Below are 57,671 nucleotides of genomic sequence, written 5' to 3' on the forward strand. Positions count from 1 at the left end.
CCATTGCATTTGGCAAGCTTTAAGTTGTTGCAACGAATGAATTGACTGAATCTTCTGGATGAGCGGGCGAGCCATTAGACCGCAATAGGTCGTGAGTGTTTGAATCATGACTTGCTGGATTTCAACAAAAGGTAATTTTTCTAGCTCGATAATTTCAGGTTCTATTACTGGCTCAGTTACAACGGGTGTTGGTACAGCCGTAATGCTTTCTTGTACTGCAACAGGTGTTGATACAGTTTTGTGATCATTATTTTTTAGTATCGGTTCTAGGTCTGCTTGTTTAACCAGAGAGGGACCTTGTTCAGCTAACAGGCCCATATCAATGAGTTGCTGAACCAGTTCAGTGGGTGCGATACGTTCTTTATAGTCTTGATCAAGGTCTTTAAAATCTTCATGATCAATTAAAAGCAATAGACGACGTTGACGTGCTGTTAATGCAATATTACGTTCTTGTAACGCAGTTTGCCCAAGCTCGGTTTTAAAAAAATGTGACATCTCTTAATCTCCCCCAAATCAAGATCTAGACGGAGATTAAGATAAGGTTAAAAAATGACAATTATGTTAACAAATTATTAAATATCATCGCCTTGTTTAAAGTAAGTGGCAAATAACCTAAAAATTGAGAACACAATCCCTTATTTAACGAGTTTAGCCTCTAAAGCTTTGCGTAAATACGGGTCAAGATCATCCTGACGCATCAGCCATTGAATGTAATCGGCAGGGAGGTCTTGGATGGCTGTACCTTTATGTTTGCCAAAAGTAATACTTTTAGGAATACGCGCTTCTTCTGAAGCAAGATAAAGTTGTTCGATATTTTGAATGTTGAGTTGATGAATGATATGCATCAAGATGTTGGCGGTTAGGATAATGTCAGCGTCTGCACGATGCGCGCCTTTCAACATTTCTCGTGCTTTATCGCTCCCTTTTGAAATCAAATAAATCAGGGCGGAAATATTATGTGCTTCAGCATCTTCCCAGACACGACGAGCCAAAGCTAAGGTGCAAATCGGTTTTAATTTTGAGGTGTCGACACCACAACGTGCAATTGCAGCCACGTCGTAGTCAACGTTATGCCCAATGATATAAGTTGTTTCAGCAGGAAGTTGAAATTCATTATAAAAAGGTTGCTTGATCAGATTAGACTCTAAAATATGATGCACAGCCATTGCTGCATAGGAAATTGGTTGACCAACCTGATAAAGCTGGTCAAAAATTTGTTTTTTATCGAGACTGAGTTTTCCATTGTTGATTTCAATTGGAGCATAGGCGATTTCAATTGGCAAACCATTCAGTGTATGTGTTTCAGTATCTAAGATGATTGCTTGCATTTAAAGGCCGCCTAGCTTGAATTGAGTGCTGGGATATCTTACAAGAAATTTACGGCAAGCAGTATTGAATGAGAGTGAGGGGCTTTAAATTTTTAACAAAGTGGATAAATAAGCAACAAAATAAAAAAATACTTGAACAATTTGATATTAAGCGCATTCTTATGTAACTAATTGCCTTAGTAAAAGAATTACTAAGCTTTAGAATGAAAACGATAATAATCAGGGAAACATGACATGAATATGAAATTATTAACGGTTGCACTTCTTAGCTCAAGTTTGTTGCTTACAGCTTGTAATGACGATGATGACAATATTTCGTTTGTACCTAAGCCAGATATTCCAGAAAATAATATTAAAAACCCTGTGGTTGGTATTCCTGTTGCCTATACCAAGACCGACTTTAGTGCCGTGGCTGCTGAAAGTTCAGTCATGACTTATAAGATGTTGGGGCAGGATGGAAAAGAGACCATGGCAACCAGTTTATTGTTTGTACCTGGCGGGCCAACACCTGCAGGCGGCTGGAAAATTGTTGCTTGGGCACATGGCACCACAGGTGTTGCAGATCAATGTGCGCCAAGTCGCAATGCAACTAATCCAGCCATTCAAAGTATGATTAGCCAATTTTTGGCAGCAGGTTATGTGGTGGTTGCACCCGATTATGAAGGTTTAGGAGAACCGAGTGGGCGTGAACTTCATCCATTCCTAAATGTAAAAAGTGAAGCCTATTCGATTACCGATGCAGTGGTTGCTGCACGATATTATTTAGCTGGGCAAGGTAAACTGCTTTCACGTCAATGGATGACAGTTGGGCATTCTCAAGGCGGACAAGCAGCTTTGGGCGCAGCGCAATATCAAAGTCGGGCTAAGCTAGATTACAAAGGGACGGTCGCGGTTGCGCCTGCCTCTAATCTAGATTTAATCTTAACACTCGGCGAGCTATCTGTTACAGGGAAACCAACAGCAGTACAGATTCCCGTTTATGCAAATCTAGATACCTTTACTGCACTGATTACCGCAGGACTACGAAATTCAAATCCAGACCTAACATATAGTCAAATTTTTAAAAATCCAACGGCAGAAATTGCTCAGAAATATGCTGAAACGGCGTGTTCGGGTGATCTTGCGAATGCCTTTGGTGCGAGCATGACACAATATGATGTGACGAATGGTAGTTTAAATGGTTATGGCCGTACCCAAGATAACTTCTTAAACCTTCCTGTTGTTAAAAACTTTACCACTAACGATGGACAGCCTTTAACTGTTAAAGTGAGTACACCAATTATTATTTATCAGGGAACCAATGACACAACAGTTCCTCGATTGGCAACCAATACATTGGTGAGTTCTGCGCAACAAAAAGGGACGTCAATTCAATATATTACTGATGATGGTAACGCTGTAAAATGGGATCATAATACAGCTTACGGGGCAAACATCGGTAATATTGTGAATGATGTGAAAGCAGCAATGCCGGCGAATAATTAAGAGACGAGAGCAGCAGCCCAATTTTCCTGTTTGAGAAGATTGGGCTTTTTTCAATTTTAGCCCCTAAGATGTAAAAGTGTATAAAAAATAGCTTGTTGATTTTTATCTATTAAAACCATGAGTAAGAATGAATAAAATTCACGAATAATTAAATAAATATCAATCTGTGAAACCATAAACTTCGTGCTACAATATGCACCAATCTTTAGCACGGCTTAAAAGCCCTAATTCATAGGACCCTCCGCTAATGTTTGCCAATATCTCTATTGCTGAATTTGATCCAGAATTAGCTCAAGCAATTGCTTCTGAAGGCGTACGCCAAGAAGCACATATCGAGTTAATCGCATCTGAAAACTATTGCTCACCAGCTGTAATGGAAGCACAAGGATCAAAACTTACTAACAAATATGCAGAAGGCTATCCTGGCAAACGCTACTATGGCGGTTGTGAATATGTGGACGTGATTGAACAACTTGCAATTGATCGTGCAAAAGAGTTATTCGGTGCAGACTATGCAAACGTTCAACCACATGCGGGTTCACAAGCAAACTCTGCGGTTTACCTAGCGCTTCTTAACCCAGGTGATACCGTTCTTGGTATGAGCTTGGCTCACGGTGGTCACTTGACTCACGGTGCTAAAGTAAGCTTTTCTGGTAAAACATATAACGCTGTTCAGTATGGTTTAAATACTGAAACTGGCGAAATTGATTATGAAGAAGTAGAGCGTTTAGCGTTGGAACACAAGCCACGTATGATCGTTGCTGGTTTCTCTGCTTATAGCCAAATCGTTGATTGGCAGCGTTTCCGTGACATTGCAGACAAAGTAGGTGCATACCTTTTTGTTGATATGGCGCATGTTGCTGGTTTAGTTGCTGCGGGTGTTTATCCTAATCCAGTGCAAATTGCAGACGTAACAACTACCACAACACATAAAACACTTCGTGGTCCACGTTCTGGTTTAATCCTTGCGAAAGCAAATGAAGAAATCGAAAAGAAACTTCAATCAGCTGTATTCCCAGGCAACCAAGGTGGTCCTTTGATGCATGCGATTGCTGCTAAAGCAATCTGTTTCAAAGAAGCAATGTCTGATGAGTTTAAAACTTACCAGCAACAAGTTGTGAAAAATGCGCAAGCAATGGCTGAAGTGTTAATTGCACGTGGTTATGATGTTGTTTCTGGTGGTACAGAAAACCATTTATTCTTATTGTCTTTGATTAAACAAGACGTAACGGGTAAAGAAGTTGATGCTTGGTTAGGCTCAGCGCACATCACTGTAAACAAAAATGCGGTTCCAAATGACCCACGTTCTCCGTTCGTAACTTCTGGTATCCGTATTGGTACGCCAGCAGTGACAACTCGTGGTTTTGGTGAAGCTGAAGTACGTGAACTTGCAGGTTGGATCGCTGATGTGATCGACAGCAAAGGTGACGAGAAAGTGATTGCTGACGTAAAAGCTAAAGTTGAAGCTGTTTGTGCAAAATTCCCTGTGTATGCAAACTAATTTGTATAGCTAAAAAAGCGCCGTAAGGCGCTTTTTTTATGGGTAAACAAAATCTAAAAATATCAATTATTCCAATTTCACAGCCTCAAATTGGTGCTTTGTTTTTAAAAATGCACTCTGAACAAGCTAAAAATGACCTTTTTGGTATTACGAATATGCAAAATCGTATTACTAATCTGGCATGTCTTTTGCTTCATAACAACATAGATAAAGTTGTCTAGGGTTCCGATGTCTCTGTATGGAGGCATGACTGGTCCGAGAGAGAACGGTTCGATAGAACTACACGGAGGGATAAAAGCCCGGGAGGACAGGCATATTGCCATAACGAGGTTAAGCATCCGCAAGAGGTTTGTTATGAATCAATCGTTCTATCACGACAATAAAATACTGTGGCAAGAAACATTACCCGGTGGACATCATTGGTCTGGTCGCATTCAACGCGGGGCCGTTTTACAGCTCGAAGCGTTGGGACAACAGGCCAATGTGTCTTTGTTCTGTGTCAATGCTGATAACAAGCTTGAACGTTTTAATATGCCCGATAGTCTAAAAGCACAGCATACAGCTTTTCTCTCGACAGGGCATGTTTTGTATTCTGATCTTGGCCGTGTAATGGCCTCCATTGTTCAAGATCAACATGGCTGGAATGATGTGTTTTGTGGCCCGAGTACCGCCCAGCACATTGCACAACAGTTTGGCCAGAAAAACTTTCAGGATGCACGTAATGGCATGCATCAAAATGGTTTGGATAGTTTGTTGGTGGAATTGACCAAGTTTGGTCTAGGCCAAGCGGATCTGAGCGCGACGGTGAATTTATTTTCAAAAGTCCAGCCCGATGATCATGGTCGATTAAGTTATGTCACAGACGACAATCAACAGCAAAAGATTGAACTGCGCTTTGAAATGGATTGTCTGGTTTTTCTTTCTGCGGCACCACATCCACTCGATTTATCTACACAGTATCAACCCGCCGATATCCAACTTCGTCTATTCAAAGCCAATGCCTTAACTGAACAAGATGTTTGTCGGGATTCTTGCGCTCAAAATCAACGTGGTTTTGCCAATAACACACGCTATTACGCATTGTCGAATTAAGGTGGGGAGCGAGAAAATGACAGCATCAGCAAAAATTGAACAGATTGTTTTAGACCAGATTTGCCTTGCAGGTGAAGCATGGATGGGTGAGGTGAAACAAGGTCAGTATTTCCGCATTATTGATCTGGAAGGAAACCAAGCCGTTGATACCTTATTTATCAGTGCCAACAACGCCGAAGAACGTTATAGCGCAACCGATACCTTGGCGCAAAATCAGCAACTTTATCTGGAAAAAGGTACAACTTTATTTAGTAATTTTGCCCGTCCAATTGCTCGTATTGTCGATGACAATTGTGGCAGACATGACACCTTAGGTGGCGCATGTTCATGTGAAAGCAATACGGTGCGTTATGCACATGATAAATATCCGATGCACAGTTGCCGTAATAATTTTATGTACGCCTTGGCACAGCATCCGATCGCCAAAAAGCATCAGCTCAATGTCCGTCATATCGGCCCCAATATTAACTTTTTTATGAATGTGCCAGTAACCGAAGACGGTCATTTAAAGTTTGAAGATGGCGTTTCGGCAGCGGGTAAATATGTCGAAATCAAAGCCGAAATGGATTTGATCGTTCTGATTTCAAATTGTCCGCAATTGAATAATCCTTGTAATGCCTATAACCCGACCAAAATCCAACTTGTTATACGTGACGCGTGAGGTGGCATAATGTTTAAAAAAGTACTGATTGCCAATCGTGGGGCGATTGCCTGTCGTGTCATTCGTAGCTTAAAGAAATTTGGGATTCAATCGGTTGCCGTCTATTCCGAAGCGGATCGGGACTCCTTGCATGTCAGTTTAGCCGATGAAGCGATTTTTATCGGTGATTCAGCTGCACAGCAAAGCTATTTAAATATTGAAAAAATTCTGGCTGCAGCACAGCACACTGGGGCTGAAGCGATTCATCCAGGTTATGGTTTTTTATCAGAAAATGCCGAATTTTGTGATCTGTGCGAGCAACAGGGTATTGCCTTTATTGGTCCGACCTCACAGCAAATGCGTGATTTTGGTCTAAAACATACCGCACGAGCATTGGCGATTCAGAACCATGTGCCCTTGCTACCGGGTAGCCAGTTGCTTATCGACTTGGATGATGCATTGCTTCAGGCCGATCAGATTGGCTATCCCGTGATGCTGAAAAGCACTGCAGGCGGTGGCGGTATTGGCATGCGTCGGGTCTGGAATGAACAGGAATTAAAAGAAGCCTATCAAACCGTTTCCTATCTGGCGCAAGCGAACTTTAAAGATGCGGGACTGTATCTGGAAAAGTTTGTCGAAAATGCGCGCCACATTGAGGTGCAGATTTTTGGAGATGGCCAAGGCCATGTCATTGCACTTGGTGAGCGTGATTGTTCGGTACAACGCCGTAATCAAAAAGTGATTGAGGAAACACCTGCACCACATTTGAATGATGAGCAACGCACGTATATTCAACAGGTTGCCATTCAATTGATGCAGTCGGTGCGGTATCGTTCCGCGGGTACGGTTGAATTTGTGATGGATACCGACACACAACAGTTTTACTTTCTGGAAGTGAATACACGCTTGCAAGTGGAACATGGGGTAACGGAACAGGTGTATGACGTTGATCTGGTGGAATGGATGGTGAGCTTGGCCAGTGGGGATTGGCAAGCACCGCAACAGATTGCACCGCCCAAAGGTCATTCGATTCAAGTGCGTTTATATGCCGAAGATCCGATCAAAAACTTTCAACCCAGCGCGGGTTTATTGACCAGTGTCAAATTTGACCCTCAATCACGGGTGGAAACTTGGGTCGAAACAGGCTCAAATGTTTCCTCATTCTATGACCCGATGATTGCAAAAATTATTGTGACGGCAACGGATCGAGAGCAGGCCATCGTTGCTATGCAAAATAGCCTAAGTAATACAGAGATTGCAGGGATTGAAACCAATCTCGAGTATTTACAGGAAATTATTGCGGGTGAGGTATTTGGGCAAGGCACACAAACCACCCGTTTCTTGAATCAGTTTGAATGGAAAACCCAAAAAATAGAGGTGTTACAGGCAGGGATTCAAACTGCAGTGCAAGATGTAACAGGTCGCTTGGGCTATTGGGATGTCGGTGTTCCGCCTTCAGGTGCGATGGATGCATTGAGTTTAAATGTTGCCAATCAATTGTTGGGCAATGCGTTCAATAGTTCGGGGCTAGAATGTACTTTACTTGGACCGACTTTAAAGTTTCATTGTGATAGTCAGATTGCCATCACTGGCGGTGAGATGGAGGCCAGTTTGGATGGTCAGCCAGTCGCGATGTGGTCAAGCATCAATGTGCGTAAAGGTCAGGTGTTAAAATGCGGTCGTATCAGTACGGGTTGCCGTAGTTATATTGGGATTAAACATGGATTTAATCTGCCTGCGTATTTGGGCAGTTTAGCGACCTTTACCTTGGGGCAGTTTGGTGGTCATGCAGGGCGTAATTTACTGATTGGCGATATGTTGCCAATCACGGAGGCGAAAGCTGAGCAAACGGCTGCATTAACACCAGAACAAATCCCAAGTTTTAAAACCGAATGGGAAATCGCGGTCATGTATGGTCCGCATGGTGCACCTGATTTTTTTACGCCGAATGATGTTGCCATGTTTTTTGATCAAGACTGGGAGATTCACTTTAACTCGAGTCGTACCGGTATTCGCTTGATTGGCCCGAAACCTGAATGGGCACGGATTGATGGCGGTGAGGCAGGTCTACATCCGTCGAATATCCATGACAATGCCTATGCGATTGGTGCAATTGATTTCACGGGAGATATGCCGATTATTTTAGGGCCAGATGGTCCGAGTTTAGGCGGTTTCGTTTGTCCTGCGGTGGTGATCAACTCAGAGTTATGGAAATTAGGTCAACTCAAAGCAGGCGATAAAGTGAAATTTGTTCCTGTCAGTTATGCGCAGGCGCAACAGTTAGAACAGCGTTATCAATCGGCGTTACAGGATGAAACGGCATTACAAGTTAATTTTGAACCTATATTCAAAGCAGAGCCTGTCACTTTAAAAAATGCGGTGTTGGCGACTTTGGATCAGGGTGCCGATAAACCCAAAGTGAGCTATCGTCCCGCAGGTAACCAGTATTTGTTGGTGGAATATGGTGAACTGGTCTTAGATCTCAATTTACGTTTCCGTATTCATGCCTTAATGCAATGGGTGCAGCAACAAAATATTCAGGGCATCATTGATTTGACCCCAGGCATTCGTTCATTACAGATTCATTATGATTCAATGGTTTTGGAGCAACTGGATTTACTGCGCTTGTTACAAGTGGCTGAAAGTGAATTACCCGATATTGAACATATGCAGGTACCGTCTAGAACTGTGTATTTGCCGTTAGCTTGGGAAGATTCGCAAACCCAACTTGCCACCGAAAAATATACGCAATTGGTTCGTCCAGATGCACCATGGTGTCCAGACAATATTGAGTTCATTCGCCGTATTAACGGTCTTGCATCGAAGCAAGCAGTAAAAGACGTGGTCTATGATACCGCTTATTTGGTGATGGGTTTGGGTGATGTCTATCTGGGTGCACCTGTTGCCACACCGCTAGACCCGAGACATCGTTTAGTCACCACCAAATATAATCCTGCTCGAACATGGACGCCTGAAAATGCGGTCGGAATTGGCGGGGCTTATATGTGTGTTTATGGCATGGAAGGGCCGGGTGGCTATCAGTTTGTAGGACGTACTACACAGGTTTGGAGTCGTTATCGTCAAAATCCGAATTTTGAAGCGCACAAGCCGTGGTTGCTCAGATTCTTTGACCAGATCCGTTTTTATGAAGTGTCTGAATCTGAGCTGTTAGAAATGCGTGAAGACTTTAAAGCAGGACGTTTGCAACTGCGGATCGAAGAAGGGGTACTGAATCTCAAAGACTACAATGCTTTTCTAAAAGACAATGAAAGCAGTATTCAAGCTTTTAAACAGGTTCAACAAAGTAATTTTGAAGAGGAACGCCATCGCTGGCATGAAGCAGGCTTGGCTGAATATGTTTCCGAAAGTATGGATGCAGTACTGGATGATTCAGAAATAATTGTTCCGAGCGGTGGCATGATCGTGGAGTCACATATGCCGGGTTCGGTCTGGAAAATTGAATGTACCGTAGGCGATATTATCGAAGAAGGTGAAACCTTGGCGGTAATTGAAGCAATGAAAATTGAAATTCCAATCCTTGCGCCTGCAAAAATGAAAGTTGACAGTATCTTGATTGATAAAGCACAAACGGTAAAAACAGGACAGGCATTATTCACGCTTGCGCCTGCTGTATAGCAATCAAATTCATGATGCAGAAAAGGCCCTATGATGAAACATCGGGCTTTTTTTATGTGCATTTATTCAGCAATTCACACGGTTTTTTCTACTTTATTTGGCTAAAAAACTGGCATAGATACTGCATTAAATATTACGAATTATAAATTTGGTATTACTAAGGCTGAGGTGGTTATGAAAACACAATCAATCCTAATTCAGTATTTCAAAGTTGCAGTGCGCTGTTTTGCCAATTTACTGAGCGTCCGAGCAGGTCTGTATGTAAAGCAAACCCAGCTACCCAAACAGTAGTCTGATCATTATGAATGCACGTCCAAAACTGACTCGAATCAGTATTACCGTCCCTGAAAAGACGGTTGAAGCCTTAGATCAAACCATTGTCGAAGAGCATTATGAAAGTCGCTCTCAGGCGATTGTCGACATGATTAACAAGCATTTAATTGCTGAACAGGCACAGCAAAATGCAGTCATGGTGGGTACACTGACCTTGCTCTATGACGCCAGTTGCATGCCGTTGCGTATGCAACTCTTAGACTTACAACAAAAATTTTTAGAACAGGTGATCAGTTCATTACATATTCAACTGGATCAACAAAAAATATTGGAAGTCATGCTGTTACAAGGTGGCAGTAATGACCTTAAACAGATTAGCCAACAATTTACTGCCTTAAAAGGGGTGATTAAAGGGCATCTGGAACTCATGGATGCCGTGATGCCCCCCTTACAGCAAAACGATTAGGATGCAGCGGCATTGTCGCTCAACACGTGATTGAGACGTGCTCTGGGCAAAATTTCAAAAAAGATATGGGGTGATTATGAAGCAAGCAATAGCAACGTTATCTGTTTCAGTGCTGTTCGGGCTGGTGCTTAGCGCGTGTGATAATTCGGCAAAAGTGCCAACGGCGGAGAAAGCGACCGAGGCCAAAGATGTAGCAACAACCACGCCTATTACGATTGGGTATAGTGATTGGCCGGGTTGGGTGGCTTGGCAAGTGGCGATTGAAAAAGGTTGGCTCAAAGATGCAGGCTTAAATGTTGAATTTAAATGGTTTGATTATTCAGCCTCAATCTCTGCTTTTGCTGCCAATCAACTCGATGCGGTGTTTATTACCAATGGCGATAATTTGGTGAATGCCTCTGGCGGGAGCAAGGGCATGATCATTATGGTGACGGATTATTCTGCGGGTAATGATGTCATTATTGCCAAGAATGGTATTAACAGTATTCAGGATTTAAAAGGTAAGTCCATTGCAACGGAAAAGGGCTTGGTGGATCACCTGTTATTATCAACCGCGTTGACCGATGCCAAGATTCCATTCTCAGATATTAAGCTGGTCAATTCAGTAACCAATGAACTTCCTCAAGTGTTTGGCAGTCAGGATATTGCTGCGATTGCAGTATGGCAACCCGTTGCCAATCAAGCGTTAAAAGCAGTGGCGGGTTCCAAGATTATTTATAGTTCCAAAGATAAGCCAGGTTTGATCTACGATACGCTTGCGGTGAATCCAACTCATTTATCGGCGCATCAAGAGGACTGGAAAAAGCTGATCCAAGTGTGGGATAAAACGGTGAAATACATCCAAGACCCTACAACCCACGCAGATGCCGTAAAGATCATGGCCAATCGTGTTGGTGTTGATCCTCAGCAATATGAGCAATTCATTGAGGGGACACATTTACTGGATATCGCAGCGAATAAGAAAGTGTTCCAGAAGAGAACAGGCTTTGACTCGATTTATGGTTCAACCTATCACGTCAATCAATTCAATGTCAGTAATGGGATTTATAAAACTGAAGTGGATGTAGATGGTTTGATTTATCCAGCTTTGGTGGATGAGTTGAAATAGCTAATTTATAAAAAAAATCGTTCTCATAGAACGATTTTTTTTATTTCTGGATTTTAAAATCTGAAGGACAATCTTTTTAAAGAATTGATTGTCCTTGTCTAGATCAATCAGATAGAAACAGGATTAGTAAGATCGCGTGGCATTTTTTAATAAATGCTTTTGCTCAGCAGCCAGCCATTGTTGTGTATCCGTGGTGGTTGCGGTTGTGGTATTAAATACAAAATCAGGTTGATACATATCCAGATGAAAATAAAGTCGATACAGTTCACCTTCAATCTGTTTCAGTTGGGTCAGGGTATTGGAATCTTCTATTTCAAAATCATCGAGTGAAATTGATTGCTGTAAACGATTACTGATTGTACTAAAACCAATAGAAGAACCATTTAAAGCAACCGAGACTTCATAGCTTTCGATCACTTTAGGAACATTTTCAGGGTGATCAATTGACCCATTTTTCAGTTGCTTTTGTTGTTTTGGAAGGCGTGATTGAGCATAAGCCATGTGCTGATCGCTGATCACCAAGCCACCGTCCATAAGTACTATCTTTTGCGTTACCACATGCTGCATCTGAAAGAGGCGTAACCCTAAAAATAAACCCTGTTGAGCCTGTTGCCGCCAATCCTCAACATAGGCATGGGAAGGTGAAAACTCTAAAATACTGTTGCCTATCGGGTAGAGTTTCGCTGGCTCAGGCCATTGAATATGATTCTGATAGTTTTGATGAATCTGCCAAGAGAGTAATTCACGATCTGGATCCCATAAGGTATCACCAATCCATCCCTGTCGTTCGTGTAGCGCTGTTTGATTTGCATCGACCAGTCGGAGGTCAATACTGAAAGATTTGGACTGAAACCAGTACACAATGGTTTTTTCGTCCGTCATGCCATTAAAGAAGCTGATACTTTTGCGTCTAAAGCATCCTAGTAAATAGCGGGGTAAGGGCAAGTGATCATCCATTGCTGTTGGCTCAAGTTGCGTGAGTAAGTTGATTAGATTCATTCACCTGCTCCTTGTTCATTTAAACCAAAGGAGTACAGCGGGCGGGCATTTTCAAGTACCAACTCACCCGACTGAATGCGTTGCTTGAGGTACATAAAGGTTTGAGCGGTCTGATTGAATAGATGTTCACCGCCTTTCATTGGCGGGTATAACGGCGCTTCATTGGAGATGAGCGGTTGAATCAGATAGTCATAATCACAGGAGAAGAACAGCGGAAAAGAATAGCGTTCCTGTTGCACTCGTCGAACACGATGCTTGGTTGCCAGATAACGGCCATTGGATAAGATTTCCATCATGTCACCAATATTCATTACCATGGTGTTTTCAATTAAGGGAATATCGATCCATTCACCTTGTTTATTCAGTACCTGTAAACCTTCAGCCGTTGGAAATAAAAGGGTAAAACATTCATAGTCGGTATGTGCACCAATGCCTGATTGATCTTCTGCCTCGGGATTATAAGGGTAGTGAATCAGCCTTAATTGGCTTGGTGCATGCTTTGAATACGGTTCAAAAAAGTCTTCATTCAGCTCAAGTGCCAAAGCAAAAGCTTTAAATAGCTGATTTCCGATGGTTTTGATATGTTGATAATAATTTAGGACGCTTTGCTTAAAGATTGCATCCTCTGGCCATAGCGTTGGACCGAGTAAAGGACGACGATGCAGCTCACCGAGATAGTCATAATTAATGTCATAAGATTCTTTTAAATCATAGACATTGGCTTTGAATTGTTCTTCACCGATTGGCACATAACCACTATGATTTTCGGAAAGACCAATATAATGCTGCATTTTAGTGGCTTGGTCTTGGCTAAAATAGTGCTGTGCAACTTGTTTTAATTGATCGAACAGTTCGGGCTGAAATTGTTCCCCTTGAATGTATAAGAAGCCAATGTCCTTACAGGCTTGATCAAGTTGCTTGACCACCTGTTTGCGATCTTCTAAACGCTCACTGTTGAGGAGTGAAATATCAATTAAGGGCAATACATAATCATGGTTCATGAGATTCACCATTGGCTGGTCGTCCAGCAATAAATGAAGCGGATTGGGTCGTCCCAAACGCTATTTTATTTCTGTGTACTCATTTGGGTCATACGTGGAATTTTAGGTAAATCTTGTAGTGCAGGGTCGAGTTGTTCCTCTTGGTGATGTACCAACAGATCAACCCGATGCCGTAGTTTTTTAAATTCAGGCGAATGCATCAGCTCAATTGTTCGTGGGCGTGGTAAATTCACCTCGATAATCTCTTTGATCTCGCCTGGATTGGCTTTTAAGGCCACAATACGATCTGCCAATAAAATGGCTTCATCCATGTCATGCGTGACAAATAAAATAGTGATATCAATGTTTTGCCACAAGTCCATCAAGTGCTTTTGCATTTTTTGTCGGGTGTAGGGATCGAGCGCGCCAAAGGGTTCATCCATGAGTAAAATTTTGGGTTCATTGACCAAAGCACGGGCAATGGCGACACGCTGTTTCATCCCACCAGAAAGTTCATGTGGGAACTGATTTTCATATTTTTCTAAGCCAATAATATTAATCCACTCACGTGCCATTTCTTCGGCACGGGTTTGACTGATGCCTTTCATCAAAGGGCCAAACATCACATTTTCTTTAACAGTTTTCCATGGAAATAAGGTATAGCCTTGAAACACCATGCCACGTTCTGAACTTGGGCCTTTAATTTTTTGCCCTTCTACCAGAACCTCACCACTGTGGTAGTCATCTAGACCTGCAACCACACGACTTAATGTTGATTTTCCACAGCCAGAAGGACCAATCACACAGACAAACTCACGTTTATGAATACGTAAATCAATTTGGTTGAGCACCGTGCGCTCAGATGTGCCATGTTGAAAAATTTGCGTCAGTTGCTTGGTTTCCAACATCACTGGACGCGTATAAATATGCTCAAAATAGGCTTTGGTATCGAAATTATCCGTCATATTTATACTCCTTTTTTCCATTTAAACAGGGAGCTACCCAGTTTCATTAAAATCAAATCACACAACAGTCCAATCACCCCGATAATCAGGATGGCAGCATAGACATTATCAAAGTTCTGATAACGTGCTTGTTGGGTAATGAACCAAGTAATTCCTGAGGTGGCACCAATCAGTTCCGACACAATCAAATAGGTCCACGCCCAACCGAGCAAAACTCGTTGATCACGATAAATATCAGGTAGTGCCGCAGGAATCACCACATGAAACAGGCTTTTGAGCTTATTAGTACCTAGGGTATAGCCTGCTTCAACCAAACCGCGATCAACCATTCGAGTGGTATTGGCAATGATCAGAATTTGCTGAAATAAGGTACCAATCACGATAATGGCAATTTTCGGGGCATCATTAATGCCTAAAATCGCCACTGCTAATGCCCCAAAGGCAGGTGCTGGCAGGTAGCGAAAGAACTCGACAAAGGGTTCAGTCAGCTTGGAAATGGTATTGGAAAAGCCACACAGGATGCCCAATGGCACACCGATCAATGAAGAGATAAAAAACGCTGTAAATACAATCTTGATACTGTGCCATAGACTTTGATGCAACCACGGCGCATCTGCCTGTTGAGGAGGTGTGGTAAAAGAGGTAAATAAGGCCTTCGCCACTTGATGCGGTGCAGGCAAATAAATGGGATTGACCAGAATACCTGTAGGCGGTGTTTTGCCTTGATTGACGGCATCTTGTGCCTCTGCATAATAAGCCTGCTTATCTATTCGGGTGCCTGCCTGTAGATAAGTGGCTGAGCCTGCATTGATAATTTGAACTTGTGGATGCCACATAAAAGGTAGGTAACTGACACAGCTCCAGATCAGAATGGGAATTAGAAAGGACCCCAAACCCAAATAAAGCTTTTTCCTTTTTGACAATACTGAATGATGCATAGGTGCACACCCGTAGTAATACTAATTGAATAAAACGTAATACTAATTAGCAAGTTTGATGCCAGTACTGAGCTTAAAAGGGCAAATCATGATGAGTTGTTTTGCGTTGAGGATAGGATAGGCACTTTTCCATGCTTTTAACGGGTTTGTGCCTATCTGTAATCAAGTCTTTAATGCTTGAATCGATTCAGGTTATGGAATTTAATCAGCAGTTGATCAGGAGATTCAACCCACGCTGGGTCAGGCTGAATACAATCGATGGGACAGACAGCAAGACAGGTGGGTGCTGTGTAGAAACCGATGCATTCAGTGCAACGTTGTGGATCAATTTCATAGACTTTTGCACCTTCATTAATCGCTTGATTGGGGCATTCAGGTAAGCACATATCGCAATTGATACATGCATTGGTAATGATGAGTGCCATCTTAATCTGCCGAATAGGCCAAAGCCGCAGATCGTAACTCGGTTGTGGCATGGGGCAGATTACGAATCAACAGTGCATATTCAATATCGATGTCTGGGGAAAATGGAATTTCCACGATATGGCCTGAACCCTTGGCATTTTCAATGGCATTGCCTTTAAGATCACGCATCTGTTCCAAGTGAAAGTGGAGATTGCCTTTGGGTGTCATTAACTCAAGTGAATCACCAACCACAAAGCGGTTCTTTACCTCAATCCGAATATGGTCACCATTGCGTCCAATCACTTCACCGCAAAATTGTTGATAGTCAAAATGCGATGAACCATCGGTATAATTTTGATAATCGCTATGCACATGGCGGCGCAAGAAGCCTTCGGTATAACCACGATTGGCCAAACCTTCCAGTTGAGTCATTAGACTTGGGTCAAACACTCTGCCTGCGAGTGCATCATCAATGGCTTTGCGATAAATCTGTGCCGTACGGGCACAATAAAAATAAGATTTGGTTCGACCTTCAATCTTGAGCGAGGCCACACCGATCTGAGTTAGACGATCTACATGTTGCACCGCGCGTAAGTCTTTGGAGTTCATAAAATAAGTGCCATGCTCATCTTCTTCAGCGGCAAACATCTCTTCATCATTACGCTGCACCAAAACAGTTTGCGCCGTATCTGTCGTTTTTGATGGCTGTGAGCAACACTGCTGATGAGTAGCGATTTGCTGAACTGGAATCACGTCACCATTGGCGTCTTCTTGTGCTGCCTGGATTTTATAATCCCAACGACAGGCATTGGTACAGGCGCCTTGATTGGCATCGCGTTTATTCATATAGCCTGATAACAGACAACGGCCTGAATAGGCCATGCATAAGGCACCATGTACAAATACTTCCAGTTCAATTTCTGGGACATGGTTCTGGATTTCTGCAATTTCTTCCAGTGAGAGTTCTCGTGACAAGATCACCCGACTTAAACCATAGTCTTGCCAGAATTTTACCGTGGCCCAGTTAATGGCATTGGCTTGCACCGAGAGATGAATCTGCATCTCAGGAAAATGTTTACGTACCAGCATAATCAAACCGGGATCAGACATAATCAGCGCATCGGGCTGCATGGCAATAATCGGTTCAATGTCGCGGATAAAGTTTTTCAGTTTGCTGTTATGCGGCTGGATATTCACCACCACATAAAACTTTTTGCCTAAGGCATGGGCTTCATCAATCCCGATTTTTAAATTGTCATGGTCAAATTCATTGTTCCGGACGCGTAAGCTATAACGTGGTTGGCCTGCATAGACGGCATCAGCCCCATAAGCAAAGGCATAACGCATATTTTTAAGGGAACCGGCAGGAGAGAGTAATTCAGTATTCATGATGCAGCATAAAAGGCATATAAAAAATATGGGATTATTCTATTAAAGTTCAGAACATGGATTCAACCTAGTGTTTTGCTCAGGATTTTATTGGTGTTTAGGAAAGGCTGAAGCAATAAAAAGCACCCGAAGGTGCTTTTTAAATTAGTGATAACGATGCTTTCTTTTTTTCTTGTATTTTTTAGATTGCTGATTGTCATAATAACGGTCTTGACCGACTTTACGACCAAGTGCAGAACCGCCCGCAGCACCTGCAGCAGCACCGATATAACCACCCGTGCTACCACCGATGTTTTTACCAACAGTATAGCCACCGACGCCGCCTAGACCACCGCCAATAGCAGCTTCGGTACGAGTACGTTTGCTACTTGCAGCAGCAGCACCACCAGCACCACCGACAGCAGAACCAATCATTGCACCACTGTTTCCGCCAATTTCTTTACCAATTGCAGTACCTACAACACTACCAAGCGCAGATGTTGCTGCAACACGGGTTGCATTATCAGCATGAGCAGCAGTAATCAATGATGAGCTTGCAAATAGAGCAGCACATAACCAAGCATTTAATTTCATTTTTGACTCCGTGTCCGCAATTCATCGGACCTCTTTTTCATGGCTGCAAATGTAACAAAATTTGAGTATGAAAGTGTGGAGAAGCTTTTCTGAATTATTACTCTTTGGTGTCTGGATTGTAGTGTTTTGTTTCTTTAAATAGAGCAGAATGCGAGTTAAGTTCGATTAAACAATAAGATAGTCAATAAGTGCACAAAAACAATGAAACCTTATTTTAAGGTTCCATTCATTTTTTAATTAATCTAATTGATCATCTTTTATCGTTTGCTCATCAAGTTTGAGTTGACGCGGATTGAGTTCGGTTTGTAGGCGTAGATAGTTTAAGTCACGAATATTCTTTTGGGTTGCCACTACACCAAACAGACTCAATAGAAATGACATGATATAAAAGCCTTTTTCGCTCATACTGAGTTCGGCATTCCATAAGCTTATTAAAAGTAGTCCGATACATAGGGCCATTGAAGCCCAACAGAGTCCATAGTAAATCGCCGTGACGGGAATCTCTTCGAGTTGATCACGCACTGTTTTCTGTAACGATGCGGCGGAAAACAGTCCATAAAGTAAGATCACCAGATAATAACCTTTTTCATGCAAGGGCATATTGGTATTCCAGAGGCCGATCATAAAGCCGATGCCACCTGCAAGTAAGGCCACCCAGCTTGCAGCGATAAAGGCTGAAGTGGGACGGTTTATAAAATTATTCATAAATTATCCTATTGTTTTATCTTTCTATTTGTCCTTCATTATTTATATATAAGCCTTGATCAGAGAACAAGCACTGAGAACTAAAACTGAACAATTTGTGATGAAATGGGTGTGGAATGGTAAGTTCGCCAGTTTCTCTATGTCTTTTAAGCGGTGGAGTCTGTAAACTATGCGCAATTTTTTGATTTTGCTCGTGCTTCATCGGCACTGAGTCTTTAGATTTTGAGATATTCCGCCCATGAAAGCATCACTCCGTTTAAGACTCGATCAACTTTGTGATCGTCACGAAGAGCTGACTGCATTACTCGCTGATGTAGAAGTAATTTCGGACAATAAACGTTTTCGTAAACTGTCTCGTGAACATAATGATTTAACTGAAATCACCGAGGTTTGGAGCAAATATCGTCAAGCGGAAGAAGATATCGAAACGGCTGAAACGATGAAATCAGATCCTGATTTCAAAGATATGGCAGAAGAAGAAATCAAAGAAAATAAAGCACTATTGGCTGCGCTTGAAGAGCAGTTAAACGTGTTGATGATTCCGAAAGATCCAAATGACGCCAACGCAGCCTATCTTGAGGTGCGTGCTGGAACGGGCGGTGATGAGGCTGCGATCTTCTCAGGCGATTTATTCCGTATGTATAGCAAATACGCTGAAACACAAGGTTGGCGTATTGAAGTGCTTTCTGAAAATGAAGGCGAGCATGGCGGGTATAAAGAAATCATTTGCCGTATTGATGGCGAAGGCGTCTATGGTCGTTTGAAATTTGAGAGTGGTGCACACCGTGTACAACGTGTACCTGCGACTGAATCTCAAGGTCGTGTACACACCTCAGCATGTACCGTTGCGATTCTGCCTGAAGTGGATGTAGATACCACGGTAGAAATCAATCCAGCCGATTTACGTATTGATACTTATCGTGCATCTGGTGCAGGCGGTCAGCACATTAACAAAACTGATTCAGCGGTGCGTATTACCCATATTCCTTCGGGTGTCGTGGTGGAATGTCAGGAAGAACGTTCGCAACATAAGAACAAAGCCAAAGCGATGGCGTTGTTGGTCTCACGTTTAGAAAATGCCAAACGTGCAGCCGCTGATGCAGCAACTTCAGAAATGCGCCGTGATTTGGTCGGTTCTGGTGACCGTTCTGAGCGTATCCGTACCTACAACTATCCACAAGGTCGTATGACTGACCATCGTATCAACCTGACTTTATATAAGTTAGACGCGATTATGGAAGGTGATTTAACTGAATTGCTGGACAGCTTGCATCGTGAATATCAGGCGGATCAGTTGGCAATGCTTGCACAGGAAAATGGCGGCTAATGAATATTGCTCAAGCCTTAGAAATCAAAGGTGAAATTGATAGCTATGAACGTCAGGAGGCGGCATGGCTACTCGAACATCTTTTGGGTGTAAATAGTTTAGAACTCAAATTAAGACTTGAGCAAGAGTTGACTGAAATGCAGGAGCAGGCTTATTTGGATGGGCTGGCTCGAATTGAACAGGGTGAACCTCTGGCCTATGTCACAGGTTCACAACCATTTTGGACCCTCGATTTAAAAGTTACCCATGACACTTTGGTGCCGCGTCCAGACACTGAAATTTTGGTCGAAACAGTGTTAAAACTGCCACTTGATGCAAAGGCCAATATTGTCGATTTAGGTACAGGCACAGGTGCGATTGCTTTAGCGCTCGCAAGTGAACGCGCTCAATGGCAAGTGACGGCAACTGATATCTATGCGCCGACTTTAGAGGTAGCGCAGGACAATGCGGTTCGACATGGTCTCATGCAGGTGAAGTTTGCCTGTGGTGCTTGGTTTGAGGCTTTAGAGCAACAACAGTTTGATCTGATTGTATCGAATCCGCCGTATATTGATCCTGAAGATGTGCATATGCAAAAGCTCCAGTCTGAACCTGAACGTGCCTTAACAGCAGATAAGCAAGGCATGGCGGATATTGAGATCATTATCACTCAAGGCAGTGATTGGCTTAAACCAAGTGGCTGGATTGTGCTTGAACATGGCTATGACCAAGGCCAAGCAGTAAGAGATATTTTTGAGCAACAAGGTTTTGAGCAGATCCAGACCATTCAGGACTATGGTGGCAATGATCGTGTCAGTCTAGGACGAAAGCCCGTTTAATCTTCAATATATTGCTGTACTGCATCGGCTAATCGGTTGTCACCTTGTTGTTGCAGTCCACTTACAACCCCTAGTGCATCTACTTTATCTCGATTTTGGCTCAGCTTAAACTTGCCTGTGATGCGTGAAATCTGAATTTCAATGCCCACAATCCCTTGTAGTTCCTGAGCAATATACTCGCTTGGCGCATCCGACATTTTCCATGGCGTTGCTTGTTTGGCTTCATGAGTCCGTGTCAGTTTAGCCAAAATGCCACGTAGGGCTTTTTCATCATGTAAGAAATGAATGCTGCCTTTGACATGAACCACTTGATAGTTCCATGTCGGCACATGTTGATGGTGTTGCTGCTTGCTCGGATACCAGTTTGGTGAAATATAAGCTTGCTCCCCCTGAAAAATAATAAGAACTTCAGCGCCGTTTTCAATTTGTGTATGCAGCGGATTATTCTTGGCAATATGTGCAACCAGTGTTGCTGTTTTATTTTGCTCATCACGCAATAAATGAAAGGGTAAATGATTGGCTTCCAAGCCTTCAGCACTATGGCTAATTAAAGTCGCAAAAGGATAGTCCTGAATCAATTGATAGAGTTTCTCAAGATCTGTTTCTTCAAATATTTTAGGTAAATACATTTAAATAAATCCTTGAAAAGCAAATGGAATGCTCCGCGTTATTTCCTTATCTCAAGCAATCGGTCGAGAGAGCGAAAACTGAGCTCATCATACGTTGATTAGAGTCTTTTGTCCTACTGATTTAACGGCCAGTGTGATGATGAATTTTACTGTGTAGCGGATTGCTTTAAGACGGTTTTGCTAAAAATTGCATCAGTTCTTTTTTCACCCTGTTCGGTTGTTCCCAAGGGGTCCAGTGTCCGCAATCCTCTAGCTCAATCACCTGTGGATTTGGAATCAAGGTTTTATAACGAAGCGCCATATGTTGCCCAGAATTTGGATCATTTTTACCATTGATCAGTAACATGGGGATTGGGCTCTTGATCATGGCATTTACCAGCCGATCACGGTGTTTAAATCGGTCAAAAATGGATTGATTTAAACTGACCATGATTTTTTTGCCTTGATTAAAGTTGAGTTGTGCATACCATTGTTTTAATTCTTCAGTGCTGGGTTGATGGTTTGCATCAAACATTTGTCGCATCGATTTTGAAAAAACAGGTAGTGAAATAAGTAGCACAATTAAATGACCTAAAAAAGAAGCCATTAATTTTTGAATTAAACGCGGGCGATATGCTTCTGCAAACAAACTGCCATTCATAAAAACACTAGATTGAATTGCGAACTTCAACGTTCCTTGCAGTTGTCGATCCAATAACTCCTGAATGATGCCCACACCTAAATCGTGTCCGATTAAATGAACTTTTTCTAAATTTAAGTGTTCGATTAATGCAATGCATTGATTGGCATGGTCTTGAAACGAATAGGGATAGGGTGTTGGCTTATCTGAAAATCCGAGGCCTAATAAATCAATCGCAACAAGTTGATATTGCTCTGAGAGCGTATCCCAGATTTTTGACCAATCATAAGAACTAGTAGGATAGCCATGAATGAGAAATAACGTGTCAGCTCCAGCTTTGTTTGAATACTGATAAAAAATATTAAAATTATGAAAAGAAAAATATTTTCCAGTCTTATGCCAACTTTGCAGAGTGTGATACATTTTTAATCTCTTTTTATTAAACTTACACTGTAAGGTAAATTACAAGGTAATTATTTTTATGTCAAATACCACTCATCAGAAGGCGAAAACCAAGGGGAGTTTGTCAAAAGAATTTATTGTGAAAACATCAATTGCGCTGATTGAAGAGATTGGTGTGGAAAAATTTAGTTTGCGTAAACTGGCAGAAAGACTGAATTGTGAGCCGATGAGTATTTATTATCATCTCAAAAATAAAGAGCAGATTTTTGATGAAATTGTCGATTTTCTGATTATAACGATTCAATTCGAAAATAAAGAAGGAACGATCAAACAACAGCTGATTTCGATCGCACAACAATGGCGTTCCCTAGCAAAGCGCTATCCAAACTTCTTTCCTGTGTTGGCAATTCATCAACTAAATACCCATGTTGGTAGTCAGTTTATGAATCAACTTTTAGCGATTTTTAAAGATGCAGGCTTATCCATTCAACAGGGCAGCTATTTTCTCAGAATTTTGAATTATTATTTAATTGGCGCAGGCATTGACGAAGCAAAAGGCTATCAATTGGGCAATTCAGCGCTTGAGCCAATCAATCCCGAGCAACGATCAGAGCACTATCCTTTATTGGCACAGGCCATGCCGTATTGGACAGCTCCGCATTATGATGAGATTTTTAATCTCGGTTTAGACATGCTGTTAGTGAAAATCCTGCCCAATGGATAAAATGAACTATGTGTCGTCTATGGTGCGTTTTAAGCTTTTGCTGCGATAAGTACCCGGACTGACCCCCGTCCATTTCTTAAAGGCACGATGGAACGCACTTGGATCATGGAAATGCAGATCATCACTGATATTTTGAATTGAATCATTACTTTTGCTTAGTCGTTCAATCGCGATATCACAGCGAATGTCATTTTTGAGTTGCTGATAACTGACACCTTCCTGCTTTAAGCGACGCTGAATGGTGGCGGTTGACATATTCAGTTGCTGTGCAATCTCTTTCAACTCATCCCACTGCGATGGCGGTTGTAACAGCAATTGGCGGCGGATTTGCAAGCTTAACGAGTTCTCATTCTTAAAGCGTACGATCAGGTTATAAGGTGTGTGCCGTAGAAAATCATTGAGCGCCTGTTTATCTTTCTTTATTTTATGCTTGAGATAATGGGCATCAAACTCGATTTGGTTTTGCTCGGCATTAAATTGAATATCTTCGCAAAAACGCACCCGATAATCTTGTAGTTCCACAGGTGGATGGCATCGAAAACTCATTTTATGAAAGCCAATACGCTGATCACTCAACCAGCACATCAAACTATGCACCAGCATCAGATAGGTTGAATAAGTGAACATCCGTTTGGGATGCTCACGATCGTGCACGATCAGATAAGCCTTGGAACCGCGTTGTACCAATTCACCGTGAATATCATCGAGTACCAGACTCAAGAATTTTAAAATCTCATGAATGGCTTGCTCTAAGGTTTCGGCATTGAAGGCTAATTTTGCCAATAGGCGATAACTGCCTCGGCGCATGGGATGGCGATCCATGCCCAAAAACTCATCATTCATGCTTTCTGCAAGTTCGACCCATAACTGCGCACATTGTGTCACGGGCACACGCGCTTTGGATGAGGTCAGTAATTCTGCTGAAATGCCTGCACGATTGGCGATATTGACAATATTTAAACCACGACTTGCGGCGACACTCAACGCTTCACGAATCAAAGCATTTGAAATGGTGTCCTTAGCTGAATTAAGATCAAAGTTTAGGTTTTTATTCATATATCAATAAAATACAGGAGAGTAATTAGATCGAATGCTCAAAAGTTGCATTAAATTTGCTACTTTTTGAAATTGTATCGGAAAAAAGTTGCCTTTAGGCTTAGTGATAAAAATTTATATCTTTAATTTGATAGGAAACGTAAATGAAAATTCAGGGAAAACATTTTGTTATTACAGGTGGCGGTTCAGGTTTAGGTGCAGCAACAGCGGAATACTTGGTTGAAAAGGGCGCTTCGGTCACGTTGGTCGATATGAATGTCGATGCTGGAGAACAACAAGCGCAAGCCTTGGGGGCAGCAGCAGAATTTGTAAAACTGGATGTGACGGATGAAGCTGCGGCAGAACAGTTCTTTAAAGATGTATTGGTGAAACATGGCAGCGTATATGGTCTGATCAATTGTGCCGGCATTGGCCCCTCTGCAAAAGTAGTGGGTAAGGAAGGCGTACATGATTTGGCGATGTTTTCTAAAACCTTACAGATCAATGTAACAGGGACATTTAATATGCTGCGTTTTGCAGCAGATGCCATGAGCAAGAATATCGTTGCAGAAGGTGATGAAGATCGAGGCGTGATTGTGAATACTGCTTCAGTGGCAGCCTTTGATGGGCAGATTGGACAAGCGGCCTATTCAGCATCAAAAGGCGCTGTGGTGGCAATGACCTTACCGATTGCCCGAGAACTGGCTCGCCATGCGATCCGTGTCATGACCATTGCCCCAGGGATTATGGAAACCCCAATGCTGAAGGGTTTACCACAGAACGTGCAAGATGCTTTAGGGCAAATGGTGCCTTATCCATCGCGTTTAGGTCGACCAGAAGAATTTGCGCGTTTAGTGGCACATATTGCTGAAAACTCCTATCTCAATGGTGAAGTGATCCGTTTAGATGGTGCGATTCGTATGGCGCCGAAATAAGTTAAGCTTTTATTCAAACGCCGTTGTGGAGAGCATTTCATAACGGTTTTTTATACTTTTGTGTTTACGCTATTGGATATTGTTTCTAGAGCAATTTCGATTTAAGGTCGAAGAATAATAAAAATGATTCAACAAGAAGGAATAGACCGATGAAACCCATGATTTCTTCATCCATTGCATTGGCACTGACTTTAACTGGCTGTGTCGGTAATATGAACCCGACAGGTGGCAACTCAAGACCAAATTATCCGTATTACGTCACACAACAACCGATGCTGGTTAAAAAAATCCATGTTCCAGCTGGCACCATTTTGACCTATGAAGAACAGCTTTTTAAAAAGGGAAAGCAGTCTGAGATCATGTCAGAAAGTAAATTGACAGATATTTTGCTACCTAAAGATCAAACCATTGATTGGGGTGGTGTGCCTGTCACCATGATCTCCCAGTTTTTTAATTCATCCATGCGGGGCTATTCTGTACATGCCGACTTTAAAAAATTGGATGCAAATAAACGAACCAGATTTTCTCAGCTATGGCAGAGTTGTGATGACGAGCTAGGAATTAGCATCAAGGATCGAAAAGATTGGTCATTTAATAAAGCCAATATTGCTGATGTGCAAAGCTGTAGTACCAACTATCAGCGTTATTTTAAGAAAATTGAATCGCAGCAGCAATTCTTGGATCTTATGTACAGTGAGTTGATGAAAGTCAATGATCACTAAAAAGGCAAAGTCTATTTGACCTTGCCTGATATCAAAGACTATTTAGCCTTAACTTCATCGCCAATTAAATAGAATGTCCCACCTGCAATGTAATGCAGGCTACGCAACTCTTTGCTGGTTTCCTGAAAATGCCAATGTCCATCGCGAAATACGCGTGAATCAGCCCAAGCACCGATCACGGAGCCGATAAATAAATCGTGCGCCTGTTGATTATGGGGTTCTGGAATCACTTTACAGATCAGCCAAGCCAGACTGCCTGCTACCAGTGGGACCGGGAAATCATCTTGGTAAAACAATTCAGTTTTGCACTCTTCTAATTTGTTTGGATGCTCAAACTGACTGATCGTTCCGAGTTGATGCACCAGATCAATCTGTGCATAGCAGGGAACTTGTAAGGCAAAATAACCACTTTGCTCGACCAGTTGACGGGTTTTGGTGCTTTTATCTAAGACTACAGTGACTTTTGCAGGTGTTAATTCCAAAGCACAGGCCCAAGCTGCTGCCATGACATTGCGTTCTTGTCCGTATTGAGCAGAAACCAAAACTGTCGGGCCGTGATTTAATAAGCGATAGGCTTTGGAAAGTTCAACAGCCTTTATTTCCGAGTGGCGCATACAACATCCAAAAGGTGGGAATATCCTGTCATTGTTACACAAACTTCCGCAAAACTTTATTCAATTTCCCAACGTTTACAGGCACGATTAAAACTGCAAGTGGACAGCATCCAATTTTTAAGCCAGCTCATCGTCAGAACTTAAAACAAACAGTGGAGATGATTTAAAAATGTGCATTCATCGGAATCTTTTCGATCAATCATAATTTTGGCATGAATTGTTATGATTTTGGCACAAATTGTTTTAGTCTAAAAATCACATAAAATTGTGGAGGAGTATTATTTTTGCCAGTCGTTTGTATGCTCGGAATGATTCCAGATACGAAGAAAAAGACTAAATCTCTGTAATAAAAATCAAAAATGCTAGGAGCAAAAACGTGAAGAAAAAATATTTAAATGTCATGGCGTTGATGGCAGGCATGGTGGTGAGCAGCGGATCTGTGGTACACGCGGGTTTGTTTGATTTTTTTGCACCAAAGGCATCATGGCAAAACTGTAATGTGAACTCTTGTTCAGTCGGCGGTAGCACCAGTGTTACATCAAGTTATGCGAAAACCAAGTATCCAATTCTATTGGCGCATGGGATGGCAGGTTTCTCTGCTGTAGGTCCTTTGCAATACTGGAATGGAATTACTGAAGACTTGGTCGGTAATGGTGCGAATGTCTTCGTTGCACAGCAAGCTTCGTTTAATTCTTCGGAAGTACGCGGTGAGCAACTATTGCTACAGGCAAAACAAGTCTTGGCAATTACAGGTGCAGAGAAAATTAACTTAATTGGCCATAGTCATGGCTCTCAATCGGTCCGTTATGTTGCCAGCTTGTTGCCGAACAAAGTTGCGTCAGTCACAGCAATCGGTGGTCCAACCAAAGGTTCAGATGTGGCAGATGTGGTCGATTCAGTGGTTAAATCACCTGCAGGTCCAGTCTTGGCACCTGTGATCGCAGCAGGGGTCAATGCCTTCTTCTCGTTAGTGGGTATTGGTTCAGGGCACTATTATGATCAAGATGCGATTGCAGGCTTAAACTCATTAACCACCAGTGGTTCAGCCAATTTTAACCAACGTTTCCCAGCAGCTGTACCAACCACTGCATGTGGTTCGGGTACTGAACTGGTGAATGGCGTGCGTTATTATTCTTGGAGTGGAACTAGTCCATTTACCAATGCATTAGATCCAATGGACTATGCATTAACTGCAACATCGTTACTGATTTCTGGAGAAAATGATGGCTTGGTACCGCGTTGTTCGAGCCATTTGGGTACAGTAATCCGTGACAATTATGCATTTAACCATTTGGATGAAGTCAATCAAATCCTCGGTTTGGTTGGATTCTTACAGAACCCGGTCACCCCTTATCGGACTCAGGCAAATCGTCTGAAAAATCTAGGCTTATAATTCATTGATGACAGGGGCAATCCGTTGCTCCTGTCATGTTTAACGGTTCAAACAAAGAAAGAATGATAAATAGAGCAAGGGATTATGAACGGTAAATTTTTGAATAATAAAACCATCAGTTTAGTTTTGATTGTATGTTTATTGCTCTTGTTGGCTTTAATCTATTGGATATTTAAACCAGATGCTCAAAATACACCGCATGAGCCAAACCAACAGGCTCAATCGCAACTTACAGAAAATGGCTTGGAAGCCAACGCGCAAAATAATCAAAAAGGCAAAATGCCAGAATTGGCTGCTTCATTGCGCGGTACAGAAATTGATTGTCCAATTCAGGTCGATGCCAATGGTAAATTAATTTTAACGGTTGGTATTCGCAGTTGTTTCGATTATTTCTTTTCCAGTTTGGGTGAGAAAACCGAAACAGAATTAGTTGCTGATATCCGACAGTACCTTACTGCGACTTTACCTGACACAGCTTCGAGTTATGCCAGTTATCTGTTAGATCAATATGTAGCCTATAGTCATGCCTTAAAAAATATAAAACCAACGGGCAACTTTAAGACGGGCGATATTGATGGGTATCAGAAAGTGATTGATCAGATGTATAAAATACAGCAGCAGTTTTTTAATGCAGCCGAGATTAATGCCTTATTTGGTAATGAACGTAACCTGAATCAGTTCAATATTGATCAAATGCGTATTCATGCCAATAAAACCCTGACCGCTCAGCAAAAGGCAGCTGAATTGGCGAAATTGATTGATCAGCTTCCTAGTACACTAGCCGATGGCGTTCGGGTTTCGATGCAGTTTTCTGAATTGCAGCAATTAACTCAAGAGGTACGGGAAAAGGGTGGTTCTGCACAAGAGCTTCGGAATATGCGTGAAAGTTTATTAGGGCCTGAAGCGGCGGATCGTTTGGAAAAGGTCGATCAAGAAGAAGCAGGATGGCAAACACAGGTCAACGGTTACTTGGCCGCACGTGATCAGATTTTAAAGAGTGACGCCACAGATGCTAGTAAGCAGCAGTCGATTAATCAGTTGCGTAATCAATCCTTTGGAACTAAAGAAGATTTATTAAGAGCGCAGTCTTATGAAATGATGCATGATCGGAAGTAGTACTTAGTTTGATTCAATATGCTGTTTTAAACGGTTTTGTAGAAATGCTAATTTTGGATAATTGGCATTTCGAGTACAAAAGATGTTTTAGATCCGACAATCATCTTCCATTCTTCTATCACCTAAAGATTCATCTAACATCTTTTTAAAAACTTTTTGCTTTGTTTCAACCCAAGTGTAAGTTTTTGAGTGATCAATGTTAGGTGGGAAGTCATTCCGGTGGGCAAGTAAGAAGTTGTTTGCCCAACAAAATTGATTGATTTTACCAATGGTTAGGTTATTTTCTATTTTATATTTCCCGCCAATTTCCTCTTCAAATTGACGGATAACATCGATTTTTACTATGGTAGATTTTAAGAGCTCCCATGTAACAGAATCTAGTTTCTTAGTTGTCGCTTTTAGATATACATTAGAATCTATAAGCAACATTTTAATTGCACCTGAATTTCCGTTTATTAGAGCTTCTCTAAAATCATCTTCGGATAGTTTGTTGGAACAAGCCGTGAAAAGAATAATAACTACAATACTAGAGACTAAATTTTTTATCATATTCAAGATTGATTTAGATCCGACAATCATTATCCATTCTTCTATCACCTAAGGATTCGTCTAACATTTTTTTGAAAACTTTTTGCTTTTTTTCAACCCAATTATATGTGTCTACATCATCTAGATTTCGTGGTAATTCTTTTCTATGTTTTATTAGAAAGTTATTTATCCAACAAAACTGATTTGCATTACCCACAGTAAACGTATCTTCTAATAGGTATGCACCTTTACTTTCTTCTTCGTAACTTTTGAGTACTGCCATTTTATCTAATGTAGAAAATAATAATGCTAGAGTAATGGCATCTAAATCTTTCGCTGTGGCTTTTCTATATACCTCTGAATCAGTTAAAAGCATTCCAGCAGCACCAATACCACCTGATTTTAAATCCTGTTTAACATTAGAGGAGTTCGTGCATCCACTTAATAAGCCAATACATAAACAGAGACTAACGGTTAAATTTTCTTTCATAGCCAGCTTCTTGGATACATTGAGAGAGTCTTCTTTAGAACTTAGATTCGGCAATCATTTTCCATTTTTTTATTGTCCATCTTGATGTCTATAGCCTGTTTGAAGCGTTTCTGCTTAGCTTCAATCCACCGATATGTATCTGTATCATCCAAATTTGGTGGTAATTCTTTTCTGTGTGCTAATAGAAAATTATTAATCCAGCAGAAATCATTTACATTACCAAGAGTTAGCGTATCTTCAATCGTGTATCCATTTCCGATTTCTTGTTCATACCTTTTAAGTACTGCCATTTTATCTAGGGTTGACATTAATAATGATGCAGTCACTGTATCAAGCTTCCTCGTTGTAGCTTTCCTATATACAGCAGAATCTAGTAAAACTATATTCACAGCCCCTTTACTACTAGATTTCAGAATTTCATCGACAGAAGGATTGTTTGTACAACCTGTAAGAAGTGAAAGATAGATAGCTATACTAGTGATTTTTTTCAAACGCAGCCCTTTCAACATTAATTGGATCTCCCTTGTAAACACCTTGCGATTTTAAAATATCAATCATTTTAGGGTTGTAGTCTTGCTTAAATACTTGTTTAAACATTTCTCTATTGATGTGTAATGGTCCTCCATTTCTCTGTAATGAGGATAGCTCACTGACAGCATCTGTTACGTTCAATTTTTTTATTGTTTTCTTTAAGGAGTTTAAATTGGTTAACGCGCTTTTTCCTTGGGAAAAAGGGTCTAAATTTCTAAGTTCAAGTAAATCACCAATAGCGAACGCACTTAGAAATCTGACTTTAAATGCAGTCTGTTCAAACTCAGCGACGATCTTGGCAGCTTCTTTAATGGAATGTTTTAAAACATATTGATGAAATCTAATATACATTTGAGTATGAAAACCCAAATCTGCTAATTGGCTATCAGGATATTGCTTGGTATCCCATTCCATCCCAAAGCGGATAGCCATGAGTAATTCAATCCTGTTTTTTACACGTCCCCATTGATCGACATTCATCATAAAGTTGTAGGGGCGAGCCATACCGTAATTACGTGCTTTTATATACGGATTACATAAAGGTTCAGTCATCACACAGACCTTTTGTTCATTCGGAAAAGCATCCCATGCAGGGGAATCAGTGAATAAATACCGGTTATAAGGATTGTTTAAATTGTCATTCATTTTATTATTCCCATGATTGCATCGGTTGAGATAAGTCAAAGGTAGTTAAGTCCACTTCCTGTGCTTCTTTGCCTGTTTCAATTAATGCTGTATATCCATTTTCATCAGTAAAGCCTTCAACTGTTTTGCCATCAGGGCTGACAAGCTTAAAATACTGCTCACTTAAAGGTTGACCTGTACTGCGGTCAAGCAATTGGAATTTAACTCCATAATCATCCAGATCATTCGCCAGTAAACGATCCTGTACTAGATTTGAATTGGTTTGAGTCGAGCTGCTTCCTGTCGAAGCAGCATTATCGCCAACGACTAAATTTTGCATGGGGAGCAACCTGCATCCACACGATAACGCATCATTTGCTCTTGCTGCCGCTTTTCCCAAAATTTGCATATGCGGATCACCCGTAATGATCGTTGCAACAGTGTTATGTTTGGGACAGGTGGCTTTATCTCCTACACAGGCAATCGCACGACCATCGACTAAAAAAATACTATTGCCAGAAATCACTTGACCACCACCTGTGGTCGGACAACCAATGACGATATAAGGCGTTGCCATAATTATTGTATCCCTGTATTTAATTTTTATGAGGGGCAGAATAGCAAGCAATTTTAAATGAAATGTAAGTTTTTATAATATGATTTTTTAGTTTAACTTTAAAAACATTGAGCCTTGATAGTATGGGTCATATTTTGAAGTTAATTTGATTAAGTGATTGATTTTACATAGTTACAAAAGAATAATAAATATCAGCTATGCTAAGCCGTTATGTATATAAATTCTCTTTGAGAAAGAATAAGTCCTTTCCTCCAAGCAGACATCGACTTAAAATCAGCAATACCCTTGATGATAAAGAAGCAAGTCACGTGTCAGACCATTTAGAAAACGAATTTGAGCTAAGCAATGAGGAAATGCATCTCTATAGTCGTCAGATTTTATTAGATGGTTGGGATATCGAAGCACAAGAAAAACTAAAACTCGCCAATGTGTTGATTATCGGTGCAGGCGGAATCGGCTGTACCAGTGCCGAGCTGTTGGCACGTGCAGGTGTAGGGAAAATTACCATTGTTGATGCCGATACGATTGAAATGAGTAATCTACAAAGACAAATTGCCTTTACGACAAATGATTTAGGTCGATACAAAGCAGAAATATTGGCAAAGCATCTACAAGACATTAATCCGCATATACAGGTCAGTTATCAAAATATACGATTTGATGAAACGAATGCTGATGAACTTGTACAGCATCAAGATGTAGTCTTAGATGGTTGTGATAACTTTACAACTCGTTATCTGGTTAATGCTGTATGTAGAAAACATCAAGTGCCTCTGATTAGTGCGTCAGCAATAGGTTTTGAAGGGCAGATGTTTATGGTAGATGCTGATTCAGCCTGTTATGAATGCCTGTTTCCGAAAGAAGATCATGCCAATGAAGGGCTGCGTTGTACGGAGTCAGGCGTATTAGCCACCACTCCTGTAATGATAGCGTCATTACAAGCACATCACACATTGCTATTTTTAGGCTTAGGTTTGACTCCACTCAAGCAAAAACTATTGCTTTGGAATGGCTTAAATTTAACGCAACGTATTCTTAAATTTGAAAAAGATATAAATTGTCCAGTTTGTCAGGCAACTTGATCGGTAAATTGAGCAAAATTTGCTAAACTAATGCCATCTGTGAGGCAAGAAAGATTATGAAAAGAAATATTTTATTCGATGGATTACGCTCTGTTGCACGTATTGGTGAAACAGTGGTGGTTGCAGCACAAGCAGGTGTGAAGTATGCAACTGAAAAACCAAGCAACGCCAAACTGATGCGTGAGACCTTTGAGTCGCTTGGTTCGACTTATATTAAACTGGGTCAATTTATTGCCAGTACGCCGTCTTTATTCCCACGTGAATACGTTCAGGAATTCCAAGGCTGTTTAGATCAAACGCCAACCTTACCGTTTAGCTATATTAAAAAAGTATTGGCTGAAGAGTTTGAAGGACGCAATCTCAATGAAATTTTCAGTTTCATTGATGAAAAACCTTTGGCTTCAGCCTCAATTGCGCAAGTCCACGCCGCTCGATTAGTTACGGGTGAAGATGTGGTGTTAAAGGTGCAAAAGCCGGGTGTTGAAACCATTTTATATACCGACTTAAATGTGGTGCATTGGGCGACAAAGTTACTTGAAAGAGCTGTTCCAAAAATCAAGTTTGCCTCGTTGTCTGAAATCGTAGATGAGATCAAAACACGTATGGTACGTGAAGTTGATTTTATTGAAGAAGCTCAGAATCTGGATGACTTTATTCAGTACTTGAATGTTTCAGGCAATCAAGCGGCAACTGCACCAAAAGTTTATCACCAGTTTTCAACGCGCCGTGTACTCACTATGCAGCGTTTATATGGGGTGTCATTGACTGACTTTGATGTGGTCAAACAATATGCCAAAGACCCAACACAGGTCTTGATTACTGCCATGAATACTTGGTTTGGCAGTTTAATGCTGTGCAAGAGTTTCCATGCCGATTTACACGCAGGCAATCTGATGCTGCTAGAAGATGGTCGTATTGGCTTTATTGATTTCGGTATTGTTGGTCAGTTAAACCCTGAAGTTTGGACAGCATGTATGGCGTTTATGGATGCCTTACAGCAAACCAATTACAACGCCATGGCTGAGAACATGCTGAAAATGGGTATGACCCATCAGAAAATTGATACTCAAGTCTTGGCTGATGACTTAGAGCGGTTATTTAGTGGTGTGTTACTGGCAGATCCACAAGAAATTCTCAGTTCTAATCCAGCAGATTTAAATGACATCATGATGGATATGGTGGCAGTGGGTGAGCGTCACGGTATTAAATTCCCGCGTGACTTCGCTTTGTTATTCAAGCAAATGCTATATTTTGATCGTTTCATGCGTGTTCTCGCACCATATACCGATATTTATGCTGACCAACGTTTAAAAATGGTTCACAATATTGAACCTGCTTCGTTTTTAAAGCATTAATTTATTTATCGGTTCATTAGGTCATTATGGATGCCATTATAATTGAAGGGTTGAAGGTTGATACCGTGGTTGGTTGTTTCAACTGGGAACGCCAAATTATTCAACCTTTAATGCTAGATCTCACCATTCATAATGATCTAACGCAAGCTGCACAATCAGATGAGCTAGAAGATACGCTCAACTATGCGCAAATCTGCGAGCTTGCAGCTCAGGTGATTCAACAAGCCCAACCCAAATTGATCGAGCATGCCGCACAATTGGTGCTTGAATGTCTATTTAACACCTTTCCTTCGATTGAATCGATCAGTATCACCATTCGCAAACCCGCCATCATTGCACAAGCCAATGCAGTAGGAATTCGCCTTGAACGCAACAGAAACAATTTTTGCGCTCGCACTGGCGAGTAATCTCCAGCAACAACAAAATTTCACTTTTGCTTATCAACAAATCGCAAGTTTGGGTGTAGTGGAGTTTTCGCCAATTTATGAAATTCCTTGTCGGGATGGAATTGGTGCCGATTATTGGAATTCTGCCTGCTTATTAAAAAGTCGACTCAGTCTTGCTGAAATGATTGAAATCCTGAAAAAACTAGAAGCACAATCTGGTCGAGTTCGTCCATCACATCAGATCAGTTTGGATGTTGATGTGATTGCATGGGGTGAAACTTTAGAGCATATGCAATTTAATCCAAAAAAGTTACCATTGGCTTTGGATGTCAAAATTCCTTTATATGATTTGTGGCAGCATGCAGATTTGGCTGATCTCCAAAATACAGGCTATCCTGTCATTACAATGTAATGCTTTTGCTAGGTAATACGATAATAATTAGGAAGAATTTTCATGAAAAAGATTTTACTTTTGTCGACTTTGACGGTTTTACTTTCGGGTTGTGCGGCCATGAGCGTCGAGCAATGTAAAACAGCAAATTGGTTCAATGTGGGCGAAAAAGATGGCTCAAATGGTCATGATTCACGCCTGGATAAATATTATTCTTCCTGTCAAAAAGCCAATATTGTGCCGAATCAAAAGCTGTATGAACAAGGTTATCAAAAAGGCTTGGGCTATTACTGCCGACCAGAAAATATTTTTAGTGAAGCCTTGGAAGGTCGTGGCGATATTCGTGTGTGTCCAATCGACAAACGTGAATCTTTGCGTAGCTACTATCAAGTTGCCAATGAATATTATCAGGCAGATTCAGAGTTTAATCGCTCCCAAAGCGATATGAACCGCTATTTAAAAGAATTAGAACGTAAAGATCTTTCAACAAAGGTTCGGGATGATTATCAAAAACGCTTATATGACCTACGTATCAATAGCAGTTGGGTACAGTCTCGTTATCAGGAGGCGGTTCGCAATCTGGAACGTTTTAAGGCAGAACATGGTTTGAATTAAAACTTTAATTTATAATGCTTATTTTTAAAAATCCATGGTTGCAGCCGTGGATTTTTTGTTTTGTAGTGCACACATTTGAGTTACATACCTGATGGTATGGGGATGTTTAAATGGTGAAGAAGCAAATAAATAATGAAGGGAGGAATGCTGTATGCAAGCCAAGTTACTTATTGCCTTGGGGATTATGCTCTATGGCGGCATGAACTCAGCCTATGCAATTGATGCAAAATATAGACAACAATTAGAACAATCCGGTTGTACTCAAGTCAGTGAAGCACAAGGTTGTGATATTAGCAAAAGCAAAGAAGAAAATAGCAAAGCTGGATTTGTTGAGCAAATGCTAGAAACAGCAACGCCAACCGTGTCGACACAGCAACCACAGTGGGTTGCGGAAAGATCAGATGGAACACCTTTGGCGTTTATTAGAATTGACCAGCAACAACGAGTCTGGGTCAATGACACGCGCGTGATTGCGGTCAAGAAAAAGGATCGGTTGACTTTTAGGCAGGGTAAAATTAATTACATCATTTTTACCGATTTAGATAAACAGCCGCAAAGCTTTTGGGATGACCGTTATTCGGCTGATAAAGGCAAAATTGTATTTCGTTAATTTGATCGTGTTGGATAAAAAAAGGGAATTATTTTGCAATAATTCCCTCGCACAGTTTAAAGATAATAACTGGTTTTGGTCATCAGTTTTGAAATAGCGGTCATAGTAATGCGTACTGGTACAGGCAAATCTACGCCACCTGCATTGAGTGCCGTGTCACGATGATGCAATTCATCTTCATTCATCTGTTCCAAAATTTTACGTGAACGGTCATCATGAGCGGGAAGCTGCTGGATGTGTTCTTGTAAATGTTGACTCACTTGACGTTCAGTTTCAGCGACAAAGCCTAAGCTGTATTTGTCGCCTGCAATCCCTGCAATTGCACCCATCCCATAAGACAGGCCGTACCAAATTGGATTTAACACACTGGTGTGGCTATCCAGTTCTTTTAAGCGATCTTCACACCATGCCAAATGGTCTTGTTCTTCAATCGCTGCTTGCTGCATTTCTTCACGCACATGTGGCAATTTTGCAGTCAGCGCTTGACCGTGATAAAGCGCTTGAGCACACACTTCACCACTGTGATTGACGCGCATCAAGCCTGCAACATGGCGGGCATCACTGACACACAATTGTGAAGGTTCTTCATTGGCAGGATTGCTGCGTTGTGCACTGGTCGCACCGGGTACCAAACTACGTAAAGCTTGATCAAAGGAATTAATAAGTTTATCGAGACCTGTGTAATGACGCATATATTAATCCTCTAATGTGTTGGGCGCATTTTCCAATAACGGTTTTAGACGTTTTAATAACCAAAATGAAAAAATTGCACTTAAAACAGCGGTAATGGTGAATAAGATTTTAATATCAATTTTTAAAATGCTTAAGATCAAAATAGAAAAAACTGCGGAAGAGACCATAAATACAGCATTTAAAATGTTATTTGCGGCAACAACACGGGCACGATGTGAGCGCGGTGAATAGGCTTGCATCATGGCATACAGTGGCACGATATAGAACCCACCGCTAATTCCCAGTAAAGTCACTGCCAGCATGACATGGTAATAGACTGCACCCAGTGTAAACATATCTTTTAAACTGAGTAGCTCACCTGTATGCTCAGGTACAAAAGCCAGACTGGCTGCCAGATAGAGGGCAAACACAGTCAAACCAATTGCCCCATAGGGCACCATTTTGATATTGATATCAGTACCACCGATGCGTCGACAAAGTAAAGAACCGACACCGATACCAACCGAGAAAAAGGTAAGTAACAGGCTGACTACATTTTCTGAGGCGTGCAGGTTTTGCTGAGTCAGCTGTGGGATTTGAGTCAGGTAGGTTGCACCATAAAACCAGTACCAAGAATTACCCAATAAAATCACAAACACAATCGGAATGCTTTTGGCATAGGCAATGGTTTGAAAACTGGTACGGATAAAGTTCCAGTCAATTTCGAGATCAGGTGCTGCAACTTTTTGCGGCAGAATAAAGCGGCTACATAAATAGCCTAAGCAAGCAATAGTAACAACAGTGATACTAATCCAAAGTAGATTACCTTGCGAAGTAGCAATCACCGCACCGCCTAAAATCATTCCCAATAAAATTGCAATAGAAGTGCCTGACTGGAACAGTGCATTACCTGACATCAGCTCTTGTGGTTTTAAAATTTCAGGCAAAATCGCATACTTGATGGGGCCAAAACAGGTGGAGTGAGTACCCATTAAAAACAAGGCAAACAGTAATAACCATAGATTTCCAAGTAGGAAGCCAGCAGTACCAATCAACATGATCACGATTTCTAATATTTTAATGAAGCGAATCAGTTGTGAGCGCTCATATTTATCTGCGATTTGTCCGGCAGTTGCTGAGAAAAAGAAGTAGGGCAAAATAAACAATAAGGCAGCTAAATTATTTAAGGTACTGATCTCAGCACTTTGTTGTTGAATCCACCCATAAGTAATCACTAACAGCAGCGCTTGCTTATAAACATTATCATTCAGTGCGCCAAAAAACTGAGTGAAAAACATCGGGGCGAAGCGACGCGATGTCATTAAGCGCTCATCTTGTTTCATCATGTGTTCACTTCATTGTGATTTATAAAAAAATGTGACGAACTGTAAAAATGTGATGAAATGCATGTATGATACCTATGTCTGATTGGATGAAAAATCAAAGATTTGAAGTTATTTCACCCATCAAAAACGATAAATTAAAAAACAAGTTTAGAGTTTTACATGCCATCTAAAACGAAGTTTAAACAGTCGACACTGGTTCATTCTATGCATTTAATTTTTAAAATGCAGGGGGTTCCTAAACTTATTTGTAGTAGTTTTTTAATTAGTTCTTGTATATCAGTTGTTTATGCTCAAGAGCAAATTTTGGGTGCGCCTGAAAATCAGGCAACCGAACAGAACGAGCAAGTCGCTGCAGTGGCAGTTGCTGCCGCTGCACCGATCCCACCAGCGATCAATGCTTCTGATTTGGGTGTGCTACCTGGACAAGACAGTTTGACTGCATTAAAAGAACAAGAGCAATCAAGTAATCAGATTAATGAATTAAAACCGATTCAGTTGGATGATAATCTGGAAAATTTGCCTGTGATTCCCGTCGATCAAGGTATGGCAAATGAAATTTTTCGTGTTGCAGAAGATGCCAAAAATGAAGCACAAGCATATCGAGATCAAACCGCTAAAAATCCTGCCCCTGTCATCGGCGATGTGTCGCAAACTGAGTTAACAGAGATTAAACAGGCACCATTGAATATCGATCAGTTAATGAGTGATATCCAGTCGGACAGTAAAATTGTGGTTGAAGCCAATGAAACGGGCAAGACTTTAGCTGAGTTTCAAACTAAGTCAGATCAACCTGCTGAAAAAGTTGGTTTCTTTAAGCGTATCATTAACCGTTTGCGCCCTGATAATTTAGTCAATGCAGATAAAATCCCACGGATTTCTGCTGATGTGAGTGGCGCACCACCTATTCTGGCACTTAATATTAAGGCCAAGTTGTCGAGTTTCACGCAAGAATCTTTTGAAGATTTTAATGTGGCTTTACCGCAATTGCGTGCATTGACTAATCAGGCTGCGCAAGCAGTAGGTTATTACAATGCGACTTATACTTTTGTCAAAGAAAGTGACAGTAAGGTAAAAGTGATTGTGGTTCCGAATGAACCCGTCAAAATTAAAGAACAGAATATTGAATTTACCGGTGCAGGCGCAAATACACCACAGTTCCAGGTGCTGCGCTTAATTCCAGAACAGGATGTTGGTGATATTTTTAATCATGGCTCATACGAAGCAATGAAAACTAAAATTACCAATGTTGCTGCAGATAATGGTTATTTTGATGCATTTTGGCGCTTGCATGATGTCAAGATTTCTCAGCCTGAGAAAACGGCTGATATTAATTTAAAGTATGAAACAGGCGAGCGTTATAAATTAAAGCAAGTTGAGTATCGGATGAGTGATCCGAGCAAGCCATTGCCATTAACCCAAAAAGTTCTAGATAGTTTAGCACCTTGGAAGGAGGGCGATGACTATGCCTTCTGGCGTGTCAATGCTTTGGCAAATAACTTAACCAACACGCGTTATTTTAACTATACCTTGGTTGATACCATCAAGCCCGATGCAATTCAGCCTCCTTTAGACTTACCACCTGATTTACAGGCCTTGGTCGACCAGCAACGTATTCAGCAATCACAATTGATGAGTAGTCAACAAAAGGCGGATATTGCGCGTGCCAAAATAACCTCTGCACAAGAGGTCACGCAGGATGTTGTCGATGAATCACAATTCTCTGGCGGCCAACCAGCACAACCTTATGCACTGGCGCGTTCTATGCCAATGCCGCCTGTACATGACGATGATGATGAACAACGTCAGAAGCTTGAAGAACAAGCGCGGGTAGAACAAAAAATTCCTGTTGTAGTAACGCTGAATGCAGATCGCTTAAATAGCCTTGAAACAGGTATTGGTTATGGCACGGACACGGGTGCACGTATCCGTACTCAGTACCGTCGTGCGATTGTGAATAAATATGGTCACTCATTTGATGCCAACTTCGAGCTTTCTGAGATTCGTCAATCGATAGATGGTCGCTATAGTATTCCTTATAAGCATCCATTAAATGACTACTTCAACCTTGTCGGTGGTTATGAGCGTGAAACACGTGACGATATTGGTCCTGATGTGAACCTGTTGGTTGAGTCGGCGGTTCTGGGTGGGGAGCGTGTCATTAAGAACCCACTCGGTGACTGGCAACATACCTTCGGCTTACGTTATCGTTTAGACCGCCTAACCAAAAAAGGTGATGTGAATATCGATGAACTGCCGGATGCCTTTAAAGTATCGGGAATCGACTCTGAGCAAGAATCATTATTGTTGGGTTATGAAGCATCTAAAACCAATACCAATACACGTTTAAACCCAACGCGCGGTTTTAAGCAAACCTATAAAGTTGAATTGGGAACAGAGTCTTTGCTTTCAGATGCCAATATGGCAATTGTAAGTGCTGGCTGGCGTTTTATTTATTCATTGGGTGAAAACGACAATCATCAATTTGTTGGTCGTGGTGATACAAGTTATATCTTCACAGATGATTTTAATAAAGTACCGTATAACCTACGTTTCTTTACAGGTGGTGATCAGTCTTTGCGTGGTTTTGACTATAAGAGCTTATCACCTGAAGAAAACGGCTATAAAATAGGTGGCCAAGCCTTGGCTGTTGGCTCTTTGGAATATAATTATCAATTTAAAGATGGCTGGCGTGCTGCTGTGTTTTCGGACTTTGGTAACGCCTATGACAAACAATTTAGCAACCCAACAGAATATAGTGTGGGTGTTGGTATCCGCTGGAGATCGCCAATTGGACCAATTCGATTAGATATCGCATCGGGTATTTCGAATGATAATAATCCAATTCGTTTGCATTTCTTTATTGGTCCACAACTTTAAAAACTTTTTAGCCCTTTAATTTATAAGGGCAAAACAATCTCGGGTTGATTATGACGGAAGTAGAACAGCAACTTACACCTCCAACAGAACCAAGACAGCAACGGCGTATTTTTCGAAATATCGCGCTGATTTTATTGATCATTATTTTATTATTGGTCAGCTCTTTGCTTGTCATGATGTCTACGGATAAAGGGAGTCGCTTTTTATTAGACCGTGTACTTCAAAGCCAAAAAATTATCAAATATCAATACGAGAGCGGCAACCTGTTATCTGGCATCATTCTTAAAAATGTGCTGGTTGAATTGGATGCAATTGAAATCTCTTTAGATCGTGCCGACGTGTCTTTGGGTTGGCGGGCGATTTTAAAAAAAGAAGTACACCTCAGCCATGCTGATGTACGTAATCTAAAAATTATTGATAAAAAACCACCTTCGGGTAAGCCCTTTGGATTTGATCCGATTAAGTTACCCTTTGTACTGCGTGTTGATGATGCAACTTTAGATCATTTAGAGTTTCAAACTACAACGTCGAAGGTTGATTTTAGTGACATCTTTCTAAAAGATGCATTGTGGTCGGAAACCAAATTAAAGTTTAAAGACTCTCGCATGAAGATGGAGTATTTAGCTGTCCAAAATGCTTCGGGAGAGATGGATTTTAGTGGTAAATACCCATTAAATGCCAAAGCAGACCTGATTATTCCATCATTGAAAAGTCTGGATATTGAGATCATCAAAGTCGCTGCCAGAGGTAGTCTGGATACCTTAAAGGTCGGTGTTGCAACACGGACACCAGATTTACTGACGGGTTGGGCGGTTGTTCATCCAGTACGTGACCATGTGCCAATGAATGGTGAGCTATTCTTTAAAAATTATCACTTACCATTAATTAAAGATCAGAAGTTATTTGCAAAAGATGGCATCGCAAGATTTAAAGGGGATATTCAAAAGTTAGTCTTAACTTTAGATACTGATTTAAAAGGCGAGCAAGTTCCAGAGGGGCAATATACTGCGCTGATGGATACGGATTTAACTCATCAATTGAACATTCGCGAGTTTAATGGTCAACTGATGGGCGGTACAGCGAATTTGTTAGGTTCCGTTAATTGGCACGACCACGTCTCGTGGGATGTGAAAGGGCGTTTGGAGCGCTTGGATCCAAAAGACAAAACAGTACCGCAAATCGCGCAAGACTTTTTGCCACCAAATCTGGATGCGAACTTAAGTTCAACCGGTTCTTTGGAAAAAGGTTTGGTTGTCAATGCACAGCTCGCCTTTGATAAATATGAAACTTGGGCAGTTAAGCTCAATCAGGACGAAGAAAAAGACAATAAGCCTCAGCCGATGTTGCTGGATGTTTCCTGGAAAGGCATTGACCGTGCTATGCCATATATTGGCTGGCTGAGTAGTGAAGAAGGTCATACCAATCTGACCTTAAAAGAAGGTCAGCAAGATATCTATGTCGCAACGACAATCCGTCCACATGAGCAGGCATTATTGCCAACAGGTAAATATGACGCCCGTTTAGATGTTAAGGGTGACCTGTTAAATGTTGAAAATTTCCGCTACGAAGCAGAAAAAGGCAGTTTGACTGGACAAGCAAAAGTTAAATTACCAACTGAAAAACAACAGCTATCATGGCAAGCGCAACTCAAGGCGCAGGATTTTAATCCGCAAACGATTGCGGCAGCAGCACCGATTAACTTATTGAACGGTGAAATCAAAGCCAGTGGTTTTGCTAAACCAAATCAACAAATTATTCAGCTTGAACAGATTGACTTAAAAGGGCAATTGCCACAAGACAATAAGACAGAAACCATCGCTTTAAAAGGTAAAAGTACCGCTGCCCTGATTTTTAATGATGAAAAAGCGGGGGGTGGCTTCAAGAGTTTTGCAGTGAATTATGATGGGTCCTTAAATGCATTGAATCAAGGTGATGGTGTATTAAAGATTAAAATTGCAGGTACACCAGATTACATCAAGATTAATGAACTCAATCATGACGGTGTTGCGGGCAAAGTTTATGCCACAGGCGCAGTCAATCTCAAAGACAAACTGGGTTGGGATATTGATGCTTCATTGGTACGCTTTAAGCCACAGTATTTTGTCTCAAGTGTTAAAGGTGAAGTTTCTGGGCGAGTGAAAACACAGGGCGTATGGTCAGACAAACTCAAGCGTATTGATATTCGTGAATTGAATACGGCGGGCTTTATCAATAATAAACCGATTCGTGGTCGTGGTAATCTCAGCTTGCTATTGGACTCAAATCAAGAAGGCTTCTTGCCGCAGCAGTTTGAAGCCAATGATCTATTCTTTGCTTATGCACAGAACCAGCTTCAAGCCACAGGTAATGCGCAAAATTTACGTATTAAACTGAATGCGCCTGCATTGTATGAGCTGTATCCGGGCTTGCGTGGTCGAGCTTATGGCAGTTTAAATGTACAGTCGAAACCACGTCTAAGAGCAACTGCGAACATCATGGTCGATAATTTTGCTTTTAACGATCTGGTGACGATTCGTTCCTTGCGTGTACAGGGTGAATTGCCGACCTCTGAAACCACGCCTACGCAATTGACAGCGACTTTGGATCGATTGCGTAATGGCAATCGTGAAATTGAACAAGCAACAGTAAACTTGGCGGGAACACGTAAAGCACACGTATTAAAGGTAGAGAGTAAAAACCGTCAATCGAATTTTTATCTTCAGCTTGCGGGTGGTTTTAATCCGAAGAATGACTGGCTTGGACAACTGCAAAAAGGTAATTTTACTTCACGTAATATTCGTTTGGTACAAAACCAGAGTGCGCCGATTATCTATACCGCGACGCAACAAGAGCTCTATGTTGGTCAGCACTGCTGGCAGAGTTCCGGCAGTCAGTTATGTCTAGATCAACCTGCACGTATTAGTAAGGAAAAAGGCAGTTTTTCATTTATTACCAAAAATCTGGATTTAAAAGACTTCACAGCATTTATGCCTGAAGGTCTGGCAGTGACGGGTCAATTGAATGGCTATGCCAAAGCAGCTTGGGCAAATGGTAGCCATCCTAAACTTGATGCGCGGTTAGTGACGCGTAAAGGTGAGATTGGATTGGCAGCGGATGATCCTCAGGATCCTGCAACGACAGTAACTTATGATGAGTTAAGTTTGATTGCCAAGAGTATCAGTGAAGGTTTGTTATTCCGTGTGGATATGAAAACGCCTGATATTGGTACGGGTTATGCCAATGTAATTATTGATCCATTCCAAAATAATATGCCGATGCGTGGCGAAGTGGCATTTGATGATGTACAGCTCAAAGTCTTTAAACCATTTATTAAAGATGTACGCTCAATGGCTGGAACTTTATCATTGGCTGGTAAGGTCAATGGAACCTTGACTCAGCCACAGGTTACAGGCGAGATGCGTTTAAAAAATGGCGCAATCAGTATGATCTCCCTGCCAGTCAATTTAAGTAATATCCAGCTTTATTCTTCTATACGACAGGACTCTGCAAGTATTGATGGGGCATTCAATAGTGGGCAAGGTGTAGGGCGTTTAAAAGGGAGCTTTGACTGGAAAAATGACCCACATCTCAACCTGACCTTAAAAGGTGATAATTTACTGGTGCGTCAGGCACCGATGATTACTGCAATTGTAGAACCTGATCTGACGCTGGACGTTTATCCGTTTAATCAGCGCTTAAGTTTAAAAGGGACGATTGATGTGCCGCGTGCGCGTATCTCGATGCCAGAAAGCTCTGCGACTGTGGTGAACTTGTCGCCTGATGTGCGTGTGGTACAACAAGGTCAAGACCTGCTTGCGACTTTAAAAGCAGCTAAACCATGGGATATCCGTGCCGATATGACGGTAACACTTGGTAATCAGGTGATTTTCCAAGGCTTCGAAAGTACCATTCCTTTAGCTGGCCGTTTACACCTTTCTCAACGTGGTCTAGAAACAGCAATGCGTGCCAATGGTGCGATTGGTGTCAGTCAGAAAGTGAAGATCGAAGCCTATGGTCAAAGTCTTGATTTGAACCGTGCTATTGCGCGTTTCAATGGACCATTGGCCAACCCGACATTGGATATTGATGCCAATAAACCGGTTCAAGGCAGCATGGTCGGGGTACGGGTCACGGGTACAGCCACCGTGCCGAATATTCAAATTTATAACGATGCAGGCTTGTCTGAACAGGAAGCGCTGAATGCTTTGCTGACTGGCCGTATTAATGAAGGTAACAGTGGTTTAAGCAATACCGAAGGCTTTAAGTCTGACGTCAATAACACCATTGCTGCTGCGGGTATTAGTATGGGCTTGGGAGGTACACGTGCCTTGACCAACCAGATTGGTCGAACCTTTGGTTTGAGTGGTTTGGCATTGGATGCACAGGGTACGGGCGATGATACGCAGGTGAGTCTGACTGGATATATCACGCCAGATCTGTTTATCCGTTATGGTATTGGTGTGTTTACCCCAGTAAATAAATTGACCTTGCGTTATCAGATGAACCGTCGTTTATATCTGGAAGCAAGTCAGTCTTTAGAGCGTGCGATTGACGTATTCTATAACTGGAGATTCTAAGCCTACTTTTAGCTTGGTTTAGCATCTGGAAGAGGAATTATTTCGATGAAATAGTTCCTCTTTTTTTTATGGATGTAACACTACCCGAACCTCTACAAAAAATTGATGATGGCAGATATATGGATGGTTTGAGGAATTTTTTAAACAGATTTTTATAGACATTATTTTAGAAAACAAAAATGTGATAGAATTGTTATAAATTATTGATAATAAAAGATTTTATGACATTTTTTGGAGGAAATAAATGAAATCTGTCACTTTTGGTCAGCTTTGGGCAGTGCTTGGCTTAGTGCTCATCAGTTCAACACTCCAAGTCAATGCCAAGGAATATTATAAGTGGGTCGATGCCAAAGGGGTCACTACCTATTCAGCAACACCACCACCGACACAAAAGCAAGAGCCGCAATTTGATTTTGTCAAAAAGAATGCCAATACTACGGTCACCCAACAAGCGAATGTACAAACGGTGACTACGGCCAAAGAAACAAAAATCACAACGGTGACTGCAACTGCCGCAACAACATCGACTAAGCCTGTCACTGCGACCACGGCAGCTACAAGCAATCTTAGTGTGACAAGTGAAATACTTATCCCTGTCAAAAACTGCAATGGGGTTAGATGTTGGGATATGAAAGGCAAGTCATATAATCTCGTCGCAGGAACGACATACCTCTCTGCCAATGGAGGAAAATGTCAAAAGTTAGGCAATAACATGCGCTGTAGCAAATGATTTGTATGTTTTTATTACGGAAAGCATTGTTTTAAAGGCTTCCTTTTGCAAAATAAACAAGTTTCAGTATGATGTGTGCATCAAATTAGCCGCAGTATGATGATGAAAAAAGTTTTGTTTATTGCAATAGGTTTAGTTTTGGCTGGTTGTGCTGAGAAAAAGCCGTTAACCCCTGAAGAACAATGGCATGGCTATTGCGTCAGTGTGGGCAACGCAGCACGTTCGATTACGCTAGATCGTCAAAATGGAATTGAGCAAAAACAAGCAACGGAATATGCGGCAAAGATTGAAGATGAGATGACACGCAAATTTATCTTTAAAATTTTGGACACGGTTTATGCACTTCCTGTTGATCAACTGAAAAAAGATCCAGAAGCATTACGTGAAAACTTAAAGAAACAGTTTATGGAAGAATGCTTGGTTACCCCACATGACAAGCTGCCAAACTATAAACTTTTTTAATGTGTATATAAAAAAGACAACACCGTTTGTCTTTTTTTATGGATGTAATTTATTGTTTTATTAGACTTTAACCTAAGACCAAAGCGGTATTTCAAAGGGATGAACATTTCGCTATAAAATAATGGGCATCACGTAGAAATACGGTAGTTGCATTAACATTTAACGCGAAGTCTAGTAAAATTTTGCTGTCCACATTACTTGTAAAGCTTGTAGCAAGCTGGAACTTACAAGTAATTTTTTAAAAAAGAGGAATAACACTGTGCTAGAAGCTTACCGCCAACACGTTGAAGAACGTGCCGCACTCGGAGTCCCACCGAAGCCACTTGATGATGCTCAAACTGCTGAACTCGTAGCCTTATTAAAAAATCCACCAGCAGGTGAAGAAGCTTATTTAGTCGATTTACTAGAAAATCGTGTTCCAGCAGGTGTTGACCAAGCTGCATATGTAAAAGCTGCTTTCTTAGCTGCTGTTGCAAAAGGCGAAGCAACCTCTCCACTCGTATCTAAAGAACGTGCAGTTTACCTACTAGGTACAATGCTTGGTGGTTATAACGTAGCACCACTTGTTGAACTTCTAGACAATGCTGAGCTTGCAGAATTAGCGGCTGAAGCATTAAAGAAAACACTTCTTGTATTTGATGCATTCCATGACGTAGCTGACAAAGCAAAAGCAGGCAATGCTGCTGCTAAAGCGGTATTACAATCTTGGGCAGATGCAGAATGGTTCACAAGCCGTGCTGATGTTCCAGAAGAAATCAAAATCACTGTGTTCAAAGTAACAGGTGAGACCAATACGGATGACTTGTCTCCAGCTCAAGACGCTTGGAGCCGTCCAGATATCCCATTACACGCAAACGCAATGTTGAAAAACGAGCGTGATGGTATCAACCCTGAAAAACCAGGTGAAGTTGGTCCATTAAACCAAATCAAAGAATTGATCGCGAAAGGCAACCAAGTTGCTTACGTAGGTGACGTTGTTGGTACAGGTTCTTCTCGTAAATCTGCAACTAACTCTGTACTTTGGTTCTTCGGTGACGAACTTCCACACATTCCAAACAAAAAAGATGGTGGTGTGTGCTTAGGGACTAAGATTGCGCCAATTTTCTTCAACACAATGGAAGATGCAGGTGCATTACCTGTAGAAATCGACGTTGCCAACATGAACATGGGCGACGAAGTTGTATTGAAAATTGATCACGCTGCTGCAAAAGTAACTGCATTCAAAGACGGTGCGCAAATTGCAGAAGCTGAGCTAAAAACGCCTGTACTTTTAGACGAAGTACGTGCTGGTGGTCGTATTAACTTGATCATTGGTCGTGGTTTGACTGCAAAAGCACGTGAAGAATTAGGTCTTGCACCTTCAGCATTGTTCCGTACGCCTGTACAACCTGCTGACACTGGCAAAGGCTTCACGCAAGCGCAGAAGATGGTTGGTCGTGCATGTGGTTTAGCAGAAGGCCAAGGTATCCGTCCGGGTACTTACTGTGAACCGAAGATGACCACTGTTGGTTCTCAAGATACAACGGGTCCGATGACGCGTGACGAGTTAAAAGACTTGGCATGCTTGGGTTTCTCAGCTGACTTAGTGATGCAGTCTTTCTGTCACACTGCTGCGTATCCAAAACCAGTTGACGTAACAACTCACCATACATTACCTGACTTCATTATGAACCGTGGTGGTGTATCTTTACGTCCAGGTGACGGTATTATCCACTCTTGGTTAAACCGTATGTTACTTCCAGATACTGTTGGTACTGGTGGTGACTCGCATACTCGTTTCCCAATCGGTATTTCATTCCCAGCGGGTTCTGGCCTTGTTGCGTTCGCAGCGGCAACTGGTGTTATGCCACTTGATATGCCTGAGTCTGTACTGGTTAAGTTCAAAGGTAAAATGCAGCCTGGTATCACTTTACGTGACCTTGTACATGCAATTCCTTACTACGCAATTCAAGCGGGTGACTTAACTGTAGAGAAGAAAGGTAAGAAAAACATCTTCTCTGGTCGTATCCTTGAGATCGATTTATCAGAAATGGAAAATGACTTGACGGTTGAGCAAGCATTCGAACTTTCTGATGCATCTGCTGAGCGTTCTGCTGCTGGTTGTTCAATCACACTTTCTGAAGAGAAAGTTGCTGAATACTTACGTTCTAACATCACCATGTTGAAGTGGATGATCGCAGAAGGTTATGGCGATGCTCGTACAATGGCGCGCCGTGCTGAAAACATGCAGAAGTGGTTAGACAACCCAAGCTTGTTAAAAGCGGATGCTGATGCAGAATACTTAAAAGTTTACGAAATTGATCTTGCTGACATCAAAGAACCAATTCTTTGCTGCCCGAACGATCCAGATGACGCGAAACTTCTTTCTGACGTTCAAGGCGACAAAATTGATGAAGTATTCATCGGTTCTTGTATGACCAACATCGGTCACTTCCGTGCAGCGGGTCAGTTACTTGACAAAGTACCTGGTGGTTCACTGTCTACTCGTTTATGGTTGGCTCCACCAACTCGTATGGACGAGCATCAATTGATGGAAGAAGGCTTGTATAACATCTATGGCCGTGCTGGTGCGCGTACAGAGATGCCTGGCTGTTCATTGTGTATGGGTAACCAAGCACGTGTAGCACCGAACACAACATGTGTATCGACTTCTACGCGTAACTTCCCGAACCGTTTAGGTCAAGGTGCAAACGTTTACTTGGCTTCTGCTGAGCTTGCATCTGTTGCTGCGGTTCTGGGTAAATTACCAAGCCCAGAAGAATATCAACAGTACGCGTCGCAAATCGACAGCGCTTCTGCTGACATCTACAAATACTTGAACTTCGACAAGATGAGCGAATATACAAAAGAAGCTGATCAAGTTGATACCAAGAAAATTTCTGCTGCTCAATTAACCTAATCTGTTAATTAGCTAAAAATAAGGGCTGAGTAATCAGCCCTTATTTTTTTATATAATTTTGCATTCATCTAAATTTTAAAACTAAGATATAAATCAAAAAATTATAGTGATTCCTAGGCTATGCATATCTGTTAATCTTAATTGATATGACCCTGTAATTTTGTCTTTACAGTTTAACCAGTTCATCGTTTAATTATTGAAAATTAGTGATTTAAAAAGTTGATTCTACTCAATGGCGAAACAATCCCGCTTCTTATGTATTGGTGGATTTCTTAACGGTTCAGCTGTTAAAGATCAAGGTGACAGTTTTATCTGTGTTGAAAATGGCAAACAAGTAAGCTACCACAAAAAGGAAATCTTCCATCAAGACTCGTGGCATCAAGATTACTACGTCTGCGAAACGACGACGGATCAACAAGCACGAAACTGGGTTTACGACATTAAGCCTGATTAATGAAGCTAATATAATTTTAGTATTCTTTAAAATATAAATGAAAAGGCCCCTTCTTAAGGGGCCTTTTTTAAACTAAATCATCCTACCAATACCCCAATACTTTCCACCAAAGTCCGCCAATCACCACAAAGATAATGATATTGACCACACTCATGACAAAGCCCGCTTTCCACCATTCACCCAGTGTGGTGTAACCTGAACCGAATACCACAGGCGATGTACCTGTTGCATAATGGGTTAAGGTCATCATGATGCTCGAAGCTGCTGCCATCATTAAGGCAAACAACATCGGTGGTGCACCCAATGCCAGTCCAGCCGTATAGAAGGCCGCAAACATCGCAGTGATATGTGCCGTGGTACTGGCAAACATATAATGTGCATACAGATAGGCGAGCATTAATAATAAACAGGCCGGCATCCAGCTCAGTCCTAAATGACCAATCCCTGTTTCTAACACACTTGAGAACCACGTGATTAAACCGAGCTTATTTAAATAAGTCGCCATCATCACCAAGGCAGCAAACCAAGTGATGGTATCCCACGCACTTTTTTGCGTCAGAATATCTTCCCAAGTCAGTACACCAGTTATCAGCAACAAGCCCAAACCAATAAAAGCAGTTGTGGTGGGGTCAACCGCCCAAGCTGAACCAAAAATCATGGCAGGGATGCCTGCCCATAACAGCAGCAAGATACCAAATACGCCGAGCATAATGATCTCATTTTTGCTGACTGGCCCCATTTCTTTTAACTTGGTTTTGGCAAACTGAGCTGCATTCGGAGTTTCTTTGACTTCAGGTGGATACATCCAGTACATGATCAACGGCATGATGATCAAGGCAATTAAACCCGGTAATAACATTGCCAATGCCCAAGTACTCCAACTCAAGGAAATCTGACTGTTGGTTGCTTTTGCCACCAAATCAACTACCAAAGGGTTAGGGGCGGTTGCAGTAATAAACATGGCAGAAGTAATCGGGTTGGCTTGGTAGTTGACCAAAGCTAAATATTTCCCCATTCGGCCTTCGGTGCCTTTGGTGGGGTCAGAGTCATAACTGGTGGAAATTGCACGAACAATCGGGTGAATAATCCCGCCACCACGTGCGGTATTACTTGGGGTAACAGGCGCAAGAATCAGTTCAGATAGCACCATGCTATAACCGATACCAATGGTTTTCTTGCCCCAAACCGCGATAAATAAATAGCCTAAGCGTGCACCCAATCCCGTTTTTTGCAAACCTTTAGAAATCATGATTGAAATACCAATCAACCAGATCAGCGGGTTGGCAAAGCTACTAAGCGCATCTTGAATGGCACCACTTGGACTATCATTAGTCACACCTGTTACGGCGACTAAAGTAATGGCAATAATTGCAATTGCACCAATCGGCATGGCTTTACCAATAATGGCAGCAATCACACCAACAAACATCGCCAGTAAATGCCAAGCATCAGGATCAACGCCAGAAGGTACAGGAATGACGAACCAGATCAGTAATGCAATAAATAAAGAGATCAGCGTCGGGAGAGCTTTAAATCCCATGTAAATTCCCCTTGTTGTACGGGTTTAATAAAATTTATAGTTCTTTATGAATGAATCGTTAAAGAAAATAACCACTAAGCTTTTATTATCGTTGAAGCAAGCGTCAAACTGCAAAGAAAGTTTTGTTGAAACAGCGTGATATAGGGCAATGAATTGGCAAATGGCTTCGTTTTGTGAGAGAAATGGAGCTTAGGGTTAAAATTTCTTATCAAATATGAAAGCAACATGCTACATTTTGAGCTTGCTGAATCGAACAAAAAATACGGTATGACTCAATTTTCATGGCAACAGTTAAGACGTTTTGTTTATAACAATCTGCATAATGATGACTATAAAAGTAAAGTCAGTACCTGCGTAAACTATCTGCTGATTGCCTTAATTATTGGCAACGTGGCGGCGGTTTTACTTGAATCCGTCAATGAATTTTATAAGCTGTACAAGCCTTATTTCGATATCTTTGAAAATTTATCGATCATCATTTTTAGCGGAGAGTATTTGCTGCGGCTGTGGAGTATTGTTGAGGAAGAACCACAACAAGCGGCTTGGAAACAGCGGATTCGCTGGATGAAAAGTGGTGGGGCAATTATCGACTTATTGGCAATCTTACCAGCTTATCTCAATTTTATTGTGCCGATCGATTTACGTTTCTTACGGGTCTTACGCTTGGTACGGTTACTGAAACTGACCCGTTATTTTGTTTCCCTGCAAATTTTATTGCGCGTCATCCAACGCGAAAAAGGCTCATTTCAAGCGGTTATTTTTATCTTGGTGATCATGATTGTGATGACCGCCTCTGCGATTTATGTGGTTGAAAATAAAGCTCAGCCTGAAGCATTTAGTTCGATACCACAATCCATGTGGTGGGCCGTGGTTACTTTAACCACCGTCGGTTATGGCGATGTTACTCCTGTCACCAATCTGGGTCGAATACTGGGTGCATTTATTACCATTCTGGGGGTCGGTATTGCGGCCTTACCAGCGGGTATTTTGGCTTCGGGTCTTGCCAATGAATTAAATATGCGTAACCAAAGGCTAGAACAGGAATTCCGTGAAGCGTTACAGGCCAAAGGTTTAGATTTACTGCATGATCAAGTGGAAGTTGAACGGATTCGGAAAAAGGTGGGTTTACCTAAAGAGCAAACTCATGAAATTATTATGCAACTGGTCAGAGAAAAGTTACTTGAAGATCAAGATCAGGAAAAGAAGCCGTACCGTTTTTGCCCGCATTGTGGCGAAAAACTTTCGGAATAATTTGAAATTTATTATAAAAATGTAGACGAGGAATCGGGCATAAGTTCGTGATTCCAAGCTATTCATTCTACACAGATGGTACTCAATTTGGCTCTAAATCGCAGTTATGCTGCGGTTTGGAGCTTTTTTATAAAAAAATGAAAAGTTGACTTAATTAAGCCAGACTTCACATCGATGATATTTCATTTAAAAAAGTTAACAATAATCTTTATCATTTGTGATAGTTTCTTATTATCTATTTTGTATTTTTTAAGCTTATTTTAAGTTTGCGCATCCTATGAAGTTCTCCCAACATGATTAAGCGGCGTTATCTCATTTTATTATTGCTTCCTTTGGCATTTATTTCTTTATTTGTCGGTGTCGGTGAGATGAGTCTTGCAGGCTTGTGGGCTGGTAATCTTCAAGAGTGGCAACTGTTCTGGACCAGTCGTTTACCACGTCTCATGGCAATTATTGTCGCAGGTGCGGGTCTAAGTGTGTGTGGCTTGATTATGCAGTCACTCAGCCGCAACCGTTTTGTTTCTCCAACCACTGCTGGTTTATATGACTGCGCCCGTTTGGGGGTACTGGTTTCGATTATCTTACTGCCAAGCGCTTCAATCTTTGTCAAAACTGGCTTTGCTATTGCCGTGACACTGATGGGGGCAATGGCATTTATGAGTATTCTGGCGACCCTCAAGCATCGAGATACAGTCTTCGTTCCACTGGTGGGGATGATTTTCGGCAGTATTATTTCGGCTTTTACCACCTTTATCGCCTTGCAAATGGATTTATTACAAAACTTGGCAGGTTGGTTACAGGGGGACTTTTCCACCATTTTAAATGGCCAATATGAGCTGATCTATCTCAGTGTTCCTGTTTTGATTCTGATCTATCTCTTTGCCAATCGTTTTGTCTTGGCGGGGTTGGGACAGGATTTTGCTACCAATCTTGGACTGAATTATAAGCAGACCCTGTTTCTGGGTTTGCTGCTCGTCTCAGTGATTACAGGTGTGGTGATTGTGACGGTCGGTGCAATTCCTTTTCTTGGATTGATTGTACCGAATCTGGTGAGCTTGTATTTGGGTGACAATATCCGTCGAACGCTTTCGCATACTGCATTATTGGGTGCTTTGCTGGTGTTGCTTTGTGATGTTTTTGGCAGGGTGGTGATCTATCCCTATGAAGTGTCTGTAAGTCTGATTATGGGCGTGGTCGGCAGCGTGATTTTCCTGTGGTTATTGCTCAGGAGGTATCGCTATGCCTAACAAAACCAAGCTGATCGTTTTAGCCCTGTTGATGCTGCTGAGCATTGCCTTATATCTGGGCTGGAATTTGGGTGTCGCATGGCAATATGCCTTAAGTTTACGTTTAAAGACTGTTGCGGCCATCATCGTCGCAGGTGTCGCTGTCGGTGTGTCAACTTTGGTCTTTCATACCATTGTCAATAATCGGGTGGTGACTCCACAGGCTTTAGGACTAGATAAGCTGTATGAATTGTCCAAGACCAAGATGATTTATTTCTTTGGTGCCAGTACTTTGCTGTCACTTAACTTTGTCTTAGATTATCTGATCAGCCTGTTGTTAATGGTCACTTTTGCCTTATTGCTGTATCGCTTTATTTTCCAGAAAGTGGCGCAGCAAAATATTTACTTTCTGTTGTTGGTGGGACTGATTTTTTCAACCTTTTTCGACAATATGACCACTTTCTTTCAGGTCTTGCTCGATCCTGATGAGTTTCAGATCGCCGCTTATGCTGGTTTTGCCAGTTTTAATGTGGTGAAAATGGAAACGGTTGGATTGTCTCTGCTGACCATTGTGCCGATTCTAGTTTATAGCTTAAAGCATTACCACAAGCTGGATGTGATGGCGCTGGGACGTGATCATGCGCTGAATTTAGGACTGGATTATGACAAGACCAGCCGTTTGTTATTGATTCTGGTGGTCTTGGCGCTGGCCTCAGCAACTGCTTTGGCAGGCCCCATGATGTTCCTTGGCTTATTGGTACTCAACATTACCCTTGAGCTGTTCAAGACCCATCAGCATCATATTTTACTGCTGGGTATTATTTTGGTCAGCATTCTTTGTCTGATGATTGGGCAGTTCATTGTACTGCATGTATTGAATTTTAAAACCACGCTCAGTGTGATTATCAACTTTGTCGGTGGAATTTATTTCTTCTGGATATTACTGAAGGAAAATAAAAAGTGGCAATAGAGCTAAAGAATTTAAGTAAAAGCTATCAGCAACAGCAGGTGGTAACGGATGTTTCACTGAGCATCACAAAAGGCCAGTTTACGGCTTTTATTGGCCCGAATGGTGCGGGTAAAAGTACGGTGCTTTCCATCATGAGCCGTTTGATCGAGGCGGATCAAGGGCAAGTGTTTCTGGATGGACAGGACTTACAGCAGATGAAAAGTGCCGATATTGCGAAAAAGCTGGCGATTTTAAAGCAGTCTAACCATACCGAATTACGGCTGAGCATTGAAGATTTGGTGGCGTTTGGTCGTTTCCCATATTCACAAGGACGCTTAACCGCAGAAGATCGTGAGGTGATTGACCGTTGCATTGCCTATATGGATTTAGAAGCATTACGCCATCGTCAACTCAGTGAATTGTCGGGTGGGCAGCGCCAACGTGCGTATATCGCGATGATTCTGGCACAAGACACCGATTATATCTTGTTGGATGAACCTTTGAATAATCTGGATATGAAGCATTCTTCACAGATTATGAAAGTATTAAAGGATCTGGCTGAAAATCATGGCAAGTCCATCATTGTGGTGATTCATGATATCAATTTTGCCTCGGTCTATGCCGATCACATCATTGCCATGAAAGAAGGGCAATTGGTCTATCAGGGCCATCCGCAACAGATGATGGATGAACGCATTCTCAAGGAAATTTTTGATTTTCATATCCCGATCCAACAGGTTCAACAACATAAATTAGGTTTGTATTTCATTAGTTAGGAGTTCGTTATGCTTTTCAAAAAAACATTGCCAGTCATGATGCTGAGTGTGGTGCTGGCTGCATGTGGTAATTCCAATACACCTTCTGCAACACAGGAAGGGAATACGACTGCTACACATGACACGCTTAGCTTTGAAAGTAAGGCGGGTCAGATCACGATTCCTGCAAACGTGTCTCGTATTGCAGTATTGGATACCAGTGCTTTGAATACCATCCATGCTTTGGGCGCGGATGATAAAGTGGTGGCTTTGCCGAAAGGAACGCCATTACCGAAAGTGCTGCAAAACTATAGTGATGGCAAATATCTGGATGTCGGCACAGTCAAAGAGCCAAATCTGGAAAAAATTGCAGCCAGTCAACCTGAGTTGATTTTGATGAGTGGACGAATGGAAAATCTGGTGAATCAGATCAAACAGATTGCACCGACTTATTTTGTCGATGTGGACTATAACGATCAGTTCAACTCCTTTAAGCAGCAGACCCTGAATATTGCAGAAATGGTCGGCAAAAAACAGGATGCTGAGCAGCAATTGCAAACGCTAGAAAAAGAGATTGCCGCCTTAAAAGCCAAAACCAAAGGGAAAACAGCGTTGGTGATCTTGGTGAATAACAGCAAGATTGCAGCGTATGGGCCAGGCTCACGCTTTGGTAATATCCATGATCTATATGGTTTTACCCCAGCCGATCCTTCGATCAAAGTCGGCTTGCATGGTATGGCCGTGTCGCATGAATTTATTGCTCAGAAAAATCCTGACTATTTGTTTGTGATTGACCGTGGTGCTGCGATTACTGAAAATCAGCAAGGTGCCAAGCAGGTCTTGAATAACAAGATTATCAATCAAACCAAAGCGGCACAAAATGGCAATATCGTCTATCTGGATTCAAGTAACTGGTATTTGATGAATAATGGCTTGGATGGCATGAAGGCTATGCTGAAAGAAGTGGCAGATGCGGTGAAATAAAGACTCAGCTGGATGATTTTATAATAAAAACCCGAAGTCTGGTCTTCGGGTTTTCTCTGTATCGTTCTTTTTTGATTTGCCTTTAAGATACGATAGATTCATTTTTTTGTGAGTATTTGGCATAAGCCAAAGCAATCAATAAAATCGCCAAGCCCCCCAAACTTAACACGAAGCCCACCCAGATCGGTGCTAACCAGCCCATATTGTGGCTGAGTACCCAACCACCCAAGAAGGCACCGAGCGCATTGGCCAAGTTAAATGCAGAATGATTCAGTGAGGCAGCCAAGGTTTGCGCATCACCTGCGATATCCATGAGATGGGTCTGTAAGGCGCCACCAAGACCAATCACCGTAAAGCCAATCAAGAATAAGGCCGCAATCGCCGTATAGAGATGAGACATCATAAAGCTGGCAGCGACAAAGGCGAGTGCTGAACTGATTAGGATGCCGATAATGGTTTTAAACAGATTTTTATCTGCCAACCAGCCTGCAACCAAGCCACCAATCACCATACCCATGCCCCAAATGGCGAGGGCAACGGGAACTACACGAATATCGGCATGGGTATATTCCGTCAGAATCGGTGAAACATAGCTATACACCGAGAACATGCCACCAAAACCAATCGCACCGACGGCAAGAGTGAGCCACATATTGATATTTTTTAAACCTGCTAATTCCGCTTGAATGCTGGCAGTTTTTTGCAGCGGAATATTGGGAACAAATAAACTGACACCGATGAGGGTAATAAAGGCAATGACCGCAGAAAATTCAAAGCCTGATTTCCAGCCAAATTGTTGACCCAGCCATGTGGCAATCGGTACCCCAATCACATTGGCAATGGTGAGACCCATCATCACCTGTGCAATTGCGGTGGCACGGCGTTGTTTACCCGCCAGTTCTGCTGCAACTAAGGCGGCTACACCAAAGTAAGCTCCGTGTGGGAAACCTGCAATAAAGCGAGA

General features: G+C 41.7%; 55 protein-coding genes and 1 riboswitch (2 of these 56 cut by a window edge). Of the genes, 32 read left to right on the plus strand and 23 right to left on the minus strand.

Going from position 1 to position 57,671, the window contains the following annotated elements:
* Together F907_RS08835 and F907_RS08830 are read right to left on the minus strand one after the other, a co-directional pair.
* A protein-coding gene (locus F907_RS08835; RefSeq protein ID WP_016652222.1) for a hypothetical protein crosses the window boundary here: on the minus strand, positions 1–495 show its 5' portion. It extends 87 nt beyond the left edge of the window; the window shows 495 of its 582 coding nt (coding positions 1–495); it begins with the start codon at positions 493–495; its stop codon lies off the left edge, out of view.
* A gap of 140 nt (positions 496–635) precedes the next feature.
* Positions 636–1,328, minus strand: a complete 693-nt coding sequence (locus tag F907_RS08830) for a putative quorum-sensing-regulated virulence factor (protein ID WP_016652223.1) — start codon at positions 1,326–1,328, stop codon at positions 636–638.
* Between the two features lie 234 nt (positions 1,329–1,562).
* Here F907_RS08830 and F907_RS08825 point away from each other — a divergent pair, with 234 nt between their 5' ends.
* The 8 genes from F907_RS08825 (at position 1,563) to F907_RS08790 (ending at position 11,529) form a co-directional block, all read left to right on the plus strand.
* Positions 1,563–2,813, plus strand: a complete 1,251-nt coding sequence (locus F907_RS08825) for an alpha/beta fold hydrolase (protein ID WP_016652224.1) — start codon at positions 1,563–1,565, stop codon at positions 2,811–2,813.
* Positions 2,814–3,060: 247 nt separating this feature from the next.
* Positions 3,061–4,314 carry a serine hydroxymethyltransferase gene (gene glyA / locus F907_RS08820; protein WP_005313196.1) on the plus strand — a complete coding sequence of 418 codons (1,254 nt, stop codon included), beginning with the start codon at positions 3,061–3,063 and terminating at the stop codon, positions 4,312–4,314.
* Positions 4,315–4,352: 38 nt separating this feature from the next.
* Positions 4,353–4,535: a hypothetical protein gene (locus tag F907_RS18770; protein ID WP_016652225.1), complete on the plus strand. Its 183-nt coding sequence runs from the start codon at positions 4,353–4,355 to the stop codon at positions 4,533–4,535.
* Positions 4,521–4,622: riboswitch (guanidine-I (ykkC/yxkD leader) on the plus strand. Its footprint overlaps the gene before it by 15 nt.
* A gap of 46 nt (positions 4,623–4,668) precedes the next feature.
* Positions 4,669–5,406, plus strand: coding sequence for an urea amidolyase associated protein UAAP1 (locus F907_RS08810; protein WP_016652226.1), 738 nt, complete (start codon positions 4,669–4,671; stop codon positions 5,404–5,406).
* Between the two features lie 16 nt (positions 5,407–5,422).
* Entirely contained in the window at positions 5,423–6,067 is a 645-nt protein-coding gene (locus F907_RS08805; protein WP_016652227.1) for an urea amidolyase associated protein UAAP2, read from the plus strand.
* A gap of 9 nt (positions 6,068–6,076) precedes the next feature.
* Positions 6,077–9,682, plus strand: coding sequence for an urea carboxylase (gene uca / locus F907_RS08800; protein WP_016652228.1), 3,606 nt, complete (start codon positions 6,077–6,079; stop codon positions 9,680–9,682).
* A gap of 301 nt (positions 9,683–9,983) precedes the next feature.
* A complete protein-coding gene (locus F907_RS08795) occupies positions 9,984–10,421 on the plus strand; it encodes a CopG family ribbon-helix-helix protein (RefSeq protein WP_005187690.1) in 438 nt (145 codons plus the stop codon).
* Between the two features lie 76 nt (positions 10,422–10,497).
* Positions 10,498–11,529 (plus strand): ABC transporter substrate-binding protein, encoded by a 1,032-nt coding sequence (locus tag F907_RS08790; RefSeq protein ID WP_016652230.1) that lies wholly within the window; start codon positions 10,498–10,500, stop codon positions 11,527–11,529.
* A gap of 123 nt (positions 11,530–11,652) precedes the next feature.
* Here the strand turns inward: F907_RS08790 and F907_RS08785 are convergent, their stop codons facing one another.
* The 8 genes from F907_RS08785 to yiaA form a co-directional block, all read right to left on the minus strand.
* The gene (locus F907_RS08785; protein ID WP_016652231.1) at positions 11,653–12,528 is read right to left on the minus strand and encodes a hypothetical protein; all 876 of its coding nucleotides are present in this window, start codon (positions 12,526–12,528) and stop codon (positions 11,653–11,655) included.
* The gene (locus F907_RS08780; RefSeq protein WP_016652232.1) at positions 12,525–13,541 is read right to left on the minus strand and encodes an isopenicillin N synthase family dioxygenase; all 1,017 of its coding nucleotides are present in this window, start codon (positions 13,539–13,541) and stop codon (positions 12,525–12,527) included. Before F907_RS08780 ends, F907_RS08785 begins: the two co-directional genes overlap by 4 nt.
* 53 nt (positions 13,542–13,594) lie before the next feature.
* A complete protein-coding gene (locus tag F907_RS08775) occupies positions 13,595–14,473 on the minus strand; it encodes an ABC transporter ATP-binding protein (protein WP_016652233.1) in 879 nt (292 codons plus the stop codon).
* Positions 14,474–14,475: 2 nt separating this feature from the next.
* Positions 14,476–15,411, minus strand: a complete 936-nt coding sequence (locus F907_RS08770) for an ABC transporter permease (protein ID WP_016652234.1) — start codon at positions 15,409–15,411, stop codon at positions 14,476–14,478.
* A gap of 170 nt (positions 15,412–15,581) precedes the next feature.
* The gene (locus F907_RS0118025) at positions 15,582–15,836 is read right to left on the minus strand and encodes a YfhL family 4Fe-4S dicluster ferredoxin (protein ID WP_032862083.1); all 255 of its coding nucleotides are present in this window, start codon (positions 15,834–15,836) and stop codon (positions 15,582–15,584) included.
* Position 15,837: 1 nt separating this feature from the next.
* Positions 15,838–17,205 (minus strand): prephenate-dependent tRNA uridine(34) hydroxylase TrhP, encoded by a 1,368-nt coding sequence (gene trhP, locus F907_RS08765; RefSeq protein WP_016652235.1) that lies wholly within the window; start codon positions 17,203–17,205, stop codon positions 15,838–15,840.
* A 144-nt stretch (positions 17,206–17,349) separates the two neighbouring features.
* Positions 17,350–17,778 carry a glycine zipper domain-containing protein gene (locus F907_RS08760; protein WP_016652236.1) on the minus strand — a complete coding sequence of 143 codons (429 nt, stop codon included), beginning with the start codon at positions 17,776–17,778 and terminating at the stop codon, positions 17,350–17,352.
* A gap of 237 nt (positions 17,779–18,015) precedes the next feature.
* Positions 18,016–18,483, minus strand: coding sequence for an inner membrane protein YiaA (yiaA, locus tag F907_RS08755; RefSeq protein WP_005274727.1), 468 nt, complete (start codon positions 18,481–18,483; stop codon positions 18,016–18,018).
* A gap of 238 nt (positions 18,484–18,721) precedes the next feature.
* On the opposite strand from yiaA, the gene prfA reads away from it, so the two are divergent.
* Positions 18,722–19,810, plus strand: a complete 1,089-nt coding sequence (prfA, locus tag F907_RS08750) for a peptide chain release factor 1 (protein WP_016652237.1) — start codon at positions 18,722–18,724, stop codon at positions 19,808–19,810.
* On the plus strand, positions 19,810–20,628 hold the full coding sequence (prmC, locus tag F907_RS08745) for a peptide chain release factor N(5)-glutamine methyltransferase (RefSeq protein ID WP_016652238.1): 819 nt from the start codon (positions 19,810–19,812) through the stop codon (positions 20,626–20,628). The genes prfA and prmC overlap by 1 nt, the downstream gene beginning before the upstream one ends.
* On the opposite strand, the gene F907_RS08740 is transcribed toward prmC, so the two are convergent.
* Positions 20,625–21,257 (minus strand): FMN-binding negative transcriptional regulator, encoded by a 633-nt coding sequence (locus tag F907_RS08740; protein ID WP_016652239.1) that lies wholly within the window; start codon positions 21,255–21,257, stop codon positions 20,625–20,627. The two genes, prmC and F907_RS08740, sit on opposite strands and share 4 nt — an antisense overlap.
* Positions 21,258–21,423: 166 nt before the next feature.
* Positions 21,424–22,299, minus strand: coding sequence for an alpha/beta fold hydrolase (locus F907_RS08735; protein WP_016652240.1), 876 nt, complete (start codon positions 22,297–22,299; stop codon positions 21,424–21,426).
* 58 nt (positions 22,300–22,357) lie between these two features.
* Between F907_RS08735 and F907_RS08730 the strand changes: the two genes are divergently transcribed.
* The gene (locus F907_RS08730; protein WP_016652241.1) at positions 22,358–23,002 is read left to right on the plus strand and encodes a TetR/AcrR family transcriptional regulator; all 645 of its coding nucleotides are present in this window, start codon (positions 22,358–22,360) and stop codon (positions 23,000–23,002) included.
* A gap of 6 nt (positions 23,003–23,008) precedes the next feature.
* Here the strand turns inward: F907_RS08730 and F907_RS08725 are convergent, their stop codons facing one another.
* A complete protein-coding gene (locus tag F907_RS08725) occupies positions 23,009–24,058 on the minus strand; it encodes an AraC family transcriptional regulator (RefSeq protein ID WP_016652242.1) in 1,050 nt (349 codons plus the stop codon).
* A gap of 143 nt (positions 24,059–24,201) precedes the next feature.
* Here F907_RS08725 and F907_RS08720 point away from each other — a divergent pair, with 143 nt between their 5' ends.
* Together F907_RS08720 and F907_RS08715 are read left to right on the plus strand one after the other, a co-directional pair.
* Positions 24,202–24,972, plus strand: coding sequence for an SDR family NAD(P)-dependent oxidoreductase (locus tag F907_RS08720; RefSeq protein WP_016652243.1), 771 nt, complete (start codon positions 24,202–24,204; stop codon positions 24,970–24,972).
* Between the two features lie 149 nt (positions 24,973–25,121).
* Positions 25,122–25,694 carry a hypothetical protein gene (locus F907_RS08715; RefSeq protein ID WP_016652244.1) on the plus strand — a complete coding sequence of 191 codons (573 nt, stop codon included), beginning with the start codon at positions 25,122–25,124 and terminating at the stop codon, positions 25,692–25,694.
* Between the two features lie 38 nt (positions 25,695–25,732).
* Here F907_RS08715 and F907_RS08710 read toward each other — a convergent pair whose 3' ends face one another.
* Positions 25,733–26,308 (minus strand): flavin reductase family protein, encoded by a 576-nt coding sequence (locus F907_RS08710; protein ID WP_016652245.1) that lies wholly within the window; start codon positions 26,306–26,308, stop codon positions 25,733–25,735.
* A 376-nt stretch (positions 26,309–26,684) separates the two neighbouring features.
* Between F907_RS08710 and F907_RS08705 the strand changes: the two genes are divergently transcribed.
* Both F907_RS08705 and F907_RS08700 read left to right on the plus strand, forming a co-directional pair.
* The gene (locus F907_RS08705; RefSeq protein ID WP_016652246.1) at positions 26,685–27,701 is read left to right on the plus strand and encodes a lipase family alpha/beta hydrolase; all 1,017 of its coding nucleotides are present in this window, start codon (positions 26,685–26,687) and stop codon (positions 27,699–27,701) included.
* A gap of 84 nt (positions 27,702–27,785) precedes the next feature.
* A complete protein-coding gene (locus F907_RS08700; protein ID WP_016652247.1) occupies positions 27,786–28,817 on the plus strand; it encodes a lipase secretion chaperone in 1,032 nt (343 codons plus the stop codon).
* Between the two features lie 87 nt (positions 28,818–28,904).
* Here F907_RS08700 and F907_RS0118030 read toward each other — a convergent pair whose 3' ends face one another.
* Genes F907_RS0118030 through F907_RS08680 form a run of 5 tightly spaced genes read right to left on the minus strand, consistent with a single transcriptional unit; the run spans position 28,905 to position 31,567 of the window.
* On the minus strand, positions 28,905–29,396 hold the full coding sequence (locus F907_RS0118030; RefSeq protein ID WP_228129555.1) for a hypothetical protein: 492 nt from the start codon (positions 29,394–29,396) through the stop codon (positions 28,905–28,907).
* A complete protein-coding gene (locus F907_RS08695) occupies positions 29,380–29,835 on the minus strand; it encodes a hypothetical protein (RefSeq protein ID WP_016652249.1) in 456 nt (151 codons plus the stop codon). Before F907_RS08695 ends, F907_RS0118030 begins: the two co-directional genes overlap by 17 nt.
* 41 nt (positions 29,836–29,876) lie before the next feature.
* Positions 29,877–30,344 (minus strand): hypothetical protein, encoded by a 468-nt coding sequence (locus tag F907_RS08690; protein ID WP_016652250.1) that lies wholly within the window; start codon positions 30,342–30,344, stop codon positions 29,877–29,879.
* Positions 30,310–31,011 carry a hypothetical protein gene (locus F907_RS08685; protein WP_016652251.1) on the minus strand — a complete coding sequence of 234 codons (702 nt, stop codon included), beginning with the start codon at positions 31,009–31,011 and terminating at the stop codon, positions 30,310–30,312. The genes F907_RS08690 and F907_RS08685 overlap by 35 nt, the downstream gene beginning before the upstream one ends.
* Positions 31,012–31,015: 4 nt before the next feature.
* Positions 31,016–31,567, minus strand: a complete 552-nt coding sequence (locus tag F907_RS08680; RefSeq protein WP_016652252.1) for a PAAR domain-containing protein — start codon at positions 31,565–31,567, stop codon at positions 31,016–31,018.
* 353 nt (positions 31,568–31,920) lie between these two features.
* Here F907_RS08680 and F907_RS08675 point away from each other — a divergent pair, with 353 nt between their 5' ends.
* The 6 genes from F907_RS08675 (at position 31,921) to F907_RS08650 (ending at position 36,006) form a co-directional block, all read left to right on the plus strand.
* Positions 31,921–32,649 carry a HesA/MoeB/ThiF family protein gene (locus F907_RS08675; RefSeq protein ID WP_373279061.1) on the plus strand — a complete coding sequence of 243 codons (729 nt, stop codon included), beginning with the start codon at positions 31,921–31,923 and terminating at the stop codon, positions 32,647–32,649.
* Between the two features lie 56 nt (positions 32,650–32,705).
* Positions 32,706–34,004, plus strand: coding sequence for an ABC1 kinase family protein (locus F907_RS08670; protein WP_016652254.1), 1,299 nt, complete (start codon positions 32,706–32,708; stop codon positions 34,002–34,004).
* A gap of 26 nt (positions 34,005–34,030) precedes the next feature.
* A complete protein-coding gene (gene folB / locus F907_RS08665; protein ID WP_005274765.1) occupies positions 34,031–34,411 on the plus strand; it encodes a dihydroneopterin aldolase in 381 nt (126 codons plus the stop codon).
* A complete protein-coding gene (locus F907_RS08660; protein WP_005274775.1) occupies positions 34,368–34,802 on the plus strand; it encodes a 2-amino-4-hydroxy-6-hydroxymethyldihydropteridine diphosphokinase in 435 nt (144 codons plus the stop codon). Before folB ends, F907_RS08660 begins: the two co-directional genes overlap by 44 nt.
* A gap of 42 nt (positions 34,803–34,844) precedes the next feature.
* Complete coding sequence (locus tag F907_RS08655; protein ID WP_016652255.1) at positions 34,845–35,396, plus strand: DUF2799 domain-containing protein; 552 nt, start codon at positions 34,845–34,847, stop codon at positions 35,394–35,396.
* 151 nt (positions 35,397–35,547) lie between these two features.
* Positions 35,548–36,006, plus strand: a complete 459-nt coding sequence (locus tag F907_RS08650) for a hypothetical protein (protein WP_016652256.1) — start codon at positions 35,548–35,550, stop codon at positions 36,004–36,006.
* A 56-nt stretch (positions 36,007–36,062) separates the two neighbouring features.
* Here F907_RS08650 and coq7 read toward each other — a convergent pair whose 3' ends face one another.
* Positions 36,063–36,698 (minus strand): 2-polyprenyl-3-methyl-6-methoxy-1,4-benzoquinone monooxygenase, encoded by a 636-nt coding sequence (gene coq7, locus F907_RS08645; protein WP_005274783.1) that lies wholly within the window; start codon positions 36,696–36,698, stop codon positions 36,063–36,065.
* Positions 36,699–36,701: 3 nt separating this feature from the next.
* Positions 36,702–38,024, minus strand: coding sequence for an MFS transporter (locus F907_RS08640; protein ID WP_016652257.1), 1,323 nt, complete (start codon positions 38,022–38,024; stop codon positions 36,702–36,704).
* 159 nt (positions 38,025–38,183) lie between these two features.
* Here F907_RS08640 and F907_RS08635 point away from each other — a divergent pair, with 159 nt between their 5' ends.
* The 6 genes from F907_RS08635 to F907_RS08610 all read left to right on the plus strand — a co-directional run bounded on the left by F907_RS08635 (position 38,184) and on the right by F907_RS08610 (position 50,002).
* The gene (locus tag F907_RS08635; RefSeq protein WP_016652258.1) at positions 38,184–40,901 is read left to right on the plus strand and encodes an autotransporter assembly complex protein TamA; all 2,718 of its coding nucleotides are present in this window, start codon (positions 38,184–38,186) and stop codon (positions 40,899–40,901) included.
* Between the two features lie 50 nt (positions 40,902–40,951).
* Positions 40,952–45,457, plus strand: coding sequence for a translocation/assembly module TamB domain-containing protein (locus F907_RS08630; protein ID WP_016652259.1), 4,506 nt, complete (start codon positions 40,952–40,954; stop codon positions 45,455–45,457).
* 244 nt (positions 45,458–45,701) lie between these two features.
* A complete protein-coding gene (locus tag F907_RS08625) occupies positions 45,702–46,187 on the plus strand; it encodes a DUF4124 domain-containing protein (protein WP_016652260.1) in 486 nt (161 codons plus the stop codon).
* A gap of 102 nt (positions 46,188–46,289) precedes the next feature.
* Positions 46,290–46,649, plus strand: coding sequence for a hypothetical protein (locus F907_RS08620; RefSeq protein ID WP_004806476.1), 360 nt, complete (start codon positions 46,290–46,292; stop codon positions 46,647–46,649).
* Positions 46,650–46,908: 259 nt separating this feature from the next.
* Positions 46,909–49,548, plus strand: a complete 2,640-nt coding sequence (locus tag F907_RS08615) for a bifunctional aconitate hydratase 2/2-methylisocitrate dehydratase (RefSeq protein WP_005274793.1) — start codon at positions 46,909–46,911, stop codon at positions 49,546–49,548.
* Positions 49,549–49,780: 232 nt separating this feature from the next.
* Positions 49,781–50,002: a hypothetical protein gene (locus tag F907_RS08610; protein ID WP_004806481.1), complete on the plus strand. Its 222-nt coding sequence runs from the start codon at positions 49,781–49,783 to the stop codon at positions 50,000–50,002.
* 82 nt (positions 50,003–50,084) lie between these two features.
* On the opposite strand, the gene F907_RS08605 is transcribed toward F907_RS08610, so the two are convergent.
* Positions 50,085–51,542: a DASS family sodium-coupled anion symporter gene (locus tag F907_RS08605; protein ID WP_016652261.1), complete on the minus strand. Its 1,458-nt coding sequence runs from the start codon at positions 51,540–51,542 to the stop codon at positions 50,085–50,087.
* A gap of 267 nt (positions 51,543–51,809) precedes the next feature.
* On the opposite strand from F907_RS08605, the gene F907_RS08600 reads away from it, so the two are divergent.
* From F907_RS08600 to F907_RS08580, 5 genes are all read left to right on the plus strand, one after another.
* Positions 51,810–52,793, plus strand: coding sequence for an ion transporter (locus F907_RS08600; RefSeq protein WP_026040153.1), 984 nt, complete (start codon positions 51,810–51,812; stop codon positions 52,791–52,793).
* Between the two features lie 293 nt (positions 52,794–53,086).
* Positions 53,087–54,040 carry an ABC transporter permease gene (locus F907_RS08595; RefSeq protein WP_016652262.1) on the plus strand — a complete coding sequence of 318 codons (954 nt, stop codon included), beginning with the start codon at positions 53,087–53,089 and terminating at the stop codon, positions 54,038–54,040.
* A complete protein-coding gene (locus tag F907_RS08590) occupies positions 54,033–54,989 on the plus strand; it encodes an iron chelate uptake ABC transporter family permease subunit (protein WP_005241952.1) in 957 nt (318 codons plus the stop codon). Before F907_RS08595 ends, F907_RS08590 begins: the two co-directional genes overlap by 8 nt.
* Positions 54,980–55,744, plus strand: coding sequence for an iron ABC transporter ATP-binding protein (locus tag F907_RS08585; RefSeq protein WP_016652263.1), 765 nt, complete (start codon positions 54,980–54,982; stop codon positions 55,742–55,744). Before F907_RS08590 ends, F907_RS08585 begins: the two co-directional genes overlap by 10 nt.
* A 9-nt stretch (positions 55,745–55,753) precedes the next feature.
* On the plus strand, positions 55,754–56,707 hold the full coding sequence (locus F907_RS08580) for a siderophore ABC transporter substrate-binding protein (RefSeq protein WP_016652264.1): 954 nt from the start codon (positions 55,754–55,756) through the stop codon (positions 56,705–56,707).
* Positions 56,708–56,789: 82 nt separating this feature from the next.
* Here F907_RS08580 and F907_RS08575 read toward each other — a convergent pair whose 3' ends face one another.
* Positions 56,790–57,671: the 3' portion of an MFS transporter gene (locus tag F907_RS08575; protein ID WP_016652265.1), read on the minus strand. Its footprint extends 339 nt past the window's final position; 882 of the gene's 1,221 nt are visible here — the last part of the coding sequence; its start codon lies off the right edge, out of view; it ends in the stop codon at positions 56,790–56,792.

Source organism: Acinetobacter colistiniresistens, from assembly GCF_000413935.1.
Taxonomy (GTDB): Bacteria; Pseudomonadota; Gammaproteobacteria; order Pseudomonadales; family Moraxellaceae; genus Acinetobacter; species Acinetobacter colistiniresistens.

What these genes read in the sequence shown, in the direction of transcription:
- trhP (WP_016652235.1), bottom strand. Translation starts at nt 17,205, where the DNA reads ATGAATACTGAATTACTCTCTCCTGCCGGTTCCCTTAAAAATATGCGT.
- F907_RS08725 (WP_016652242.1), bottom strand. Translation starts at nt 24,058, where the DNA reads ATGAATAAAAACCTAAACTTTGATCTTAATTCAGCTAAGGACACCATT.
- F907_RS08685 (WP_016652251.1), bottom strand. Translation starts at nt 31,011, where the DNA reads ATGAATGACAATTTAAACAATCCTTATAACCGGTATTTATTCACTGAT.
- F907_RS08735 (WP_016652240.1), bottom strand. Translation starts at nt 22,299, where the DNA reads ATGTATCACACTCTGCAAAGTTGGCATAAGACTGGAAAATATTTTTCT.
- F907_RS08790 (WP_016652230.1), top strand. Translation starts at nt 10,498, where the DNA reads ATGAAGCAAGCAATAGCAACGTTATCTGTTTCAGTGCTGTTCGGGCTG.
- F907_RS08795 (WP_005187690.1), top strand. Translation starts at nt 9,984, where the DNA reads ATGAATGCACGTCCAAAACTGACTCGAATCAGTATTACCGTCCCTGAA.
- F907_RS08695 (WP_016652249.1), bottom strand. Translation starts at nt 29,835, where the DNA reads ATGAAAGAAAATTTAACCGTTAGTCTCTGTTTATGTATTGGCTTATTA.
- folB (WP_005274765.1), top strand. Translation starts at nt 34,031, where the DNA reads ATGGATGCCATTATAATTGAAGGGTTGAAGGTTGATACCGTGGTTGGT.
- F907_RS08590 (WP_005241952.1), top strand. Translation starts at nt 54,033, where the DNA reads ATGCCTAACAAAACCAAGCTGATCGTTTTAGCCCTGTTGATGCTGCTG.
- F907_RS08825 (WP_016652224.1), top strand. Translation starts at nt 1,563, where the DNA reads ATGAATATGAAATTATTAACGGTTGCACTTCTTAGCTCAAGTTTGTTG.
- F907_RS08600 (WP_026040153.1), top strand. Translation starts at nt 51,810, where the DNA reads ATGACTCAATTTTCATGGCAACAGTTAAGACGTTTTGTTTATAACAAT.
- F907_RS08605 (WP_016652261.1), bottom strand. Translation starts at nt 51,542, where the DNA reads ATGGGATTTAAAGCTCTCCCGACGCTGATCTCTTTATTTATTGCATTA.
- F907_RS08740 (WP_016652239.1), bottom strand. Translation starts at nt 21,257, where the DNA reads ATGTATTTACCTAAAATATTTGAAGAAACAGATCTTGAGAAACTCTAT.
- F907_RS08625 (WP_016652260.1), top strand. Translation starts at nt 45,702, where the DNA reads ATGAAATCTGTCACTTTTGGTCAGCTTTGGGCAGTGCTTGGCTTAGTG.
- F907_RS08785 (WP_016652231.1), bottom strand. Translation starts at nt 12,528, where the DNA reads ATGAATCTAATCAACTTACTCACGCAACTTGAGCCAACAGCAATGGAT.
- F907_RS08620 (WP_004806476.1), top strand. Translation starts at nt 46,290, where the DNA reads ATGAAAAAAGTTTTGTTTATTGCAATAGGTTTAGTTTTGGCTGGTTGT.
- F907_RS08670 (WP_016652254.1), top strand. Translation starts at nt 32,706, where the DNA reads ATGAAAAGAAATATTTTATTCGATGGATTACGCTCTGTTGCACGTATT.
- F907_RS08770 (WP_016652234.1), bottom strand. Translation starts at nt 15,411, where the DNA reads ATGCATCATTCAGTATTGTCAAAAAGGAAAAAGCTTTATTTGGGTTTG.
- prmC (WP_016652238.1), top strand. Translation starts at nt 19,810, where the DNA reads ATGAATATTGCTCAAGCCTTAGAAATCAAAGGTGAAATTGATAGCTAT.
- uca (WP_016652228.1), top strand. Translation starts at nt 6,077, where the DNA reads ATGTTTAAAAAAGTACTGATTGCCAATCGTGGGGCGATTGCCTGTCGT.
- F907_RS0118030 (WP_228129555.1), bottom strand. Translation starts at nt 29,396, where the DNA reads ATGATTGTCGGATCTAAATCAATCTTGAATATGATAAAAAATTTAGTC.
- F907_RS08635 (WP_016652258.1), top strand. Translation starts at nt 38,184, where the DNA reads ATGCCATCTAAAACGAAGTTTAAACAGTCGACACTGGTTCATTCTATG.
- F907_RS08760 (WP_016652236.1), bottom strand. Translation starts at nt 17,778, where the DNA reads ATGAAATTAAATGCTTGGTTATGTGCTGCTCTATTTGCAAGCTCATCA.
- F907_RS08775 (WP_016652233.1), bottom strand. Translation starts at nt 14,473, where the DNA reads ATGACGGATAATTTCGATACCAAAGCCTATTTTGAGCATATTTATACG.
- F907_RS08630 (WP_016652259.1), top strand. Translation starts at nt 40,952, where the DNA reads ATGACGGAAGTAGAACAGCAACTTACACCTCCAACAGAACCAAGACAG.
- F907_RS08780 (WP_016652232.1), bottom strand. Translation starts at nt 13,541, where the DNA reads ATGGTGAATCTCATGAACCATGATTATGTATTGCCCTTAATTGATATT.
- yiaA (WP_005274727.1), bottom strand. Translation starts at nt 18,483, where the DNA reads ATGAATAATTTTATAAACCGTCCCACTTCAGCCTTTATCGCTGCAAGC.
- F907_RS08650 (WP_016652256.1), top strand. Translation starts at nt 35,548, where the DNA reads ATGCAAGCCAAGTTACTTATTGCCTTGGGGATTATGCTCTATGGCGGC.
- F907_RS08580 (WP_016652264.1), top strand. Translation starts at nt 55,754, where the DNA reads ATGCTTTTCAAAAAAACATTGCCAGTCATGATGCTGAGTGTGGTGCTG.
- prfA (WP_016652237.1), top strand. Translation starts at nt 18,722, where the DNA reads ATGAAAGCATCACTCCGTTTAAGACTCGATCAACTTTGTGATCGTCAC.
- F907_RS08690 (WP_016652250.1), bottom strand. Translation starts at nt 30,344, where the DNA reads ATGTTGAAAGGGCTGCGTTTGAAAAAAATCACTAGTATAGCTATCTAT.
- coq7 (WP_005274783.1), bottom strand. Translation starts at nt 36,698, where the DNA reads ATGCGTCATTACACAGGTCTCGATAAACTTATTAATTCCTTTGATCAA.
- F907_RS08610 (WP_004806481.1), top strand. Translation starts at nt 49,781, where the DNA reads ATGGCGAAACAATCCCGCTTCTTATGTATTGGTGGATTTCTTAACGGT.
- F907_RS08680 (WP_016652252.1), bottom strand. Translation starts at nt 31,567, where the DNA reads ATGGCAACGCCTTATATCGTCATTGGTTGTCCGACCACAGGTGGTGGT.
- F907_RS08720 (WP_016652243.1), top strand. Translation starts at nt 24,202, where the DNA reads ATGAAAATTCAGGGAAAACATTTTGTTATTACAGGTGGCGGTTCAGGT.
- F907_RS08640 (WP_016652257.1), bottom strand. Translation starts at nt 38,024, where the DNA reads ATGATGAAACAAGATGAGCGCTTAATGACATCGCGTCGCTTCGCCCCG.
- F907_RS08715 (WP_016652244.1), top strand. Translation starts at nt 25,122, where the DNA reads ATGAAACCCATGATTTCTTCATCCATTGCATTGGCACTGACTTTAACT.
- F907_RS08805 (WP_016652227.1), top strand. Translation starts at nt 5,423, where the DNA reads ATGACAGCATCAGCAAAAATTGAACAGATTGTTTTAGACCAGATTTGC.
- F907_RS08655 (WP_016652255.1), top strand. Translation starts at nt 34,845, where the DNA reads ATGAAAAAGATTTTACTTTTGTCGACTTTGACGGTTTTACTTTCGGGT.
- F907_RS08700 (WP_016652247.1), top strand. Translation starts at nt 27,786, where the DNA reads ATGAACGGTAAATTTTTGAATAATAAAACCATCAGTTTAGTTTTGATT.
- F907_RS08810 (WP_016652226.1), top strand. Translation starts at nt 4,669, where the DNA reads ATGAATCAATCGTTCTATCACGACAATAAAATACTGTGGCAAGAAACA.
- F907_RS08675 (WP_373279061.1), top strand. Translation starts at nt 31,921, where the DNA reads ATGCATCTCTATAGTCGTCAGATTTTATTAGATGGTTGGGATATCGAA.
- glyA (WP_005313196.1), top strand. Translation starts at nt 3,061, where the DNA reads ATGTTTGCCAATATCTCTATTGCTGAATTTGATCCAGAATTAGCTCAA.
- F907_RS08730 (WP_016652241.1), top strand. Translation starts at nt 22,358, where the DNA reads ATGTCAAATACCACTCATCAGAAGGCGAAAACCAAGGGGAGTTTGTCA.
- F907_RS0118025 (WP_032862083.1), bottom strand. Translation starts at nt 15,836, where the DNA reads ATGGCACTCATCATTACCAATGCATGTATCAATTGCGATATGTGCTTA.
- F907_RS08595 (WP_016652262.1), top strand. Translation starts at nt 53,087, where the DNA reads ATGATTAAGCGGCGTTATCTCATTTTATTATTGCTTCCTTTGGCATTT.
- F907_RS08710 (WP_016652245.1), bottom strand. Translation starts at nt 26,308, where the DNA reads ATGCGCCACTCGGAAATAAAGGCTGTTGAACTTTCCAAAGCCTATCGC.
- F907_RS08830 (WP_016652223.1), bottom strand. Translation starts at nt 1,328, where the DNA reads ATGCAAGCAATCATCTTAGATACTGAAACACATACACTGAATGGTTTG.
- F907_RS18770 (WP_016652225.1), top strand. Translation starts at nt 4,353, where the DNA reads ATGGGTAAACAAAATCTAAAAATATCAATTATTCCAATTTCACAGCCT.